Origin of the sequence: Aureibacillus halotolerans, assembly GCF_004363045.1 — a bacterium.
Classification (GTDB): Bacteria; Bacillota; Bacilli; order Bacillales; family DSM-28697; genus Aureibacillus; species Aureibacillus halotolerans.
This window is the reverse complement of sequence record NZ_SNYJ01000004.1, coordinates 230686-284574: the sequence shown is the minus strand read 5'-3', so window position 1 is coordinate 284574 and position 53889 is coordinate 230686. Positions and strand designations below refer to the sequence as shown.

The 53889-nt window shown below is 43.4% G+C and carries 53 protein-coding genes and 1 pseudogene (1 of these 54 only partly in view); 39 read left to right on the top strand and 15 right to left on the bottom strand.

Annotated elements, in window-relative coordinates:
- Nucleotides 1–122: 122 nt before the first annotated feature.
- Nucleotides 123–599 carry a DUF1572 family protein gene (locus EV213_RS07295; RefSeq protein ID WP_243740016.1) on the bottom strand — a complete coding sequence of 159 codons (477 nt, stop codon included), beginning with the start codon at nt 597–599 and terminating at the stop codon, nt 123–125.
- Between the two features lie 246 nt (nt 600–845).
- Here EV213_RS07295 and EV213_RS07290 point away from each other — a divergent pair, with 246 nt between their 5' ends.
- The 3 genes from EV213_RS07290 to EV213_RS07280 all read left to right on the top strand — a co-directional run bounded on the left by EV213_RS07290 (nt 846) and on the right by EV213_RS07280 (nt 4154).
- The gene (locus EV213_RS07290) at nt 846–1892 is read left to right on the top strand and encodes a serine hydrolase (RefSeq protein WP_166639201.1); all 1047 of its coding nucleotides are present in this window, start codon (nt 846–848) and stop codon (nt 1890–1892) included.
- A gap of 273 nt (nt 1893–2165) precedes the next feature.
- Nucleotides 2166–3395: an MFS transporter gene (locus EV213_RS07285; RefSeq protein WP_208112720.1), complete on the top strand. Its 1230-nt coding sequence runs from the start codon at nt 2166–2168 to the stop codon at nt 3393–3395.
- A gap of 78 nt (nt 3396–3473) precedes the next feature.
- The gene (locus tag EV213_RS07280; RefSeq protein WP_133579846.1) at nt 3474–4154 is read left to right on the top strand and encodes a hypothetical protein; all 681 of its coding nucleotides are present in this window, start codon (nt 3474–3476) and stop codon (nt 4152–4154) included.
- Between the two features lie 422 nt (nt 4155–4576).
- Here the strand turns inward: EV213_RS07280 and EV213_RS07275 are convergent, their stop codons facing one another.
- Nucleotides 4577–4969, bottom strand: coding sequence for a (deoxy)nucleoside triphosphate pyrophosphohydrolase (locus EV213_RS07275; protein WP_133579845.1), 393 nt, complete (start codon nt 4967–4969; stop codon nt 4577–4579).
- A 69-nt stretch (nt 4970–5038) separates the two neighbouring features.
- On the bottom strand, nt 5039–5563 hold the full coding sequence (locus EV213_RS07270) for a P-loop nucleotide/nucleoside kinase family protein (RefSeq protein ID WP_133579844.1): 525 nt from the start codon (nt 5561–5563) through the stop codon (nt 5039–5041).
- A gap of 248 nt (nt 5564–5811) precedes the next feature.
- Here EV213_RS07270 and EV213_RS07265 point away from each other — a divergent pair, with 248 nt between their 5' ends.
- The 4 genes from EV213_RS07265 (at nt 5812) to EV213_RS07250 (ending at nt 9042) form a co-directional block, all read left to right on the top strand.
- A complete protein-coding gene (locus EV213_RS07265) occupies nt 5812–6753 on the top strand; it encodes a GNAT family N-acetyltransferase (RefSeq protein ID WP_166639200.1) in 942 nt (313 codons plus the stop codon).
- Nucleotides 6754–6873: 120 nt separating this feature from the next.
- On the top strand, nt 6874–7743 hold the full coding sequence (locus EV213_RS07260; RefSeq protein ID WP_133579842.1) for a DMT family transporter: 870 nt from the start codon (nt 6874–6876) through the stop codon (nt 7741–7743).
- A 312-nt stretch (nt 7744–8055) separates the two neighbouring features.
- Entirely contained in the window at nt 8056–8265 is a 210-nt protein-coding gene (locus EV213_RS07255) for a YwbE family protein (RefSeq protein ID WP_133579841.1), read from the top strand.
- Nucleotides 8266–8652: 387 nt separating this feature from the next.
- Nucleotides 8653–9042, top strand: coding sequence for a hypothetical protein (locus EV213_RS07250; protein ID WP_133579840.1), 390 nt, complete (start codon nt 8653–8655; stop codon nt 9040–9042).
- Nucleotides 9043–9351: 309 nt separating this feature from the next.
- Here EV213_RS07250 and EV213_RS07245 read toward each other — a convergent pair whose 3' ends face one another.
- The 3 genes from EV213_RS07245 to EV213_RS07235 form a co-directional block, all read right to left on the bottom strand.
- The gene (locus tag EV213_RS07245) at nt 9352–9891 is read right to left on the bottom strand and encodes a hypothetical protein (RefSeq protein ID WP_133579839.1); all 540 of its coding nucleotides are present in this window, start codon (nt 9889–9891) and stop codon (nt 9352–9354) included.
- A 138-nt stretch (nt 9892–10029) separates the two neighbouring features.
- Complete coding sequence (locus EV213_RS07240; RefSeq protein ID WP_133579838.1) at nt 10030–10434, bottom strand: hypothetical protein; 405 nt, start codon at nt 10432–10434, stop codon at nt 10030–10032.
- Entirely contained in the window at nt 10431–11315 is an 885-nt protein-coding gene (locus EV213_RS07235) for an aminoglycoside phosphotransferase family protein (RefSeq protein WP_133579837.1), read from the bottom strand. The genes EV213_RS07240 and EV213_RS07235 overlap by 4 nt, the downstream gene beginning before the upstream one ends.
- A gap of 193 nt (nt 11316–11508) precedes the next feature.
- On the opposite strand from EV213_RS07235, the gene EV213_RS07230 reads away from it, so the two are divergent.
- From EV213_RS07230 to EV213_RS07215, 4 genes are all read left to right on the top strand, one after another.
- Entirely contained in the window at nt 11509–12072 is a 564-nt protein-coding gene (locus tag EV213_RS07230; RefSeq protein WP_133579836.1) for a GNAT family N-acetyltransferase, read from the top strand.
- A gap of 74 nt (nt 12073–12146) precedes the next feature.
- Nucleotides 12147–13367 carry an MFS transporter gene (locus EV213_RS07225; RefSeq protein WP_133579835.1) on the top strand — a complete coding sequence of 407 codons (1221 nt, stop codon included), beginning with the start codon at nt 12147–12149 and terminating at the stop codon, nt 13365–13367.
- Between the two features lie 491 nt (nt 13368–13858).
- A complete protein-coding gene (locus EV213_RS07220; RefSeq protein WP_133579834.1) occupies nt 13859–14980 on the top strand; it encodes a glycoside hydrolase family 53 protein in 1122 nt (373 codons plus the stop codon).
- A 16-nt stretch (nt 14981–14996) separates the two neighbouring features.
- Nucleotides 14997–16199, top strand: coding sequence for a glycoside hydrolase family 53 protein (locus EV213_RS07215; RefSeq protein ID WP_133579833.1), 1203 nt, complete (start codon nt 14997–14999; stop codon nt 16197–16199).
- Nucleotides 16200–16436: 237 nt separating this feature from the next.
- On the opposite strand, the gene EV213_RS07210 is transcribed toward EV213_RS07215, so the two are convergent.
- On the bottom strand, nt 16437–16760 hold the full coding sequence (locus EV213_RS07210; RefSeq protein ID WP_133579832.1) for a helix-turn-helix domain-containing protein: 324 nt from the start codon (nt 16758–16760) through the stop codon (nt 16437–16439).
- A gap of 308 nt (nt 16761–17068) precedes the next feature.
- On the opposite strand from EV213_RS07210, the gene EV213_RS07205 reads away from it, so the two are divergent.
- The 7 genes from EV213_RS07205 to EV213_RS07175 all read left to right on the top strand — a co-directional run bounded on the left by EV213_RS07205 (nt 17069) and on the right by EV213_RS07175 (nt 24665).
- Entirely contained in the window at nt 17069–18268 is a 1200-nt protein-coding gene (locus EV213_RS07205) for an ROK family transcriptional regulator (RefSeq protein ID WP_133579831.1), read from the top strand.
- A 24-nt stretch (nt 18269–18292) separates the two neighbouring features.
- Nucleotides 18293–19135, top strand: coding sequence for a sugar phosphate isomerase/epimerase family protein (locus EV213_RS07200; protein WP_133579830.1), 843 nt, complete (start codon nt 18293–18295; stop codon nt 19133–19135).
- On the top strand, nt 19132–20130 hold the full coding sequence (locus EV213_RS07195; RefSeq protein WP_133579829.1) for a Gfo/Idh/MocA family protein: 999 nt from the start codon (nt 19132–19134) through the stop codon (nt 20128–20130). The genes EV213_RS07200 and EV213_RS07195 overlap by 4 nt, the downstream gene beginning before the upstream one ends.
- A gap of 120 nt (nt 20131–20250) precedes the next feature.
- On the top strand, nt 20251–21126 hold the full coding sequence (locus EV213_RS07190; RefSeq protein WP_133579828.1) for a carbohydrate ABC transporter permease: 876 nt from the start codon (nt 20251–20253) through the stop codon (nt 21124–21126).
- A 21-nt stretch (nt 21127–21147) separates the two neighbouring features.
- A complete protein-coding gene (locus EV213_RS07185; RefSeq protein WP_133579827.1) occupies nt 21148–22041 on the top strand; it encodes a carbohydrate ABC transporter permease in 894 nt (297 codons plus the stop codon).
- A gap of 9 nt (nt 22042–22050) precedes the next feature.
- Nucleotides 22051–23394 (top strand): ABC transporter substrate-binding protein, encoded by a 1344-nt coding sequence (locus EV213_RS07180; RefSeq protein WP_133579826.1) that lies wholly within the window; start codon nt 22051–22053, stop codon nt 23392–23394.
- Nucleotides 23395–23499: 105 nt separating this feature from the next.
- A protein-coding gene (locus EV213_RS07175) for an IS3 family transposase (RefSeq protein ID WP_133579825.1) occupies nt 23500–24665 on the top strand; the annotation gives its coding sequence in 2 pieces (ribosomal slippage) (nt 23500–23776 and nt 23776–24665; 1167 coding nt in all).
- 389 nt (nt 24666–25054) lie between these two features.
- On the opposite strand, the gene EV213_RS07170 is transcribed toward EV213_RS07175, so the two are convergent.
- From EV213_RS07170 to EV213_RS21300, 4 genes and pseudogenes are all read right to left on the bottom strand, one after another.
- Nucleotides 25055–26239, bottom strand: coding sequence for an MFS transporter (locus tag EV213_RS07170; protein ID WP_133579824.1), 1185 nt, complete (start codon nt 26237–26239; stop codon nt 25055–25057).
- An 87-nt stretch (nt 26240–26326) separates the two neighbouring features.
- On the bottom strand, nt 26327–27376 hold the full coding sequence (locus tag EV213_RS07165) for an LLM class flavin-dependent oxidoreductase (RefSeq protein ID WP_424923032.1): 1050 nt from the start codon (nt 27374–27376) through the stop codon (nt 26327–26329).
- A 58-nt stretch (nt 27377–27434) separates the two neighbouring features.
- On the bottom strand, nt 27435–27716 hold the full coding sequence (locus EV213_RS07160; protein ID WP_133579823.1) for an ArsR/SmtB family transcription factor: 282 nt from the start codon (nt 27714–27716) through the stop codon (nt 27435–27437).
- A 173-nt stretch (nt 27717–27889) separates the two neighbouring features.
- Nucleotides 27890–28045, bottom strand: a pseudogene (locus EV213_RS21300) (ISNCY family transposase); the annotation flags it as partial.
- 346 nt (nt 28046–28391) lie between these two features.
- On the opposite strand from EV213_RS21300, the gene EV213_RS20680 reads away from it, so the two are divergent.
- From EV213_RS20680 to EV213_RS07150, 4 genes are all read left to right on the top strand, one after another.
- Nucleotides 28392–28550: a hypothetical protein gene (locus EV213_RS20680; protein ID WP_166639199.1), complete on the top strand. Its 159-nt coding sequence runs from the start codon at nt 28392–28394 to the stop codon at nt 28548–28550.
- 9 nt (nt 28551–28559) lie between these two features.
- The gene (locus EV213_RS20675; protein WP_166639198.1) at nt 28560–29408 is read left to right on the top strand and encodes a CehA/McbA family metallohydrolase; all 849 of its coding nucleotides are present in this window, start codon (nt 28560–28562) and stop codon (nt 29406–29408) included.
- On the top strand, nt 29368–29862 hold the full coding sequence (locus EV213_RS07155; RefSeq protein WP_166639197.1) for a CehA/McbA family metallohydrolase domain-containing protein: 495 nt from the start codon (nt 29368–29370) through the stop codon (nt 29860–29862). Before EV213_RS20675 ends, EV213_RS07155 begins: the two co-directional genes overlap by 41 nt.
- A 148-nt stretch (nt 29863–30010) precedes the next feature.
- Nucleotides 30011–30994, top strand: a complete 984-nt coding sequence (locus EV213_RS07150; RefSeq protein WP_133579821.1) for a zinc-dependent alcohol dehydrogenase — start codon at nt 30011–30013, stop codon at nt 30992–30994.
- A gap of 77 nt (nt 30995–31071) precedes the next feature.
- Here EV213_RS07150 and EV213_RS07145 read toward each other — a convergent pair whose 3' ends face one another.
- From EV213_RS07145 to EV213_RS07135, 3 genes are all read right to left on the bottom strand, one after another.
- Nucleotides 31072–31350 (bottom strand): ATP-binding cassette domain-containing protein, encoded by a 279-nt coding sequence (locus EV213_RS07145; RefSeq protein ID WP_133579820.1) that lies wholly within the window; start codon nt 31348–31350, stop codon nt 31072–31074.
- Nucleotides 31351–31531: 181 nt separating this feature from the next.
- Entirely contained in the window at nt 31532–31810 is a 279-nt protein-coding gene (locus EV213_RS07140) for an ATP-binding cassette domain-containing protein (protein WP_133579819.1), read from the bottom strand.
- Between the two features lie 18 nt (nt 31811–31828).
- Nucleotides 31829–32206, bottom strand: coding sequence for a GntR family transcriptional regulator (locus tag EV213_RS07135; RefSeq protein ID WP_133579818.1), 378 nt, complete (start codon nt 32204–32206; stop codon nt 31829–31831).
- A gap of 314 nt (nt 32207–32520) precedes the next feature.
- On the opposite strand from EV213_RS07135, the gene EV213_RS07130 reads away from it, so the two are divergent.
- The 13 genes from EV213_RS07130 (at nt 32521) to EV213_RS07070 (ending at nt 46426) form a co-directional block, all read left to right on the top strand.
- Complete coding sequence (locus EV213_RS07130) at nt 32521–33942, top strand: ABC transporter substrate-binding protein (RefSeq protein WP_133579817.1); 1422 nt, start codon at nt 32521–32523, stop codon at nt 33940–33942.
- Nucleotides 33943–34016: 74 nt separating this feature from the next.
- Entirely contained in the window at nt 34017–35006 is a 990-nt protein-coding gene (locus tag EV213_RS07125) for a carbohydrate ABC transporter permease (protein ID WP_133579816.1), read from the top strand.
- Nucleotides 35003–35833, top strand: coding sequence for a carbohydrate ABC transporter permease (locus tag EV213_RS07120; protein WP_243740014.1), 831 nt, complete (start codon nt 35003–35005; stop codon nt 35831–35833). Before EV213_RS07125 ends, EV213_RS07120 begins: the two co-directional genes overlap by 4 nt.
- Before the next feature lie 341 nt (nt 35834–36174).
- A complete protein-coding gene (locus tag EV213_RS07115) occupies nt 36175–37458 on the top strand; it encodes an ABC transporter substrate-binding protein (protein WP_133579815.1) in 1284 nt (427 codons plus the stop codon).
- A gap of 18 nt (nt 37459–37476) precedes the next feature.
- Entirely contained in the window at nt 37477–38352 is an 876-nt protein-coding gene (locus tag EV213_RS07110) for a carbohydrate ABC transporter permease (RefSeq protein WP_208112719.1), read from the top strand.
- A gap of 30 nt (nt 38353–38382) precedes the next feature.
- Complete coding sequence (locus EV213_RS07105) at nt 38383–39189, top strand: carbohydrate ABC transporter permease (protein ID WP_133579814.1); 807 nt, start codon at nt 38383–38385, stop codon at nt 39187–39189.
- A 27-nt stretch (nt 39190–39216) separates the two neighbouring features.
- Entirely contained in the window at nt 39217–39900 is a 684-nt protein-coding gene (locus tag EV213_RS07100; RefSeq protein ID WP_166639196.1) for a DUF4867 family protein, read from the top strand.
- A 1-nt stretch (nt 39901) separates the two neighbouring features.
- Nucleotides 39902–41236 (top strand): sulfoquinovose isomerase, encoded by a 1335-nt coding sequence (gene sftI / locus EV213_RS07095; RefSeq protein ID WP_133579812.1) that lies wholly within the window; start codon nt 39902–39904, stop codon nt 41234–41236.
- 21 nt (nt 41237–41257) lie between these two features.
- On the top strand, nt 41258–42397 hold the full coding sequence (locus tag EV213_RS07090) for a diphosphate--fructose-6-phosphate 1-phosphotransferase (RefSeq protein WP_133579811.1): 1140 nt from the start codon (nt 41258–41260) through the stop codon (nt 42395–42397).
- A gap of 18 nt (nt 42398–42415) precedes the next feature.
- Nucleotides 42416–43150, top strand: a complete 735-nt coding sequence (locus EV213_RS07085) for a GntR family transcriptional regulator (protein ID WP_133579810.1) — start codon at nt 42416–42418, stop codon at nt 43148–43150.
- A 15-nt stretch (nt 43151–43165) separates the two neighbouring features.
- Nucleotides 43166–44023 (top strand): class II fructose-bisphosphate aldolase, encoded by an 858-nt coding sequence (locus EV213_RS07080; RefSeq protein WP_243740021.1) that lies wholly within the window; start codon nt 43166–43168, stop codon nt 44021–44023.
- A gap of 91 nt (nt 44024–44114) precedes the next feature.
- Nucleotides 44115–45473, top strand: coding sequence for an aldehyde dehydrogenase family protein (locus tag EV213_RS07075; RefSeq protein ID WP_133579865.1), 1359 nt, complete (start codon nt 44115–44117; stop codon nt 45471–45473).
- Nucleotides 45474–45529: 56 nt separating this feature from the next.
- Nucleotides 45530–46426 (top strand): AEC family transporter, encoded by an 897-nt coding sequence (locus EV213_RS07070; protein WP_133579808.1) that lies wholly within the window; start codon nt 45530–45532, stop codon nt 46424–46426.
- 172 nt (nt 46427–46598) lie between these two features.
- Here EV213_RS07070 and EV213_RS07065 read toward each other — a convergent pair whose 3' ends face one another.
- Complete coding sequence (locus EV213_RS07065; protein WP_133579807.1) at nt 46599–47807, bottom strand: Gfo/Idh/MocA family protein; 1209 nt, start codon at nt 47805–47807, stop codon at nt 46599–46601.
- 271 nt (nt 47808–48078) lie between these two features.
- On the opposite strand from EV213_RS07065, the gene EV213_RS07060 reads away from it, so the two are divergent.
- The 4 genes from EV213_RS07060 to EV213_RS07045 form a co-directional block, all read left to right on the top strand.
- Nucleotides 48079–49932 (top strand): BglG family transcription antiterminator, encoded by a 1854-nt coding sequence (locus tag EV213_RS07060; protein ID WP_133579806.1) that lies wholly within the window; start codon nt 48079–48081, stop codon nt 49930–49932.
- Nucleotides 49933–49953: 21 nt separating this feature from the next.
- Nucleotides 49954–50823 carry a ketose-bisphosphate aldolase gene (locus EV213_RS07055; protein ID WP_133579805.1) on the top strand — a complete coding sequence of 290 codons (870 nt, stop codon included), beginning with the start codon at nt 49954–49956 and terminating at the stop codon, nt 50821–50823.
- A gap of 34 nt (nt 50824–50857) precedes the next feature.
- The gene (locus EV213_RS07050) at nt 50858–52765 is read left to right on the top strand and encodes a PTS fructose transporter subunit IIABC (RefSeq protein WP_133579804.1); all 1908 of its coding nucleotides are present in this window, start codon (nt 50858–50860) and stop codon (nt 52763–52765) included.
- 426 nt (nt 52766–53191) lie between these two features.
- On the top strand, nt 53192–53889 hold the 5' portion of the coding sequence (locus EV213_RS07045; RefSeq protein WP_133579803.1) for a sulfite exporter TauE/SafE family protein. It continues 76 nt past the right edge of the window; 698 of the gene's 774 nt are visible here — the first part of the coding sequence; it begins with the start codon at nt 53192–53194; the stop codon falls past the right edge of the window.

The window sequence follows — 53889 nt, the reverse complement described above, 5'->3', positions numbered from 1 at the left end:
TGGACAGGTGACCACCTCTCCCTCCATTGTAAAGGGTTTTTTCATTGTATAACGACTTGTTTATTGAACATTCTTTGTATTTTTAATGATCAGTATCTTTTAATGCAACGCTAGTGATCCAACTAAAAAGATGTGGAGATGTACTGGTTTTTTAAACACATTTTCGCGATATATAATATCTGTCCCGTATGTTCGGAAAAATGAGCGGTACATTGAAGTAACACATCAAGGTTTGTTACTTCTTTATTCCTGACTAATTGACGTTGTTCAAACGTTTGTTCAGGCATCGTACGAACAGTGTCTATGACTAATGGAAAGCTCGTGGTAACCATTTTTATCAATTCTGTTTTTGATATATACGTATGTTTAAATTCGTCATCTCGATTTCTGGCAACAGTTCCTCCCAAAATTCCATTTTTAATTTTTTCATTCGTATTGCCTTCTATATGCTTAATTAAGTTTGATATACTATGACTCAAATCATCAGGTCTCCAATTGAGTTGATCATCATCCAATTGTTCAATTGCTTTTAATATTCTGTACTGTATTTCTTCAAACTTACTAATTAACCATTCTCTGTTTAAGTCGTAACTCAACATAAGCCCTCCTTGCAATATCATTATTCACTGCAAATACTAAATTATCCGTTTAGTTAGAAAGTCGGGGTAATAAAAAAGTAGCTACAACGCTACATACGTTAACACTACATTTTAAAATCTAAAATAGTTTTTAATGTTAAGCAACTTTAAATCGTTCGGAATAGAATAAAAATGGTAGGAGATGAGAATATCATAGCATTCATTATCATCGCAGTCTGTTTAATTGTTGCGACGGGGGTTTTTATTATGATTCGTCGAGATAGGTTCAAGACAAAAAACGATGTGATTACATTTATGAAAAACCATCCTGAAAAATGGTCAATGACAAGGATTGAGGATGGGCAAATTACATTAGATCATAACGGAAAGGCTCTATTCCCTTTAGCTAGTACGGTGAAATTGATTTATGCAGTCGCGTTTGTTCGAGCTGTAAAAGAAGGGGAAGTTTCATTAGATGAAGAAGTGCCCAGCCACGCGGTTGATTTGTTTTATTATGAACACACGGACGGTGGTGCTCATAAACGTTGGAAGGATGAAGAGAAGATTAAGGCTGTTGTATCGATTAAACAAATTGCAAAAGGAATGATGACCTACAGTTCAAATGCATGCACGGAGTACATGCATGAACGACTTGGTGTGGCTCGCTTGAATGCAGTGCTCCACGAGTACCATCTGAATGATCATACGCCTCTTCTCCCATTGTCCTTGTTCTTAATTCCAAGCTATTTACATATAGAAGAGAAGCTCTCTACAAAGCAAATTCGAAAGAGGATCAATGAAATGTCGTCCGATGAACTCAGAACATTGGCAATTGACTTGCATGACAAAGCTAAGAGCAATGAGGTGGAAACAATTTTTCCTCATCTTGGTGTCATAGCAGATCGTTCCATTCAAAGAGAGATATCGGCAAAATTACCTGCTTCAACTAGTTCTAATTACGCTCGATTTATTGATTTCCTTGGAAGTTCTGACCACTTGTCGAGCAAGGAGAAAGAATTATTGGACGATATCATGGGAACTCTTGAGTCTCGACATGATTCATATCGTTTTTGGTATAAGGGCGGGTCAACACAATTTATTTTGACTTCCACTGTGTACCGGCAACGATCTCAAAAATCGGTTGCTTTTTCCTTTTTTATTTACGATCAAGAAGGGTTAGATATCCTCTGGTTGAATCGAGTGTATCGAGAGTTTCTGACATCATTTATGGAGGATGAGACCTTTCGAGATCAAGTGATTAAGGAAGTGCCTTCAGCCCCCATTGTGCAGTCTCCCTCTAGAACGAACGATTGACACCCCAACCCATCCATGCTAAAGTAATGCCAATTCTAGGAAAAGAAGAGGTGAAAGGGTTTATGAATGAATCTGTAGTTCTGACGTTGGGTTTAGCGAAAGACGGGAGAGGTCTGTCCAATTTCAGCTAAACACCGACTGCGGAACTGTGGATTCACCCTTATCATCTTTTGATTAGGACGCATCGGGAGCGCGAGCATGGCGACATGCTTACGCTCCTTTTGCTTTGAGCCCCTTGCAGACGGAAACTACCAATCTGTAGGGGGATTTTTTATGTGCTCATTGCGTCATAACCGTAATTTTGTTCGCTTGTTTCTTGGCCGTCTCATCACCAATATTGGCGATAGTGTGTATTATATCGCTGCGATGTGGTTGGCGTATGATTTAGGAGGCTCTGTTTTCTATTCAGGGCTTGCGGGCTTTCTTACCCTATTGCCTGAGGCGTTTACAGTGTTTGTCGGGCCACTCGTTGATCGGCTCTCGCTGAAAAAGGTGTTTACCACGACAAGTTTGCTCCAAGGCCTTTTGTTGCTCATAGTGCCGTTGTTGTATGTGACAGACTCATTGAATGTATGGGGTGTACTCGTGCTTATGCCGCTCATCACCACAATGGAGTTGTTTCACTCACCAGCTGAGAGTGCGCTGTTGCCAAAGATTGTAGTGAAAAACCAGCTTGTCAAAGCCAATTCTGCCATGGCCGCTGCTGGGCAGGGGACAGAGCTATTGTTCAATAGTCTCGCTGGAGTTCTCGTTGTGCTTTTAGGTGCAGTAAGCTTGTATGTGATCGATGCAATCTTGTTTTTCATCGCGGTGTTTTTGTATGCTGGCCTGAAGTTGCCCCGGCAACAGACTGTCGCAACCGCAATGACGTTTTCTCAGCAGATCAGCACTTACCGAAGCGAGCTAAAGGAGGGGCTTGCTTATGTAGCCCAGCCAAAGATATTGAACATGCTCCTACCGCTCATGCTCATAAACGCCGCCTATAGTGCCACTCTGGTTGTGTTCCCTGCGCTCGCCAAAACACTTGGTGGCCCAGATGTGTATGGCTGGATGATGGCGACACTAGCTGGTGGAATGCTCGTTGGCACGCTACTGTCTTCATTTGTGGCGGAGAGAATGGCAATGGGGAAGGCGGTCATTGGTGGTTACTCTCTTACAGGGCTGTGCTGGCTTGCGGTTCCTGTTGTTGGCGACGAAGCGTTATTTGCTGTGCTTCTTTGTTTCTTCTTCGCCTCTGTACCAGTAGGCGCGACAAATATTTTGTTCTTTTCCTACTTTCAGACCACGCCACCGGGGCACCTGGTAGGGCGTGTTGCTGCTGTTATCAACAGTTTGATTGTGTTAGCCACGCCATTGGGTGCTTTGCTTGGTGGGGTTTTAGGAGAATGGATGGGGAGCGACATCATTCTTGTAATGAATGGAGTCACCTTTCTTTTTCTTGCGTGTTATTGGCTCAGCTTTCAAAACCTTAGAAGATTGCCAAAGGTGAATTTGGAAGAATGAGGGTTTTATCTATCTTGTATGAATGATACGATAGAGGAAGAATTTAGAAGTCGTAAAAGAATAGGGAAGGTGGAGGAGATGAAGAAAATATGGCTAGGAAGTTCTTTAATGGCTGTTGTGCTGATCATTGCAGGTGTTTTCACTTTGACGGTTAGTTTTGCTGAGAAGAAGCCGATCACCAATCCAACCATCCTGTTTTTGGAACCGACAGATGCTATCCTCTTTGAAAATGGTCAGCCCGTGGAAACTGCGACAGGGGAGGCTGTTGTGAAAAAGGTAAATGCAATGGAACTCGCCTATGAAGAAAACAAAGCCACACTGTCACTAGACCTGGATGGTACGGAACAAAGTATGGATGTGACTGTCGATTTGTACCCAAGTCAGCTTCATATGTTTGGAAACGAAAAGCTCATTGGGTCGGAGGTGGATTTGGATTCAGCCTATGAGCTGACCTTCTTTCGAATTGAAAACCCGACCACCTCTTGGACGTTGCTATCTTCTAATCTTCACTTGGAAGGCAAACCTTCACTTGCAGCGGGTATAAAAGATGCCCACACCAACAAAATGTACTATGTGCAACAGGCGATCCCGGACACGGCGTTTCAAGTGCTTTTTCAAGCCGCTGAACAACAGCTTTCGTTAAGCACATTAACTTTAGAGGAGCTCAAGCAGTTAGAGTGGAGCTATTTGTTTTTAGGTAATGATCAATTGCCTTCAGGCGAGGTGGAGATTGAGGTTCACGCCGATGGAGAGATGTAAGATGTAAGATGAAAAATTGAAAAAAGGACTTTAACGGAGTAAGAGAGGTGATTACTCATCGGACTCGCTCTCCTTTAAGTCCTTTTTAGTTAGTAGTATGTAGGTAATGCCGCCAAGGATAGAAGCAATCAAAGTTAATGGAGCGGAATATGAAAATATAACGATTCCCATTAGCATACCAAGCATTGTGGCTACGAGCATTCCTAAGCTATGATGCCGCGATAACCTATAAGCAAAATACCCTAACGCACCGCTTGTGACAAGGATGATGTAGAAGAGCATGCATAAAGTGATGAACGAATACAATGAAAAGGCTCCTTTCGGTTCATTAATTACGATCGATTATAAATTAATCATTAAATTTATTGATCATAAAGCATCTTAATATTGTGGAAAAGCAATTGATATGAAGAGGGAAATTTTTAGATCCTCTTCATCAACCAATCCACCGTATCAATATCGGCAGGAGCCCATTGTAGCGTTTGTAGATCTGCTGGGCGTAGCCAGCAAACGGTTTTATGCTCTAACGGGGTAGGTTCCCCTTCAGTTGGCTCACATAGATAGGTGTGAAGCACAATCTTTGGCGACGCTGCCTGAACATCGCTTGACGTGATATATTGGCCTACGGAGATCATGCAGTTCAGTTCTTCACGTATTTCACGAACCAATGCCTGCTCATGAGTTTCGTTCCCTTCAACCTTACCTCCCGGAAATTCCCACAGAAGCGGTTGCTTCATTGTTTCAGAGCGTTGGGCACATAGTAGTTCCCCGTTTTTTCGTTGGATGACAGCTCCAACAACATGAATTTCATTCATATTTCTCACAAGTCCTTTTCAATTATTGTCGCATGTTTCACGTGGAACAAGACCTTTAGGCTAAATAAACTAAATTGCTTTAATGTAATCCATGACTTTATCTATGTAATGCTTAAGGGGATTGGACGTATTTACAGAAATATATTGTAAGGCATCAGGTTTTTTGCTTTTTGCAATTCCTTTTCGTAGTTTTACTTCGGATTCCACGTGCTCAATTTGACTTAACTTACGCTGACGTTTCGTAAGTCGACGGTTAATCTCCTCAAAATCATTCAACATACACTCAACATACTTGTATCTCGCTTCATACTTCTCCGAGAGGTCTAATCCTTTTTCTATCATTTCCGAATACAAACAAGGACTATCTAATATAACTTCCTTATCGTTAGCTAGATGAAATTCAATTAATGACCACTCAATATGATAAGCTATTTTCCCAATGCTTTTCTCATCACTATCAAATTCAACAGATTCCAATAGGGCAGTTTTGACAATGTCATGGTCAATGACAAGGGCTCCAGTATTTTTAGCGATCACCCTCGCTAAGGTCGATTTGCCTGACCCTGAGAAGCCTGACATTTGAAGAAAAAACACCGCAATCCCTCCATTTTAAACTTGGACTCTCCCTTTGATTTCAAAAACATAAAAACACTACAAAGTTATAGCTTAAAGACTATGCCTCTCTGATGCTAGCATATTTACCGTGTCGAGACATGTCGTATAGTGGTGTTAACTTATATTCTTGTAAGTTCTGAAAAAAACAAAAACGATAGCTTAAAATATGGGGATATATGGTATGCTACTTTGTAGGTAGTATTCAGAAAATTCATGGAGGACTTACGATGAAAACGACAGAAATACGGCAGTATAAAGCCACAGATGAGTCTGCGTTAGGTGAGCTTTATCATGCGGTAACGGCAGCGCCTGAAGCGGTGTTTTGGTGGGTAGGACCAGAAGAGAATTGGAAGAATGTTTTTTGTGCATTTGAAGGCCAAAAGATGGTGGCCAAAGGGCAGGTTGCTGTCTTTCACGAAGCTGACGATAATAGCTCCAAGGCGTCCGAACATCTCATCTACATCAATTTAAAAACGGTTCCTGATCGAGAAGGTGACGCGGAGCTTCTAGATAGTCTCTACAATCCACTCGTTCGTCGTGCCTTCGAATTAAAACAATCCCTTTCTGATCAGCATAATACAAAGCTCTGTGTAGGCAATGGGCAAACAGAAACAGACAACAACACGTATTTTAAAAGCAAAGGGTTTACATACTTTGAGAGTGAATTCAATATGCTCCGTGAAGAATCAGCTCCTGCGCCTGCTATTGAGCTCGCGACGTCCTATGTGTTCTCTCGTTGGGCCATGGACACTCCAGCTGAGAGGGAAGTTTATCTTTCTATCGATAAGGAGATCTGGCCGAATGCGTCACTCACTTTGGATCGACTCAATGAGTTGCAAAGCAACCCTGCTTGGAAAGCTCTCACAATTCGTGATGGCAAAACGATTGTCGCCAGTGCGATGGCTTGGGCTAATAAAGATGGTGATGAGGGCGTTATCGAAGAGGTGCTTGTCAGAGAGCCGTGGCGAAAACAAGGCTTGGCCAAATACTTGCTAGCAGAAGCCATCGCTTATTTAAAGGGGCTCGGATGTACAACCGTTGAATTGCAGGTAAGTGCCACCAATCAATCAGCACTGCAGCTCTATAAAGGCATGGGCTTCGAGCTCAACAGTGAAGAAGTACGGTATGGGATCGTTCTGACAGAAGCAGAAGAAATGCTTAGGAAATAAATATTCTTATCTGATCTAATAATTGAAAGCAAGGTAAAATTACAGAAAAAAAAGATTGAGCAATAAAAATCCTTCGTATTATAATGAACATCAGAAGAGTAGACATCTGTGGGGGACAACATGAACGCATCTGTACGAATTTTATTGATTGTTTCTATGATTGCCATATCGTTTGCGGCCATTTTCGTGAAATGGTCAGACGCTCCAGCGACCATTAGTAGTATGTATCGGATGGGCTTTGCCTGTCTATTTCTGCTGCCGTTTGTTTGGAAGAAACGAGGAGATGTGAACAAGCTCTCTCGTCAGGATTGGCTGTTCCTTGCGTTGGCTGGCGTATGTTTAGGGCTGCATTTTGCCCTTTGGTTTGGATCGTTAAAGCTCACTACGGTTGCCAGCTCGACGATTATTTTGGCCTTACAGCCGCTAATTGCCCTCGCTGGCGCCTATCTCCTGTATAAAGAAAAGACGACCTTCGCGACATTGTTCACGATTGGTCTTGCCATTTTTGGTGTGGTCATGATCGGATGGGGAGACGTTGGAATCAGCAAAGCAGCACTGCTTGGAGACTTGTTGTCATTTTTGAGTGTCATCGCTGTGGTGGGCTATCTACTGATTGGCCAGCAAAAGGTCAAGGGAATTTCCCATTGGGTATACAGCTTCATCGTTTTTCTGTTTGCTGGGATTGCCCTTTTAGTATACAACGTGGTCTCAGGTGTTCCTTTGACCGGGTATCCTAGTCAGGAATGGGGCATCTTCTTGCTGCTGGCTATTTTCCCAACAATTGCGCATGTGATCTATAACCATTTGCTCAACCACATTAATACGACGGCCATATCAATGAGCATTTTAGGAGAACCCGTAGGAGCGACCTTGCTAGCCGTGCTTCTGCTAGGAGAAACACTCGTGCCAATGCAGTTGATTGGCGGGATGTTCATTATGGCCGGTGTGTTCATGTATTTGTTCCAATTTCGTAAGCCAGCGGTAGAGTGACTGAATTAGGACAAGCCACATGAGGCAATTAGCCAATAATGGAAGCTCCCAAAACAGGCTGACACGGCAACGGTCAGTCCTGATTGGGAGCTATTTACATGCAATCATACGGAATGAATGACCGAATCAGCCTTGCCTGGCGTTATCTAAGGTGAATAGCTTCAGAAAAAACGGAGTTAGACCTTAGGTTGCATTACGGTTCCCGCCATTGTAAGCTCAAACATAGACAGTTTGTGGATCGCTGTACTGGGTACATAAGCAAGTTCTTTGAATTTTCGAGGAGAAGGTATTGAATAGAAGGGAAGTGACCTGATGAGTCAACCAGCTACAGGACAACATCGTGAGCATTTGTCACCTGGGCTCACAGTCGATATTGTGTTAAAAAAAGACCAACGTTCGGGCAAGTTAACACGGGGAAAGATTAAAGACATCTTGACGAAGTCCTCGTTTCACCCCCATGGCATCAAAGTCCGCCTAGAGGGCAGTGAAGGCTTTGTTGGAAGGGTCAAACAGATCGTATAGGTCATTGTCAAAAAGGAGTTGTACAGAAACCAGTTAGGGGGTATTTATGAAAAAGCGTTTGTTGATTTTTCTTGCAGCGATTGCGATATATTTTATCGTTTCCTCTTTATTTCGAACCTTTGCGTAAGTAGGGGAACAACTAGGGTGCATTTTTATGTCGTTCAGTCGATCCCCTAAACTCAAATAGACTAATAATATGAGGATATTTGTTCAACATATGAGCATATATCCTTCTTCTATACATAGTATATTCATTAATCAGAGATTAAAAGATTGAGTATGTGCCTTGTTTAAAGGTACGAAGTAGGTAATAAATTCAATCTAACTATCGATTTGAAATGCAGGTGGACAGGATCATTCAAAGATTTTATACATGGAGGAAGCCCAATGGACTCTGATATTATCAACATACTATCTGTTATTGTAGTCATTATTTGTGTGGCCGTATCAGTTTTTCAAATGCTGCTTTCACTTGGTTTTCCTTTTGGTGAATTTGCAATGGGGGGATATCATAGAGTTTTACCAATAAATTTACGTGTTGTGAGTGCAATGAATGCTTTGATTCTCTTATTTATGGGTTTTGTTTTACTACAACATACTAAAATCATAAATGGTTTGAATTTTTTACCTACAAACATATTCGTATGGGGGATAACCATTTTCCTTGGTTTAAACACAATAGCAAACTTACTATCACGGAGTAAAAAAGAGAGATTTATAATGACGCCATTATCAGGAATCACCTTCATATTATGTCTATTGATTGTTTTATCCTAGGAATTATTTCTTTTTAAGACAACTTTCGCAGTGCAAAAATCACAAATCATGCTACATCATAAAAAATGAATGTACTGTTAAAAGTATCCACTAAGGAGACCACAGCGGCACAGAAAACACGATGAGGTCTTTTCGAATCAATGTTGCGCTTATTCCTTTTAGGGTAAAAGCGAGCGTATGGCAGCTTGTATAAAGGCAACCCCAACATTGAATTGCAGGTTTACCCAGTTATATCGGGAAATGCAAATCATTGTTATTGATAAAAGGTGCGACTGTTGCTGATCGCACCTTCCATTAGTCTTACACACGTTATTGAATCTCTTCATGGGAAAACTCAAGCACTAGCTTATCCGTGGCAGCTTCTAAACCCTCTCCAAAAATCAATTGGTAGTCCTCAACCTCTTCTATAACACCAAAGAGCATTTGGCCATCAACAGGTTTTTCCTTAGTGATCAATTCTTCAGGTAGGTCTATTATTTCTGGGTGTGCCCAAGTGCCATGAACACCAATACTCTCTTCTGTTCCTGCTATATACAATCTGGAATCGATAAAGTCATCAAATATAATCTCACTGTTGCTGTATTTAGGATCGATGGCTTGAATGCTCACGTCAAAAACTAGTCTAGCTGCCAAGCCTTCAGACTTAAGATCCTCAGGAACTTCAATGCTTTTTACACTGTGTATTGTCATTTCATATTCTCCAAGTGTACTACTCTGAATAACAGGCTCCCCAAGAGTCATTGTTTTTGTTGTATACCCACTAGTATTTGTGTCTTGCTCTTCTTTTTCATTGGTCGCAGCCTCTTCGCCAGAACAACCGGCCACCACGATCACAAAGAAAATCATCATGAATAATGCACATCTCCTCATTAAAAATCCTCTTCTCTCCTGTTGTATTTTTACTTCAATAACAAATACATACCCTTGAACATACCTTTATAATCCATAAATTGTTTTTATAGGAATTAAAGTATTTAGTTGTCATGTTCATTCGTTACGAATCCAGCGCATGAAACAAACATACGTGCATCCTAAGACAAAGCCTGCGGGCATTAATAGGAACAACAGCCGCTTCGCTTCAAGAAGGCTCAGGTCTCCTAACAGTACAAGAGGGACACTAAGACTGGCCAAAAGTGATGCGAGGAGGATTGAAACGACTTTACGTAAAAATGGCTGAATCCATCGGTCCATTAGGTAACAAAGCACTAACGTGATTGGCAGCATGACAAAGAGATAGAAAACACTCATGAACATGAGCATCCACCGGTAATCATCATTTGCCATAGGCCGATCAAAGAACCATTGATCGCCCACGTAATATCCGAGAGCTCCGATGCCATAGGCTAGAACGATACCTATAATAGCTGTAAGAGATCTTATCCAATGAATCATGCGTCCATTGCCCAAGCCTCTGCAATAGATAATAATTGTTGGCTCGCCTTCGTTTGCCCCATTTGCCCCAACAACAACCCCGTTGCCACACATTGAAGAAACCCCCATTCCCATATTGCTTGTGGCTTGACGCCTGTGTAAGTAGACAAGAGGCGGCATCGCTCTTCTCCAAGGTGAAAAGGGTCAGTTAGCAGTTCTTCCGGCCAAACGCGCATTAATACCCCAAGGTCATAGGTTTTTTCAGCGACAACACCATCCGGATCAATAAGCTTGTAGGATAGATTGGTTTGTTCTGTAGGGTCTTTTAATAGATTGCCTTCATGAGCATCGCCGTGTGCAAGGACCACTTCATCAGGCTGAAAATCTTGCGAACGAGATTTGACAAAACGCTCTGTAGTAGATATAACTTGCTTGCTGCAAGGCTGATCGAGCTTTTTCCACATGGAGGGAATGAAACCGGAAAACCAATCTGCGGGTGATGAATCAACTTCTTGGAGCTCTGCTAAAGGAAAAGGAGAATTACTCCAAGCCGTTTTTAAAGTCATACAGATCGTTTCCAACTTTCTTTTTGTCGAAAAACCTGAAGCCGAAAGCGGAGGACCTAATTTTTCGATTAATAAAGCCCTTTTGTCTAAATTGTATTGAAGGAGACGAGCATAGCCTTGTCCATTTGCTGACTGAAGAGTACGCACTTCATGAGTCAGCACGGTATTTCCATCCATTTCAGGCATGCCCACCTTAAGAATCGCCGGTATGCCATCTTTTAAAAGAACCTTTGCCACATAAGCTTCGGAGCCCCCAGCAAGTGGCTCTTTAACAATGATACCCCAGTCTTCTTCAATACTGCTGACTAGGCTTTCCAGACCAGCTAACCACTTCATTCCTTGATCCCCAAGCGTATGTAGTTTTTGGTGGACGGCTGCAGGTGGATCAAACAGGTGACGAAGACAAATGACGATCAACTCCTTATGAAAGGATTATTGTTGTTCCTTATACTACCATTTTTTCGTTTACTTAAAGGTCGATTCGTCGTAAAATAGGAGCAATATTCTTTTAATAAGTGGAGTGATGACAATGAATCCGATATTGCAGGACGTCCCAGAAGAGTTTTACACCGAACGTTTACATATAAGAATGCCAAGACTGGGAGATGGGCAGGCCGTGTATGATGCGATGCAAGCATCGAAAAAGGAGCTCACCCCATGGCTGCCGTTTATGCAAAATGACCAAACGCTCGATGAGACAGAGATCAATCTCCGCGAAGCGATAGCGAACTTTATAAATCGTACAGATTTGCGCTTGCTCATGTTTCATAGAGAGACCGGGGAGCTTGTCGGGTCAACCGGACTTCATCGCATCAATTGGGAGGTGCCCCGCTTCGAAATCGGTTACTGGGTCGACATAAGATGGTCTGGAAAAGGCTATGTAACGGAAATGGTCAAAGGACTTTCGGTATTTTGTTTTGATACGCTCCATGCGCGGCGCGTCGAAATTCGCTGTGACGCTAAGAATTTGAAAAGTCGTTCCGTGGCAGAAAGAGCAGGTTTTACAGTAGATGCTATTCTAAAAAATGAGAGTGTTGCCGTGACGAACCCGAAAGAGCTTAGGGATACGTATATTTATTCCATCGTGAAATAGCTGCGGCATCTATCCAGGTAATGAGCAAATGGTTAGTGCCTGGATTTTACTCCATCTTCCTTGTAGGAGGTTGTATGGTCTCAGAAAGCAAACATTTTAAATGGGTCATCTTATTCGTAGCTACGCTAGCTCAAGGATGTGCAACCTTTGTCACTTACGGTATGGGTCCGCTAGCAACGGTTTATCAAGATTCCATGGAACTAACTCAGTTTCAAACTGGTCTAATTGTGTCTGCTGTCAATGTGGGTCCTATTTTTTCAATGATGTTTTTTGGTGACCTCATGGATCGATATGGAGAAAAATGGAGTATCGGTATGGGCGCCATTTTCCTTGGATTAAGTACTTTACTGGCATCCGCTTCTCAAGGGTTTTATAGCTTGTTATTGATCCTGCTTTTTGTTGGGGTGTGGTACGGTACAGCTCAGCCAGGAGGAAGTTCGGCTATCATCAAATGGTTCCCCCATAACAACCGAGGAGTAGCTATGGGAATTAGGCAAATGGGAATTCCTTTAGGGGGAGCTTTTGCTTCTATGACAATTCCGGCGATGTTTGCGATCTATGGTCTAAACGGGGCTCTAGTGTTGCAAGCATTTGTTGCCATTGCTGGGGGCGTTGTTTTTTTACTCATTTACAGAGACATTGGTCAAAAGAAAGAAACTAGCAATAAAAAAACAAGTTTTATGCAAAAAATTAAAACCATAAGACAGAATAAATCCCTTTATCCGGTCTTTTTTGTAGGATGCTCAATGGTTTCTGTTCAGTTAGTTATAGTGGCTCATTTGATGAGTTTTTTAAATAACGGGTTAAACATGTCACTTGCACGTTCAGGGGTGTTCTTGAGCATAGCGTTGATTGGTGGATTAATCGGAAGGGTAGCCATCTCCTGGATCAGTGATTATTTCGGCGGAAACCGTGTGAAGCCTCTGCAAGTAACCATTTGCCTAACCTCAGTGATATTGGTGCTTTTTGCATTTTTACCTGACAATCCAAATGCCGTCGCCCTAATGTGTTTATGCTTTATTTTGGGGTTTCTTGGTATGGGATGGTTTAGTTTATTTATCGTCCTACTTTCAGAGGCTGCAAGACCAGAAGCGATCGCATTAACAGTCGCTTTTGGCTTAACATTAAATCAACTCTTTATCGTGTTTTCTCCAGCGCTTTTTGGATTTACTGTCGATGTATTAAATAGCTACAAAAGCCCCTTTTTATTTCTTGCAGCAGTGATTCTAATTGGGCCGATATGGCTACATTATTTAGACCGTAAAGCAGGGTTGATGAGGGTAGCAAAGGATTAAAGCTCTTCTCCAAGCACATACGTCTGATAGCAGAATCAGAAAAAGTATTTGATGGACAGAATAGTTACATGAATCGCGCATTTCAAACCTGATTTAGACAATGGTGTCATTAGAACTATTTAAAGGATTGTGCAAATTAATTTATTTACAAATTAAATATTGGTGATAAAATGTACATAGTTTAACGATTTAACTAAAATATTTTACTGAAACCTCATGGCGAATATCTTAAAGCGTAAGATTAGAGAGGAGGGACCTTGATATATTAGCTCAATTACAAATGGAAGCGATTTCACGATCGACCCCTAATGCCTAATCAGGGACTGCATTGGTGATGCATACTAAATTAATTAATTTAATTTAGATCCTTCGCAACCAAGAACGTGAATTTGCTTCAGAAGCTGTACTAGTAGCTATCCCTAGCATATTGATATATATCATTACGGGGTCACAGATAGAGTGGAAAATGGTAACCAAGGAGAGGAAAAGCAATGTTTATCAAAGGTGTAGATATTTCAACCTTGAAGGAAGTTGAGCAGTGTGGCGGTACTTTTTATGAGGACGGAATGGAAAAGGATCTCTTTCAAATTCTTAAACGCAATGGTATTAACATGATTCGTCTAAGGTTATGGGTGGACCCGTACGATCAAGAAGGAAAGCCGTATATGGGCGGTACGAATGACCTTGGCGTCACATTGGAGCTGGCAAAAAGGGCGAAACGTGAAGACATGAACATCTTATTGGATTTTCACTATAGTGATTTTTGGGCAGATCCTAAGAAACAAAAAAAGCCCAAAGGTTGGGAAGAGTTACAAGGGAAGGCTCTGGAAGACAAAGTGTATACTTATACAAAAGAAGTGCTTTCCGCGCTTGCTGATGAAGGGGTTGCTCCTGAGTACATACAGATTGGTAACGAAACTCCGAATGGCCTTTTATGGCCTGATGGGAAAACCCCGAAGTATCTTGCTGAAGAAGATCGCTTTGAGGATATGGAAGAAGATCTCCAACGTACCGCCTATGATGCTTGTGCAAGGCTGCTCCAAGCAGGAGTTCGTGCGACGAGAGAGGTTCTTAGTCAAGCCAAAATCATCCTACATTTAGACGCAGGTGGGGCAATCAAGCTGTATCAACGATGGTTTGAAGAGATGGAACGTCGAAAAGTTGATTTTGATATTGTTGGCATGTCCTATTATCCTTTTTGGCATGGGTCAATGGAGCAGTTGAAAGCGAATATTGAAAACGTGAATAGAAGCTTTTCAAAGCCAACGATTGTGGTGGAAACGGCCTATGGTTTTACAGCAGAAGATCCTCCAGGTGGCTCAAGTATTTTCAATCAAGAGCTTGCCGAAAAAGCTGGGTATCCAGCGACAGTAGACGGGCAAAGAAAGTTCTTAACAGACCTCATGACGATGTTAAAAGATATTCCTGATCAAGCGGGGCTTGGCATCGTGTATTGGGAACCTGCTTGGTTGCCTGTAAAAGGCACAACGTGGGCGAGTCATCAAGGTATGCTTTACGGCAATGATGTTGCAGCGCCAGGTAACAATTGGGCCAACCAATGTCTCTTTGATTTTAACGGAAACGCATTACCTTCTTTGAAAGCATTTAAATAATCTGGGAGGTCGTCTAATGAATCATAAATTCCGTAAAATAATGATAGGTATTGTCCTCAGTATTGTCGTCTTGTTGCCAGCCATTCTTCCATCCTCGGTGAATGCTGCTACGGATGAATTTATCATCGGTGCAGATGTCTCCATGCTAAAAGAGGTTGATGACATTGGCGCTCGCTTTTACGATGAAGGCATTCAAAAGGACGCATTGGAAATATTAAAAGACCATGGCGTGGATTACGTCAGACTGAGATTATGGGTCGATCCGTATGATGCACAAGGCAATCCTTATGGTGGGGGGACCAACGATCTACAAACGACGCTTGAATTAGCAAAAAAGGCGAAAGCCAATGGACAAAAGGTCATTTTTGACTTTCACTATAGTGATTTCTGGGCAGATCCTGGAAAGCAAATAAAGCCAAAAGCATGGGAGGGTTTGAATCACTCTCAGTTAGTCGAGCGTGTGTATCAGTACACATCAAACGTGATTGAAACGATGAACAGAGAGGGAGTTACACCAGCCATGGTCCAGGTAGGAAATGAGATCCCTTCTGGCATGCTCTGGCCAGAGGGACGCTTAACTGGGGGCGAAGAAGGGTTTGCTGAACTGGCTGCACTCCTTCAATCAGGTGTACAAGCTGTCCACGATGCGATGCCCGCAGGTCAAGAAGCAGAGATCATCTTGCATTTGGACCATGGAGGAGACAATGGATTGTACCGTTGGTGGTTCGATAACATCACTAAATTTGATGTCGATTTCGACATTATCGGGTTGTCCTATTATCCATACTGGCACGGGACGATGAGTGAGCTTCAAGCGAACCTGAATGACATTAGTCAAAGATACGACAAGGACGTCCTCATCGTAGAAACGGCCTATGCCTTCACGCTTGCAGATGGAGACGGTTTGGGCAATATTTTTTATAAAAACGAAGAAGCCGTCGGTGGGTATGATGCAACACCTCAGGGGCAAGTTGAATTTATCCGTGATCTGAAAAACGTGATTCATAATGTTCCAGATGACCGTGGCCGAGGGTTCATCTGGTGGGAACCGACATGGCAGCCTGTAGGTGGAGATACTCACTGGGCGACAGACGCTGGAAAAGCGTACACGAATGACACCGGAGCACCATCAAACGCTTGGGACAATCAGACGTGGTTTGATTTCTCAGGGCATGCCCTTAAAGTTCTTGATGTCTTGGATGAGAGTCCAGGGCGCTGAGGAAGCGTAACCTTTTCATGCAAAAATATGCTCGTTATTCACAGAGCGTAAAACATATTAATTTTGTAGACTGTTCCTCTTCCTTTGGAAGGGAGGGACAGTTTTTTTTGCGTTTGTGATGAGGTGGAAAATGAGCGTACACTGAGGATGGTTTTATGAGTACGTACTCGTTTAACTAATCTGTCATTTTTCTTTACGCGTTCTACCACACCAATTCGGACGTGCTTTAACATTACATCAGCTATACTTTGTCCCCTTGCCTCTTTGCAGCATCACTTCAATAAATCCGTATAAATGCAATCGTTCTTCTTCAGTTAGCTGTTTCAGGCTTTCGAGCAAACGGAGGATATCTGGTGGCAATTCAGATTCTTTTCCGAAAAATTCCGCGCGTGAGATGTCAAGTGCGTTGCAAATGAGAGTCAGTTTGTCCAAGGAAGGCATGGTACGCCCTTTCTCAATGTCACTTATATAGGGCTGTGTCACAAAGGCTTTTTTAGCCAATTCAGTCACTTTTAGTCCTTTGGCCAATCGCAAATTCCGTATTTTTTGTCCGATTTCCATATCTTATCACCTACTTTATTATAAATCTCTCATACCTAGAGCGGCATGATCTTCAATGCTTTTCATATCGCAAATAATTATTTTATGTATTGACAATATAATTTTAGATGATAATATTTTGATTATTCCTACTGTGTTTGCTAAACGCATCACTCATTCAATGTATCATCCTCATCCTGTGATCTTCATACAACCACTGCAAAAAGTAACCTACATCAACCTAACATTCACAACACAGAAAGCTTAATTCCGTCTATTCGAAGCGATACTTTTATTTTCCACTGCAAAAACATTGAGGTGATCATTGCTTGAGAAGAACAGGTGATTTAAAGCTCATCCAAGAGCTTAATCGCTCAATCATTCTGGATGAAATTCGCCATCATGGACCAACATCGCGCACAGATATCTCTAAAAAACATCAATTAAGTCCTACCACAGTATCATCGGCAGTTCATGAGCTCATTCAAGAAGGTCTTGTCGGTGAAAGTGGAGTCGGTTACTCCAGTGGGGGGAGAAAGCCAAGATTAGTACAATTTCTTCCTGATCAACAATGCATTATTGGTGTCTCTCTGAAAAAATCATCCATCCGAATCACAGAGATGAATTTGGAAGCGACCGTAAAACGAGAAATAAGTGAACCTATTCGTTGTATTGGCCAACCAATTATTGAAAGACTCATAGCGTTGTTAACGAATTTTCTCTCGCAAACGTCTTGTGTGGAAAACTGTGCGGGGATTGCCGTCATCGTGCAGGGCGTCGTTGATGCGGATGAAGGAATTATACGCTTGAATTCTAAGTTGAATTTAGTGAATGTTCCGATTAAAAAGATGTTGGAAGAACGATTTCGGATGCCTGTATTTGTTGACAACGACACAAATGCATTCATTTTAGCAGAGAAAAATTTCAATTCCCTTGATTCATACAAAAATATGGTTTATGTCACAGTTGGTGACGGGGTTGGGGCAGGCATTATTGTCAACGGTGATATTTATCGTGGAAGAAGTGGTGGGTCAGGAGAATTTGGTCATACCAGTATCGATTTGCATGGTGATTCATGCGAATGTGGAAGTAGAGGATGTTTAGAAAACTATGTAAGTTGGCCAGTCATACATACGCGCATTTTTTCTTCTCTTAGTAGAGGCACATCATCGAAAATGCTCGATATGGCAAATGGGGATGTAACGAAGATTTCCCTTGTGCACTATAGACAGGCGTTGAGAGAGAATGACCCTCTTGCAGTATCGATTAACGACGAAGTTGCTCAATATCTTTCAGTAGGTTTAGTGAATCTAGTCCATCTTTTTAACCCTGAGGTCGTTATTCTTGGTGGAGAACTTCTAATTGAAAACGCTTCACTTTTTGATCAGGTGGCAACCCATTTGGAAACACAAACACTCCGTACATTAGCGGACGGAATGGACGTGAGATTGACTACATTAGGTAAAGAATTTGAAATGCTTGGTGCAGCATCTGTTTTATTGCAAGAGAAGTTCCGATTTACACTCTAGTGAAAAGTCATGGAGGCGACTCGAATGTTGAAGGCGTTGAACCAATGGTGTTTTCCAGAAGGAACCCCTTTATCTAAAGTATTTTCAATGACTGCGAATGCTGGCTTTGATGCGATTGAGTTAAACCTATATGAATCGGGCGGTGAAGGACTGACGATCGATACGACCGTTGGAGAAGCGCAGGCCATAAAATCTATGGCTGACGCCAACGGCTTAACGTTACGAAGTTTATCAACAGGCATGTTATGGTCTTACCCCATTGTCTCGGAGGATAGAGACATAAGGGAGAAGGGGCAACAGATCGTGATGAAGCAAATAGAGCTAGCGGCAGAATTAGGGATGGATACTGTGCTCGTCGTTCCTGGGGCAGTAACTGCACATATGGCTTACGACCAGTGTTATTTTAAAAGCCAAGAGGCGTTGCAGCCACTTTTACGACATGCTGAAGAGCATAACATTTTTCTAGGGATTGAAAACGTGTGGAACAAGTTTTTGCTCTCCCCTTTAGAAGCGGCTCGCTATGTGGATGAATTAGATTCCCCGAAAGCCGCCTTTTATTTTGATGTCGGCAATGTGTTGCAGTTTGGGTTTCCTGAACAATGGATTGAGATTCTTGGTCATCGCATTGCCAAGGTTCATGTCAAAGACTTTAAGACAGCTGTCGGGAATATTAATGGATTTGTTCCTTTGCTCGCTGGGGATGTAAATTGGCACGCAGTAATGAAAGCGCTTAAAAAGATTGGTTATGATGATGTCCTAACGGCGGAAATTCCAGCGCATACTTTTTCATCAAGAACACTTCCCGAGGATACGTTACGTCATATGGATGCCATTCTTCAAAGTGTAGAAGAGGAGGAAGTCAAATGAGTAAGAAGGTAAAGGTAGGCTTTGTTGGTGTAGGAGGAATTGCATCTGTGCATCTAAGAAGCATAGAGGCAAATGAGGATGCTGACATCGTTGCTGTTTGTGATATATCAGAGGAAAATGTGCAGCGATCCGCTTCGACGTACAACGCGCAGGCTTATGTGGATAGTAAACAAATGTTGGAGAATGAAGTGCTAGACGCCTTGTTTATATGCGTGCCCCCGTTTGCTCACGGCACCATGGAGGAAGACGCATCCGCAAAGGGAATTCACCTAATGGTTGAAAAGCCAGTTTCGCTCGATGTTGCAACAGCGCTTAGAAAGTCTGAGGCGATACGTGAATCGGGCATCATTCATGCAACAGGTTATTGCTTAAGGTATTTGGATACGGTAGCCCTCGTCAAAAAGTATTTAAAGAACAAAGACATCGCAATGATTAGTGGTCATTACATGACTCGGTTTGTGCAAACGCCATGGTATCGGGACAAGAGTAAATCAGGTGGACAATTAGTCGAGCAAGCCACTCATACGTTGGATTTAATGCGTTACTTTGGCGGAGAGATTACGGACATTTATGCGAATATGGATCTGCTTTTAATGAACGATATCCCTGACATCTCCATTCCTGATGTAACGTCGGTTCAGATGAAGTTCAGTTCGGGAAGTATCGGGCAAATGGCTTGTTCCTTTACACAACCTGATCACCGAGCTGGTATTGAGATCCTTGGCAAGGAGTTTCGGGTCGTTATAGATGGGGCGGATGCGAGCATTATTGAAGAAGGGAAAAGTGTTCGTTACACGTCGAAGGTCAATTTTTATGAGGCGCAGGATCGCTGTTTTATAGATGCGGTCAAAACGGAAGACCAATCGAAGATTTTATCAGATTACAATAATGGCGTAGAAACACTTCTCGCCTCTTTGGCTGCCAATCATTCTAGTGACACGGCAAAACCCATTCAAATTGATGCTTATAGAGCAATTGAATCAAAAATTCTGTAGCAGGAGGTTTTAAGGAATCAGTCATTATTGTAGGCAACGACCACAGGGAAGTATACAACCGAACGACAACCATAGACGAACAGGTGAGGAACGAGTAAAAACGTTCAGGAGGTGAGGAGTATGCGTGCATTCCGTCTCAAGCGAACGGATTGGGTAGGATGGATTTTTTCTCTACCATTACTGATAGGGATTTTGGGATTCGCCGTTTACCCTATGGTGTATTCTCTTTTCATGAGTTTTTTACAAAATGGAGAATGGGTAGGGCTTAAAAATTATTCGTATGTTGTCAATGACACGATGTTTTGGAAATCACTGTGGAACACACTTTACATGGGTATGCTCTCTGTCATTCTTGGCGTAAGTCTCTCTTTTATCTTGGCAACGTTGATTTACAACGTCAATTTTCCTCGGTGGCGTAATTTTTTCAAGGCCGTCTATTTTCTGCCGAACGTCGTATCGCTCGTCGCGACGAGTATCTTGTTTTCGTTGTTGTTTTACCCAGATCAGCAAGGGCTGTTAAATTACGTGGCTTCATTGGTGGGCATTGAACCGATCGGCTGGTTTACCGATCCGAATGTCGCAAGATTCAGTATTGTTTTGATGACCTTGTGGGGGATGCTCGGGTATAACACGATTATCTTTCTGGCAGCACTAACTAGTGTTCCTAAAGAACTGTATGAAGCTGCTGAAGTTGATGGAGGAAATTTCTTTAAGAAATGGTGGTATGTCACGATTCCTTATGTGCGGCCGGTCCTCATGTTTATGGTCATTATTGGGACGATCAATGGGATGAAACGTTTTACAGATATTTGGCTTATTGGGGGATCAGCAGGGAACCCCGGGGGCTCCTTAATGACATCGGTCCTCTACATCTATAGAAATGCTTTCATGTCTTCGCAAATGGGTGTCGGGACGGCAGCAACATATCTTTTATTTTTGATTATTCTCGTCTTGACTTTAATCCTAATGAAATTGAATAAAGATCAAACAAAATAATGATTGAAAGGTGGTGAGTTCATGAACGCCAGGAGTCAACCGCTAGAGACACAGGCATATAAACACATAAAAGCAAAGCGAAGCCAAAAGGTGATTCGAGCAAATGTCATCTTGATCACGATCCTCCTAATAGGATCCCTTACGATGATTGTCCCTTTTGTATGGATGCTGATGACGAGCTTTGACTGGTCTGCAAGACTGAATATTCCGTTTCCTCCGCGATTTTGGCCAGAGGAGTTCTCACTCAAGCCTTACGAAGCGGCATTTACAAATGTGCCACTGCTGAAATACATGATGAATTCAGTTCTTGTTTCGGCAGGCGTTATTTTCGTTAGTTTACTCTCCGCTACTTTTTCGGGATATGCCATTTCAAAGCTGCGCTTTAAAGGCGGAACATTTGTATTGGTAGCCGCGTTAAGCACCATGATGATCCCCTTTGAGGTTACTATGATTCCACAATATCTATTATTCTCGAACTTGAACCTGTTAGACAATTACCTCGCCTTTTATCTTCCGGCACTCAATTTTGCATTTGGAACCTTTTTAACAAAAGCCTTTGTTGATCAGCTGCCTGGCACATTAAGAGAAGCAGGAGTGATTGATGGGGCAGGAGAATTCCGTGTGTTTTTCAGCATTTTTTTACCGCTATGTGTACCGATTATTTCAACAATGGCTATTTTGCAGTTTCTTGCCGTGTGGAACGACCTGTTATGGCCACTGCTTGTATTGCAAACTCCTGATAAATACACTGTTCAGCTAGGAATGGCCATGTTCACGTATAACCAGGGGAATAGTGACCTGCCATCCATCATTATGGCAGCGACAACAGTGTCCTTACTACCCGTTCTAGTCGTCTACTTTTTGCTCCAAAAGTATATTGTCGAAAGCATTGCCCAGACAGGAATAAAAGCATAGGGGGTTCGAATGATGATGAGAGTTTTATTATTACTAAGTGTGGTATTTGTTATGTTCGTAACGGGGTGTAGCTCTAACCAAACGTCAAACCCAGACGCTGAAGTAGTTCGGGTCGCTCTCGCTGGTCGCGCATTAGAAGATGGCATTGATCCGATTACTGGGGCAGAAACGATAGGCTTGAACACGTTTCTCGAAGAATCGTTTTATCCGAATCATCCAGATATAAGGTTGGAGCTCACGACAGTTCCTTGGGAAAATGCACGAGCAAAGATCAATTCAATGCTCCAATCGGGTGACGTTGATGTAATTTATACAGGTGGAGCGTTCGCGTCTGTGTACTATCAAGATGGATTGATTAGAGGACTGAATGACCTTATTGAAGGGGATGAAACGTTCGATCCAGCAGCTTATTTAGATGGTGCTTGGAATGAATCCTATAGTACGAAATCGTTTGATCAACAAACACAGTTTGGTATTCCTGCTGTGCTCGGAAGGCGCATGACAGTTTATGATAAAACGTTGTTTGATCAGTGGGACGTGGAGTATTTATCTGAAAATCCTACCCCTGAGGAAATACTAGAAAAGGCGAGTCAAATGACGGGGACAAATCCAGTGACGGGCGAAGAAAATTACGGTCTATGGTACAGCGGAAACGCGTTGAATGGCTCTACGTTTGTTGCACTTGCCCATTACTTTGGAGCACAAGGTGCTGAAGGCACACTAGACAATCTTGGGGAAATCAATTGGAACTTAAACTCTCCGCAAATTGTAGACATTCTCTCATGGATGGAAGAAGCAGTGCCGTATATGCCACCAGCTTTTATTAATGGTGGGGGAAACGAGAATTTTGGTACGGAAAATAACAATGTAGCGATCGTATTGGATGGTACTGGCGCTACGGCAACGAGTCATTATCGTGAAACGGGAGAGACGACGATGATTGACCGGTTCATTCCCGTCATGAATCTAGGCCCGAACGGTGAAGGTTGGGTGGCGGTAGACCCTTACATTATGGCGAAAGATGCACAAAATGTAGAGGCGTCATGGGAAGTGTTGAAGTTTCTTGCTGGGAAAGAAGCGCAGGAATATGGGTATGAGAATTTTATGCTTACACCAACGCTTTCCGAAGCTGATTTTGTGTTAGAAAATGATACCTATACACAAAAAGCCATGGAAATTGCCGAAATCTCAAAAACGTTGTTGTTGGATGAAGCGAATCCTTTCTTTGCAAGCGATATTGTGCCAGCGATTAACACATTCCTAAGCAATGCATACAACGGCAATGCCCCTAATAAGGAAGCTTTTTTAACCGATTTGCAACAGCGTGCGGAGAATTGGTCGAACAATCAATGATGTAGAAAACGAGTAAGGTCTAGACTAACCTAAATAAATGGGACAGAAAAAAACACCCTTCAAGTGATACACTTAAACAAAGTGTTAATTTGGAGGGTATTTTTTATGGGGAAAAACAGATATTCGGCAGAAACGAAATGGGCAGTGGTTAAAGATAAACTAAGCGGACAGTACACCAATCGACAACTCATGGAGAAGTATGGGGTCAAGAATGAGTCCCAGATTAAGACGTGGATGAAATGGTATCGTGAGAATCAGCTTCATCGATTTGATCAGCCGATAGGAAAGCAATATAGCTATGGTCATGGGCCGGAGTATGCTTCAAAGGAAGAGGAAACCAATCGGCAGCTTGAGCACTTAAAAGTGGAGAATGACATCTTAAAAAAATACTTGGAGATCGAAAAGGAGTTGAAAAAGAAGTAGTCCTTTATTTGGTGGAGAGATTGCGCCAAAAACATACTGTCACGAACATCTTAACGGTTTTGAAGGTGCCAAAATCAACGTATTATCGCTGGGCTTCAGAAGGTATTCCCCCTCTATCAACCGTAGAGGAAGCTGTGATTTCTTTGTGTACCGAAACGTCCTTCCGGTATGGGCATCGGAAAATACGAAAGTTACTGCAACGCCAGTATGGCATGATACGAAATCGAAATACCGTGCAGCGTATCATGCAGAAGTTCCATCTCCAGTGTAAGGTGAAACGTAAAAGGAAGTGGACGTCACAAGGAGAGTCTATCATCGTTGCCCCGAACCTTCTGAACCGGGACTTCATGGCGATAAAACCTAATACAAAATGGGTCACGGATATCACGTATATTCAATATGGACCAAGAACACTGTATCTCTCTACAATCATGGACTTATACAATAATGAAATCGTCGCTTACAGTTTGGAGGATCATCAACAGACATCTCTCGTATTGGATACGTTAAGGAAAGCAGTGGCGAGCCGAAATGATCCAAAAGGTGTCATCCTGCATTCCGATCAAGGAAGTGTGTACACGTCTTATGCGTACCAACAAGAAATAGCAGAAGAATTGGAACTTATCAGCAGTATGTCAAGGCGAGGGAACTGTTGGGATAACGCCGTGATTGAATCGTTCCACTCGAGCTTGAAATCAGAGGAGTTTATGTATACGAAATTCAATTCCATATCAGAGAAAGAAGTGATAGAACGGATCGACCATTACCTGAAATACTATAATGAAGAGCGTATCCAAGAAAAATTAGGCTACCACGCACCAAAAGAATATGGTAGCATGGTAGCCTAATAAGGGTGTTTTATTTGTGTCTCATATCGCTAGGTCAGTCTAGTCGGTTTTAGGTTTTTTCTTGAACTAAGATATTGAAGTAAAACATCCGAACGACCTACGGCATTTCACTTGGAATTTCGTAGAATCGTTCGGATGTTTTTAATGTGTAAAACTGTTGGAGTGATTTCCTCTGTGCAACTCATTGTCATTAACGGAACTGGAAATTAGCGGCAAGCTTTTTAGGGTTACAGAACGATACGGTATGAGAGGGTTTTACTTGCGGAAAGCAAAAATCTCCTCCGCCGTTTTAGCGAGCATGAAGGAAATGGAAATGGAGATAGAAAACCACGAACAAGCAGCGGTATGCCGCTGCTTGTTCGTGTAATTGTACGCATTGTTTCATTGTTTCATTGTTTCCTTGTGTCGGGTTGTATGGCATTCGCAGACTGACTTCGCATCGAGAACGATAATATAGCCGGAAGGAGTGCGATTGCAACACCAATTGCGCCAGCCACGCCGATTGATTGTAAGGAAAATATTTCTACAACAAGACCACCAATGGCAGCACCGGCAGCAATCCCCAACTGAATGAAGGATGTATTCAAGCTCAGAAGAATGCCCGATGCGCTTGGTGACAAGCTAATCATATAAACTTGCTGAATGGGACCCGTAGACCAAGCAAAAAACGACCATAACAGCAGCAACGGAAAGACAGCTATAGATGTATGGGCAAAGAGGAACATAAGGATTAAAATACCAGCATGGATCATTAAGCTTCCATTCAACGTACGCGGAATACCTAATTTATCCGCACCATAACCTCCAGCCTGGGCGCCCAGCAAACTTGCTATGCCGAATGAAAATAGCGCGATGCTCACCATCCCATTGCTCATACCCGTAATGTTTATCAGAAATGGTGTAATAAACGTGTAAACGATCGTATAACCGACCATCCAAAAAAAGCTAATCGACAAGGTTAATAATAGCTGCGGCCTTTTCAACAGGGCGAGTTGTTCTTTAAGAGGTACATTTGCCTCTCCCTGCGACTTTGGCAATACCATTAAAATGACCAGCATCGCGATAAAACTAAGAAGGCCGATTCCATAAAAAATCATTTTCCAGTCGTAGGTACTGGCAATGACTCTTCCCAGAGGAACACCTAAAATAAGCGATAGATTAAATCCCATCATGATAGTTGCTATGGCGGTGCCTTGTTTTCCAGGTCCGGCAATTTGAGCAGAAACAGTTAGGGCAACCACAGTAACGACACCTGTACTAAGAGCTAAGATCACTCTCGCACCAACAAGCATCGGATAGCCCGTCGAGAATACCGTAATTAAATTCCCTATAAAAAAGAGCGCCAAAGCAGCTAGCATAAGTGTTCTCCGGCTTAGTTTAGAGGTAACCGCAATGAGAATCGGAGTACCAACCGCGTAAGTTATGGAAAAAACCGAAATGAGTTGGCCGGCAACAGCAATGGTTACGCCGACATCTCTGGAAACCAGATCCAATATCCCGGCAATTACAAATTCCGAGGTTCCCACTAAAAAACTTATCATCGCTAAAATATAAACTTTCCACGATTTAATCATTTGATTGTTCCCCTTTCTAATTCTATATATCTAAAAACATAGAAATAACAACGATGAAGGATTGGATTTTTTAACAGTGTACTTTCTTTAATGCCTAGCTAGCTCCTTTCGGACAAGAGGGGCGACATACGTTCCAAATCGTTCAATCGTTCTTAACAAATCACGATGCGGAAGCGTACTAAAGTCAACGTACAAAAGAAAACGAGTCAAGCCCAGTTGTTTGATTACACGTACGATCTTTTCTGCTACATATTCTGAATCTCCAACATAAAGAGCGCCGCGGGGGCTCAATGCTTCCTCATATACACTTCGTGTATAAGTCGCCCAACCGCGTTCCCTTCCAATTTGATTCATTTGTTCGGCCATAATGGGATAATACTTTTCTTTGGCTTCTGCAAACGTGTTGGCAATAAAACCATGCGAATGACAGGCGATTTGCAATTGATTAGGATCGTGCCCTGCTTGTTGAGCTGCTTTAAGATATAAATGCACTAAGGGAGCGAAACGCTCCGGCATGCCGCCTATAATGGAGAAAATGACAGGAAGACCAAGCTGACCGGCACGAATGGCCGACTCCGGACTACCTCCAGTAGCGATCCACACAGGAAGCGGGAATTGTTGCGCACGCGGGTATACGCCCATATCGAGCAACGGTGCACGGTGCTTGCCGCTCCATGTTACGCTCTCTGAAGATCGTATTTTGAGTAAAAGCTCCAATTTCTCATGGAATAATTCCTCATAATTTTGCAAGTTATATCCGAAGAGAGGAAAAGATTCGACAAAAGAACCGCGTCCGGCCATGATCTCGGCCCGCCCATTTGTTAAGTTATCCAGGGTGGCGAAATCCTGATAAACACGGACTGGGTCCGACGAAGACAATACCGTAACAGCACTGGACAGCCGAATATGGTTTGTAGTAGCTGCAGCCGAAGCCAAAATAATTGCCGGCGATGAGCTTGTGTAGTCCATGCGATGATGTTCACCAATCGCATAGACATCAAGACCGGTCTGATCAGCCAACTGAATTTCTTCCATCGCTTGTCGCAGTCGTTCGCCTGGCAGAACCCCCCTTCCTTTGGGGTTGGTGTGAAGAAATGTAGAGATTCCAAGTTCCAGTGGCAAGCGTTTTTCCAAAATGGTTTCCTCCCTCAGTATTCTATAATTCTAAATATATAGAAATGATACTCAAAAAAATTTACACCAGTAAATATGGCGCAAACTTCTTTGCCACGTCTTGATCAACGCTGTAGTGAATAAACGAACCGTTCTTTTGCGAATCGATTAAACCCGATTCCGTCAGCTGCTTGAGATGATGTGATAACGTTGAACCGGCTACGTGGCCAAGCTGTTCACCGATCGCGGTAACGCATTGATTCTCTTGCTTGATTAGCATTAAGGCAATTTTTAGTCGTGTAGGCTCACCTAGAGCCTTGTATACTTTGACAGCTTGCACCAGATCGGGATCTACATTAGCCATTAAATTCTCCTTTCCACCATCATTTCTATGTTTATGGAATTATAGAAATGATATTACCACCTAATGACTGCGTTGTAAAGTGTAAAGTGACGATTTTGCTGTTTATCAATCGTCTGGAAAGTGTCACCTTAACTCGTCCGAGAAAATGCCACTTTTAAGTGTGGCCGAAGCGCTCACCAAAGCGCTTCGGCATAGCTGATGTGTTGAGAATACATGTCGTCTTGGAAGTCGCTCTTGCTTGTGGTACGCATAGTTTTGGATTGTTGCAACGTGGTTTTCCACGGATACAAGGAGGCTGGTTTGCGTGGAGACGCAGAACTCGCCTTTTGTGCGCTTGGCAGCGCAACCGACTAGGGAGTGAAAGTCTCCTGTACGCCGAGTTGGTGGAAGTACGAGCTGACCCGTAATGCCTCGTCCGTGAGGAGAGTTGCGGAGGACGGGAAGGCAATCCATCAGTCAGCTTTCACTGACTTTCTGGACAGCCTCTTTTTTTAGATCTATTTCAAATGAGTGTTCTGGTTCTCAATTAGTGTAAACAAGATCATTTGCTTTTTCAGGAGAAACACAAAGTTTTTTAATAACTTCTGCTAAACTAGCCGCTGGAACCAAACTACACCCGCGTTTTTGTATATCACCGATCAAACAAAATACACGCTGCAGCTGGCCCTTCAATCAATGGTGATTGCCTCTGATGCGACTTCCAGCAGTACCTTTTTTACACCAAATGTTCACATGGCCGGTATCATGATTGCCCTTGTGCCTTTATTGATTATCTATCCATTTGTGCAGAAATACTTTGTCAAAGCCATCATGGTTGGCTCAACAAAGGGATAGGAGGACGATATGAATCAATTGCTCTCAGAAGATATGAAAACGTTGGTTTATGAAATTCACCCGCAGGAGGAAAAAGAGTATGTCACTCTCCCCTTTACGGTGGATGAAGCTACGGACCGACTGGATGTATCCTACAGCTTTACAGGAAAGGATGACGGTGCAGTCATCGATCTCGGAATAGAGGATCCCTATCAGTTTTGCGGCTGGAGCGGGGGTGCCTGTGATCATTTTGTTATCTCTGAGCGTGAAGCGACACCAGAATATAAGCGTGGTCGTTTGCACTGTGGGGTATGGAATATTATCCTTGGTGCGTATCGAGTTCCTCACATTTGTAAAGTGTTTGTCACTATAAAACAACAGCGTACTGATGTGCCTGTGTGGCTTAAAGGCGACTTGCATATGCATACGGAACATTCCGATGGTAGCTTTACAATAGAAGACACCTTCCGAATTGCAAAGAAAAAGGGCTTGATTTTATTGCTACAACCGACCACAATACGACTTCGCAAAAATCGTTGTGGCTTTTGGCATGACGGGGTGATGGTTATTCCGGGTGTGGAATGGTCAACGTATAAAGGGCATGCCAACATTCTTGGTGGTCAGGAGCCACTTGAATCTTTTCGTATCCGTACAGATCAGAAAGCAACTGAGCTTATGAATGCAGTGAAGAAACGTGGTGATGTCTGGATCGTGAATCATCCGTTTGATGATGGCTGTCCATGGGAATGGCCACATCATTTGCAGGCTGTCGAGGTATGGAATGGTCCATGGCGGCTTATCAATGAAAAAGCGAGCGGTTTCTTGGTGGCACGAACAGTTGGTTCGTGGCAACGGGATTACGGCTATTGGAGGAAGTGATACGCATAGGCCAGATCCGAATGTCGAGCACGGAACGCCAACAACCTGGGTTTTGGCGAAGGCAAGGACGGTCGAAAGTATTCTAGAGGCTATTCGAAAAGGGTGGGTTTGCATCAGTTCAACTTTGGAAGGACCGCGAATTGCCATTCAAAAAGGACACGCCAGTGTAGGAGTTAAAAAAGGGAAGCCTCAAGTTGCTGTATCAGGGGCAAAAGCGGGTCAAGTCGTCAAACTTTTCTCAGAGAAGGGAGTAGAGGAACGCTATGTCATCCCTGAATCTGTTGACAATTGGTCCAGTGATGTCAGGGTTGCGGCTGCTCATTTCTATCGTGTAGAGCTTTGGTCTGAAGGTGAAGGATTATTGCTTAATTTTTTGACCACATCGGTAGAATACTTCTCTTTAACCCTAATGGACACAAGTGCAATATTCTCGTCGTGTTTTCTTTACACCTAGTGCGCTGACGTGGCTCGATTTTCACTAGTGAAAATCATGGCAATAAAGGACAATACAACATCCCTACCGAAAAAGAGTAGACAAACAAAACAACTAGAGCAAGACGACAAACAAAACTGATATCGGTGATGATAAAGGGGATGTTGTTTTGAATAATCAACAGATTGTATTTACGGCACCAGGGGTTGTGGAATGGCGAACGGAGGCATTTGATAGACCACAACTGAAGGCGACAGAGGTTTTGGTGAAAAAGAGATTTAGTCTTATTAGTCCAGGCACCGAGCTCGCTTGTCTATCAGGTGGAGAACAGTGGTTTCAGATGCCGCAAATACCTGGGTATGCAGCGGTAAGCACAGTCATTGAAGTGGGAGCTGACGTCGAACATGTGGCTCAGGGTGACCTTGTCTTTCATTATGGCAAGCATTGTACATATGAAATTGTTCGCGCCAGTGAGCTGGTGGTGCATGTGCCTAATGACTTAGAGCCTTCAATTGCGCTTTTTGCTCGCTTAGCGACAGTTGCTTTTACGGCACTGCGTGTGTCGGAAATTGAACTTGGCGACCAAGTTGCTGTCACTGGATTAGGGCTCGTTGGAAATTTTGCCGCTCAGCTTGCTCAACTTCAAGGTGGCGTCGTCACGGGCATGGACCTCTCAAAGGAACGCGTGACATTGGCACAACGTTGTGGCATTAAGCAGGCGGTACTTTCGTTCTCAGACATAGGGCCAAAGAAGTTCAATACGTTTATTGAGGCAACGGGTCAGCCACAGGTGCTTCATGAAGCACTCTCATGGGTGGCTCCTTTTGGAGAGTGCATTTTGTTGGGAACCCCGCGAACAGACTATACCACTAATTTGACCGATGTTTTGCGACACACACATCTGCACGAAAAGGGGAGCGTTACACTGAAAGGTGCCCATGAATGGCGGTACCCTATGAAAGCACACCCGTATGAAAAACATTCAATGGAACGAAACACACGTATTGTGTTCGAGTTGATGCGTTCTGGTCAGCTGCACGTCGCTCCTTTAATTAGCCACATGTTGAAACCGCAAAACGCTAAGGAAGCGTACCAAGGGCTTTCGGAGGCAAAAGAAGACTACATTGGTGTGTTGTTTGATTGGGTCGAATAGCTTCTACGTATAGAACGCAGCGACAAAACCCCTGTTCAAAAATGAACGGGGGCATTTTTTTGTTTGTAAGTTCGCGTTTAAGCGGTGGCCAATTTTCGGTACAAAGAGGTCATGGAACCGTGCTCACGACGAAGTTGCTCGACCTCTCCTGTGAGCACCACCTTGCCTTGATCCAAGAACACAACGTAATCGAGTAATCCGCCCAGATCGCGAATTTCTTGTGAACAGAGGAGGACGGTTTGGTCAGGGTCGTCACTGACCCGTTTAATCAAGGCATCAATGATTCGGTCGCGTGACATGATATCGATGCCTGCAAAGGGTTCATCCAACATAAGCAGAGGCAACTGCCGAGCCATTGTCATCATTCATATAAAACGCGCGCTTTGACCAGATATAGATCTTGAGATTAGACATCAAGGGGGACGTCCAGCAACGTGGCAAAAGCTTCTGCATCAGCCTTATTAAAATGAGGAAGATGCTGAGCCGCCCAATCGATTGATTGCTGCCCCGTTTTATCCTTAATCTCGCTAGACGAAATCAAGTCGCGATCGGTCGGCCAAAAAGATTGCTCGGGCAAATAAGCAATGTGGTTCCATGCCCCACCACCTGGGGGTCCCCAAAAAGTGTGATGTCTCCCTTGTCAGGCTGAATGAAATCGGCGAGCAATCGGAACAGCGTGCTTTTTCCTGCCCCGTTCGGAACAAAAACGCCTACGATCCCTCCTTTTGGAAGTGAAAAGGTGCAGTCCTGTAACGCCATCTTTCTTCCTAACTGTTTGCTCACCTTATTGAAGGTAATGATCGCTTGTTCCGTCATTTTTAAACTTCCACCTTTCTATTTTTCTTCGATAAACCGTCTCATTTCTTCTAATGAATAGCCTAAATTCCGCATTTTCTCCATGAACTCATCCACGGTTTCTAGCGCTAGACGGGAGCGGAAGGCACGAATACGCTCATGATCCGTCGTAACAAAAGTACCTTGACCACGGCGCTGTTCTGTCAACCCTTCACGCTCCAATTCTTGGTATGCGCGCATAACCGTGTTTGGATTGATTTTTAGCGCCTGCGCCATTTCCCTAACTGCGGCTATTTTATCTCCAGGGTTCATCGTTCCTATAGCAATATAGCTTTGGATTTGCTGCACAAGCTGTTCGTAGAGCGGTTTGCTCGGATCTAAAGAAAAGAAAAGCTGGCCTACCTGTCTTTCTTCCATAGTTCTCCTCCTTTTGCTGGATGTATAATCTTGATTAGTGTATTATAACACTTAATACACATAATACAATAAGAATTATTCACTCAAAATAATGAGGTGCACAAGAGGAGTCAAGTAAAATATTTTATTGGTATTTTATCACTTGAAAAAGAATGATTTAACTCAACAGTAGCGTTATTGAGAATACAATGAATGGTAAAATGAGTTCAGAAAATAAAAAACGGTTATTGACATTTGTAAACGCTATCAGTATGATAATTTTAACTAAATTAATTAACTTAATTTAGATAAACTATTTCACTTAGGGGGATACTATGAAAAGATTCTGGTCTTTTGGTCTTTTGTTGATATTAAGTCTTGGTATACTTGCGGCTTGTAGCGGGGGAGGAGAAGAAACAGGAAGTTCAGAAGATGCGGTGACTTTAACGCTTTGGAATCGGTACCCTGAGCTACGAGATCCCTTCGATAAATTGATTAGTGATTTTGAGAAAGAACACCCGAACATTAAAATAGAAAAACAGGATTTGCCGCTCGATTCGCATTATGCACAGCTTCAAACAGCTTTATCTGAGGACCAGTTGCCAGATATTTTTACCACTGCCCTTGGTTTAAAAGATTTGGTTGAGGCAGATGCTGTCAAAAACCTAAATGAAGTGTTTACTGAAGATGTGAAATCACAATTCGTAGAAGGTGTTTGGACAGAAAACGGTACAACATTAAACGATAATGTGTATGTATTCCCGTTCCTATCACCAAAAAGTGGTGCGTACATTATGTATTACAACAAATCGATTTTAGAAGAGTTTGGTTACACGGAGAGCGACATTCCGAGGAGTTGGGATGAGTTTGTGGAGTTTGGCAAAGAGCTTAGAGCAGCGTCAGGCGATACAATTTATCCACTATCCTGGACAAACGAAGGATGGGCGAACGAAGGTCTTGTCAACATGATGAGTACGGCTATTACACCTGAGGTCCCTTGGAACATGAATTATAAAGAAGGTCAGCCTACGTTTACACAACCAGGAAAAATAGAATCTATTCATTATTTAAAGCGCTTGCTTGACGAAGGTGTCATGGCTCCTGCCAGCATAGAAACGAATGTTTCAAAAGCAGAAGCAAATTTCACAGCAGGTGCCAATGCTTTCTGGATTAGCGGGAACTGGACTGGCATGCAGTTAACGAACAGTTATGGATTTACTGATTGGGGCGTAGTGCCTATCCCTACGAAAAATGGCGATCCATATTATTATCCAGCAGGTCGTCAAGTAGACGGGTTCAGCGTAAGTCAAGATACAGAGCATTGGGAAGAAGTTAAAATCTTTCTAGAGTATTCGATTGAAAATCTTCATCAGACATTGTACGTTGAGCCGGGTATCGGCATTCCAGCGAAAAAAGATGTTGGCGGTGAAGCGGCATATCCTCAATTTGCCGACATTCGAGATCTCATGAATGAACTGGCTATCTCAGTACCAAACCCTGTGCAGAATAACTTAGCGATCATTGAATTTCAGCGTGACTATACAGGAAAACTGGACGCTCAGGATAGTGGAGCACTGATTGGTGGCTATCTCGCTGGAGCAGTTCCAGATGTTGAAGCTGAATTGAAAAAGCAAGAAGAGAAGCACCGTGCAATGTTTAGTGAAACGCTCGAACAACATCCAGACGTTTCACGAGAAGATTTCATCTTTGAAAATTGGACACCGTTTGAGCCTTTTACGGCGGAAGATTATAAATAAGCAAAAGCAGATTGTAAGGCATAGGGCGATAGCGCCTATGCCTTACATCCCTCTACTGAAAGGAGCATAGCGTCATGATACGCAAAACGGAAGATGTGGTCACTGCCTCTCGTCCTAAGAAATTGAGCAAGCGAAAACGCCAGCGCTATATCTGGGCATATGTGTTTCTTTTTCCGCAAATTATCATGTTTTTTGTTTTTTCGCTGTATCCGATTATCATGAGCTATGTCTATTCTTTTTATGATTGGTCAGGGATCGGTCCTCTGGATGATTTTGTTGGCTTCGCAAACTATTGGCAACTCCTTACATCAGACAGATTTTGGGCGTCTCTTCTGAACTCCTTTTATTATGTAGCAGGCACGACAGTCTTAAGTGTTGGGTTCGCTCTAATTCTTGCAATCATTTTGAATGACCAACGAATGAAAGGTAAAGGATTTTACCGAACGATTTACTTCTTGCCTGTAGTCACAACGACAGCCATTGTTGGAATCATTATGAGTAGTATTTTTGGAATCAACGGTCTCGCCAATGCCATTATTACCGGATTACATCTCTCTGAACGACCGATTCCTTTCCTTAGTGATGCCACGTTGGCGATGGGGATTTTAATTGTCGTTGGTGCATGGAAAGGTCTGGGCATCAATATGGTCTATTGGCTTGCTGGACTTCAGTCCATCCCTAATGAGCTCTATGAATCAGCGCAGCTAGATGGTGCGGGATTTTGGAGAACGTTGAGACATATCACGTTGCCCTTATTAAAACCTATTTTTGCAGTGATCATGCTACTGTCCATTGTCGGTGGAATCAATGCCTTTGATTTGGTCAAAACGTTGACCAACGGAGGACCGTATTACCAAACAGAAACCTTGGATTTGTTTATTTACAATTATGCATTTTCTAGTGATACGACCGGTGGAGATACACGAATGGGGTATGCGTCTGCCGCGGGCGTTCTTTTAGGAATGATTACATTTGTGATTAGCCTCGCATTTGGAGGCGCCAGTTTCCAAGCAGAGCTACGCAAATTTAGAGAAAATCGGAAAAAAGGGAGGAAGAAAGCGTGATCTCAAGCAAAAAAGCTCGCATATTCCTTCATGTGTTTCTTTCCGTTTTAGGATTGATCTGGATCTATCCATTCATCTGGATGGTTCTTTCATCTTTAAAAACCAATCGTGAGTTTTTGACGAGTGGCATTCAGCCATTGCCTGAGGACCCTCAATGGGAGAATTATCTTCGGGCATGGGACAGCGCTAATTTTTCGGATTACTTCTTGAACACCGTCATTTTCACTGTGTCGGTCGTGTTCATCGTTATTGTACTTTGTGCACTTACTGGTTATGCCCTTGGTAGAGTGCAGTTCCCAGGGCAGAAAACAATCATGTTCATCGTTGTTGCGATTATGTTTATTCCAAAAGGGTATACTGTCATCCCTTTATTTCAAATTATTAGTGATCTCGGCTTGTCTAACTCGTTATTCGGTGTGATCGTTGCCGAGTCCTCGGGGGCGCACGTTTTGTTTATTCTCATGTTTGCCTCCTTCTTTGCACGGATTCCGAATGAGATTGAAGAAGCCGCTGAAATGGACGGGGCAGGATTTCTACGCACCTTCTTTAATGTCATGCTGCCGCTTAGTGCACCGATTATTGCGACAACGGCGATTATGCAATTTATCTGGACATGGAGTTCGTTCTTACTACCGCTTGTGCTGACCGCGAGTAAGCCTGAACTGCGGACGCTTGCCGTTGGGATGCAAAATTTTGTAGGGACCTATACAGCGGATTATGTTGGGATGACCGCGGGCGCTACAATTTCTCTCCTACCAGTTATGCTTGTGTTCATCTTTATGCAACGTTACTTTATGGAAGGCGTCGCAGGTGCTGTGAAATCGTAAGTTTGAGAACGTTTCCCACAGTTTAGTCAAACAATCAATGAAGCGGACGAGGGTCGAATGTCGATCCATCGTGCGCTTTTTTTGTAAAACGGGAGGAAGAAAAACAGGAGAAAGTTGTTGATAAATGGGTCTGTAAATCTTCTTATATGGAATAATTTGGGAGTTCGCTCATCTCTCCCTTTGTAACGGTCTTATGTGAAAAAGCTTTGTAAAGAAATACGGTAATGATAAAAAAAACTAGAAAAAACTATTGAAAGCGCTTAATTTCTGTGTATAATGTCATTAAAGGTAACGACCTTTTATTAAAGATAGTTATGAATTGGGATAGGGAGGTATATTTGATGAAATCTAGGCTTAGAAAGTATATCGGCAGTTTTGGTTTAATTTCCATGCTGACAGTAGCTGGATGTGCAGGCAGTGGAAGCAGTGGAGGGGAGACTGCATCGTCAGGAGATACGACAACAGGGGAAGATGTCACGCAAATCAGCTTTATTCATTGGCGTGGGGAAGATGTGGATGCATTTGAGAAAATCATCTCAGATTTTGAAAGCGCTAACCAAAGCGTTCAAGTCGAAATGAATACGTATCCATCAGAGCAGTACCAATCGAATGCCCAACAAATGCTGCGCTCAGGTTCTGTCGGGGACGTTTTTGCGGTCTTCCCAGGCTCACAATTTGAAATTATGAAGAAGGCGGGCTTGATGGCAGATTTGACGGAAGAAGCATTCGTTTCAAATTTTGAGGAAACTCCAATTGAAGTTGGGCAGGTAGATGGCAAGCAGTATGCACTTCCGTATCAGATGGTGTTTAATATGCCGGTGTATAACAAAGATCTCATTGAAGCAGCGGGTTTTGATGAAATCCCACAAAGCTGGGAAGGGTTCCTCGCTATGGCCAAAGCGCTCGATGAAAAGGGGATAGCGCCAATTGCAATTCCTGCGGCTGATATCGGGGTTGGCCAGTTTATGAATAGCATGGTCATGAACAACTCAGAAGACGGTATTTTTGAGAAACTTGGGGCTGGTGAAGCTTCGTTAACTGATGAGTGGTGGGTCAAAACCTTAACGCAAATCAAGGAATTGTTGGATCTGGGGTACTTCCAAGACAACCCTCTAGGTACGCAGCAGGATGCGGCTATGGCCCTTGTTGCAAGAGGCGAAGCAGCAATGCTGGCGACAGGATCCTACCACATGTCTTCGTTAAAAGAACTAAATCCAGAGCTTTCGTTGGATCTCCTTGCACCTATCACTGTGTCTGAGGATCAAAAAAGATATGATGGCATTCACACAGCGACCTTTATGTTGGCAGTGAATGAGAATTCTGAGAAAAAAGAAGCGGCAAAGGCATTTATTGATTATCTCAGTCAGCCGGAAGTAGCTTCTTACTATGCTAATGAAACGGGTCAGCATTTAACAGTGAAAGATGTGACCTACGAGGATGAATCTCTTCAAAACACAGCGTACTGGTTATCAGAAAAAGAGACTCGCTTTCAACCGCGTTATATGATTACCAACGCGCAAGTGGAAAAGGCCGTTTTATCATCAATCGAAAATGTTTTGGGCGGAGCTTCTCCAGAAGAAGCGGCTGCTGAGGCACAAAAGATTGTTGAAGAAAACCTCCAATAGAGAGAGGGTAGGTTTGTTGTGAAAGTTTCAAAATCCATTTATCTGTTTTTCATACCAGGAGCGATTCTGTATGCCATTTTCTTCTTATATCCGGCATTGAGTGCATTTTACTACTCAGTGACGAATTGGGACGGGATTTCCCCGTCCTATGCATTCGTAGGATTTGAGAACTATGTACGTGCATTTACAGGAGATAGCATTTTTATGAAGGCTATAGGGAATAACCTAAAGTTTCTCCTGTTTGTTGTTGTATTTCAAACGATCGTGGCCTTAGTATTTGCAATGATTTTGCGTAAGAATTCTAAGATTAATGTCTTTTGGAGAGCATTGTTTTTCTTTCCTACCATTCTATCTTCCGTCTCCGTTGCCTTTGTCTGGTCGTTTATCTATGATCCGAATCTTGGGCTTCTGAACGCAGGTCTTGAAGCAGTGGGATTAGGACAGCTTCAACAAGGGTGGCTTGGTGATGAATCGGCAGCCATTTTTGCTCTGGCGTTCACCCAGGTGTGGTTTCATGCAGGGCAGATGCTCATCATTTTCGTGGCCGGCTTGCATGCTATTCCAAATGACTTGTATGAAGTCGCCAACATTGAGGGGGCGACAAGGTGGCAAACCTTTAGAAAAGTCACTTGGCCGCTGTTGGCGCCTTCGGCAACGATTGTCATCGCCTATACGACGATTCAGTCGTTCAAGGCGTTTGATCTTGTGTTTGCAATGACACGCGGTGGACCGAATTATTCAACTGAAATCATTGCCACCTACATTTATGAGGTCGGTTTCAGAAGTTATTCCTTTGGTTATGCCTCTGCTATTTCGGTTATCTTTATGGCAATTATCGCTTTAATTACCTTTCTGCAATTCAAGGCTTTGCGTTCCGGCAGAGTGAACTATTAACACAATGCTTGATAAAAGAGGTGAAGTGTCATGGTGAAAAAAGGTGCTTTGTTGCTGTATGGTTTTCTAATTATAATCCCGATGTTGATGGTTATTTTGACATCAATGAAAACACTGCAGCAAACTTTTGACAATCCACTAGGTATTCCGGCTAGTGGACTGCAATTCTCCAATTATATTGATATTTTTATTGAACAAACGATGGTTGGTTACTTTGCCAACTCTGTGATTGTCACGTTGTGCTCGGTTTTTTTCGCGCTCTTGTTTGCCTCAATGATTGCATTTGGCATCAGCCGAATTCACGGATGGGTGGGCGGCGTTCTGTTCGCTGTTTTTTCGCTCGGTATGATCGTGCCAGCACAGGTGATTATGGTTCCTCTTTATTCGCTTGTACTTCAACTTGAGCTAACGGATAGCTTGTTTGGTCTGATTATAGTGAACGTAGCTGTTACAATGCCGATTGCCATCTTCATTTTGACAGGCTTTATGAAAACCCTGCCAAAAGAACTTTTTGAGGCATCCATGATTGATGGAGCAGGGAACTGGAAGATCTTCACGAAAATGGTTGTCCCCATGTCTCTGCCATCCATGTCAGCTACAGCGATTTTCTTGTTTGTAATTAATTGGAATGATCTTTTGTATCCATTGCTGTTTATCACAGACAATGCGTATAAAACCTTGCCGTTGGCTTTACTCGATTTTCAGGGCCAGTATGCAACCAATTACCCGATGCTATTCACAGGAGTGATTATTTCCTCCTTGCCTATGGTGCTCGTGTACATTTTCTTGCAGCGCTATTTCGTTGCGGGCATGATGGCAGGAGCAGTCAAGGGATAGGATACCGACATCAAAGGAGGAGTAGAGGTGCTTTCTACTTTACAACAGCTAAACCCAAACCTTTCCCTAAGCTTAATCACTGATGATTGTTTTCGTGTGTTTGGTGAAGTGCTAACCAATTTTCCTGTGCAGTGTGCTTATGAGTGGCTAGAGCCTTTGGAAATTCCTGAAACCGGCAACCGATATGAACCGTCCATAAAGGACTGGGAATCCTCAGACATCAAAACGTGGCTTGAGGATAGCTATTATGGCACGATGCCGGTTCAAATTGGCTACTGCAATGGCCGAAATGAGACGGTCAATGGACTTGAATACCATCAAGGAGATGAAGTGCTGTTTGCCGCCACGGATTGTGTGCTCTTTTTAGGCGACTACAGAACATGGGATCAACAGCAGCCTATTGATCCAGAAGAGCTGACATATGTCTTTGTTCCTGGTGGTACAGCCCTTCGCCTTTACCGCACAACGATGCATTTATCGCCATGTACGGTGACTTCAGAAGGGTATAAGACTCTCATAATTTTGCCAGAAGGAACAAATACACCAATCGATGAGAACCAGCGAAGGAAAGATCCTTATTTGTTTCAACGGAACAAATGGCTGATTGCTCACGAAGAGCACAGCATTTTTACAGATCAGGGAGTGCCTGTTGGTTTGAAGAAGGGACCGAAGCAGCGCTTCATTTACTCGCTAGAAAGGAAGGACACCTAAGATGAAGGCAACGATCTTATATGCACCTATTGGAAGAAAGACTTTTGATATGGAAGCCGCAAACGCTCAATACAACGCATCTATAGCATGGCTAGAATCGACGGGCGAGGAAATTCTCACACCAGGGGGTATTATGACTTCTCCAGAGGAGGTGAGCGAATTCTTAGCCACTGTGGATACGTCTTCTGTGTATGCTGTGCTCTATCAAAGTGTGACATTTGCGGATGGAGAATTTGTCGTTCGTTTGCTGGAGGGAGTTGATGCTCCGTTTGTGGTCTGGTCAGTGCGCGAGCCGAGTGTAGGTGGGCGTTTACGTCTCAATTCACTGACTGGGGGCAATAGCACGTCCCATGTGCTTCACAATCACGAGCGGCCGTTTCGTTTTGTGCTCGGGAATCCGGATGAGCCTGAACTTCAGAACCTCCTCGGTCGTCAACTGACGGTGCTTCGCTTACGCCATAAACTTCAAAATAGCACCATCGGGGTCGTTGGTGATCACCCACCAGGCTTTTATTTCTCAGAAGCAAAGGAAGAGCACTTGCACCAGGCCTTTGGAATGACACTCAAGAATTTTGATATCCAAGACGCGTTTGATAAGTGTGTAGATGTCCCCGAGGAGGAGTGGCGTCCAGCAGTGGAACACGCGGAGCGAAGTGTGGTTGGGTTAGATCGTGACGATCATGCGGTCAAACGGTTTGCTCAGTTCTACACTTATATGAATAAAAAGGTGCAAGACCAACAAATCGCAGCGCTCGCCATGCGTTGCTGGCCGGATTTTTTTGAGCAGCTGCAGGCAGCTCCATGTTCAACATTGTCTCATTTTACCGACCAAGGCATCGTTGCCTCTTGTGAATCAGATATTCATGGGTCGGTGTCGATGTATATTTTACGTGAATTGACAGGAACAGCACCGTATCTTGGTGATCTTGTGCACGTGCATCCAGAACGGAATTCTACCGTCTTCTGGCATTGTGGGGCTGGTGCGTATTCGCTGGCATCTCCGAAAACGGGCGCTACTGTAGGTGTGCATCCGAACAGAAAATTAGGTTTTGCTCTTGATTTTGGATTGAAGTCCGGAATTGTCACGATCTTCCGAGTGAGCTACACGCGTAATGGGTACCGTTTGCTCGTTATGAAGGGGAAAGCACTTGAGGACGGTATTACGTTTCAGGGCACATCGGTAGAGGTCGGATTTTCTTCTGAGGTGGAAGGCCTTGTCTCTTCTCTGATGGCGGAAGGGTATGAGCCACACTATGCGATTGTGTACGGTGATGTAACCGAGGAACTGACAGAATTGGGTGAGCAGCTTGGGATTCCAACAAAATTTTATGAGTAACACAGCTGGAGATGTTCGATCATGAAGAGAATAGCCATCTTGCAGGCAGGAGGACCAACTCAAGTGCTCAATGCTTCATTGGCCGGATTTGTGAACACCGCCAAGCAGTTCAGTCAGCTGGTTTTCGTGCAGGGTGGATATGAGGGACTTGCAAAAGGAGATTTTTATGAGGCAGATGAAAAGAAGCTGGCGTGGGTGCAAGCCCATAGAGGGGTCCCTGGCGCCTGTCTTGCTTCTGGTCGATTTCCATTGAATGAGCAAGCACTTCAACAAAGCCTTCACCATTTAAAGGAGAAGTGCATTGATACGGTGGTAGGCATCGGAGGAAACGGCACAATGGCCGCATTGCAAAAGCTGTCCTCCTATGCAGCTAAAGATGGGATGTCCCTACAGGTGGCTGGCATCCCAAAAACGGTGGACAACGATATTGGGTGTACTGATCATGCCCCGGGGTTTGGGAGTGCTGCACGCTATGTGGCCGCTTCTGTAAGAGATATGAGCAGGGATCTTCTAGCTATGAAAAACTTTGAAAAAATTCGTATTCTCGAAACGATGGGGCGTCATACCGGTTGGCTGGCGGCTGCGTCTGGATTGTTGCGAGATTACGAGGAGGAAGGGCCTCATTTTATTGGTCTTCCGGAAGTACGAACAGATCCTGATGAGCTCTGTGGGATCGTATCGAATGCATTGTCCAAGCATGGCTGTGCATTGCTCGTTGTGAGTGAAGGAATGCTTTGGGACAAAACAAGCCCTGTGGCAAGAGCGGAGGTCAATGGCCGACAAATGCTTGGTGGTGTTTCTCAGGCTATTGCTGAGTATTTGGGGGAAACGCTGAACGTGAATGGCGTGCGCTCAGAGCTTTTAGGCATGAACCAGCGCAGTCTTTCCTTGGCAGTGTCAGATATTGATCGAAAAGAAGCGTATGAGGTCGGTGAACAATGTGCTAGCTTCATAGAGTCAGAGAAAACGGGGTTTATGGTTTCCATTCTTCGACAGGACTCTTATACTTATACTACGACACTAAAAGCGGTCCCCCTTCAGCGGGTAGCTGAGTATGGCGAACAATGTCTGCCAGCTCGCTTCATCACTCACCATGAAGAGTACTCTGATTGGTTGAGGCCATTGGTGGGGGAAGGATTGAAATCTTATCCTGCGCCGTAGTAAAAAGGAGAGACTAGTTTGGAGAAGTCAAAGAAACTAACAGCCAATGGAGAAGCGCTGTACTCCCAGATTAAGCGCATTTTAATCCAACGCATTAAAGAAAATGTCTGGAAGCCAAACACGCTTATTCCTACTGAACAAGAGTTGATGGATGAATTTGAGGTAAGTCGGACAACGATCCGTCAGGCAATTGCGATATTAGTGCAAATGGATTTGCTTGAAAAGAAACAGGGACGTGGCACTATTGTGCGTCCGCAAAAATTGGTGGGCAGTCTCGGACAATTGAAAGGTTTTGCAGAAGAAGTCCTTGAAAAGGGAAAGACCCCTAAATCTAAGGTCATACGGGCGGAGTTTAAAACGATGCTCTTCCCTGAAAAGGAGATTTTGTCGCTTGACGAAAAAGAAAACGTGTATTTAATTGAGCGCATTCGCTTTGCAGATGATATGCCCATCGCTTTTGAGAGAACATGTTGGCCAGAAGAGATTGGCAAAGTGCTCTCCACGTACGACCTTGATCAAGCGCAGTATTATCCGATTCTTGAGGAGCACGGGTATCATTTAAAAAAAGCACATGAGAAAATTTCGGCGATTAATGCGACGGTCTATGAAGCCGATTATTTGGGTATTCGCCCTGGAGAGGCGTTGTTGGAAATGACTCGACTCAGTTATGGAATCGACGGTCAGCCGATTGAGTATACGTGTACGAAGTATCGAAGTGATCAATATCACTATGACATCGAATTAGAGAGGTGACGTCTTTTGGCATGGATGGATGGAAAGTCAATGTTGTTGCATGCGTATAAGCATCGGTACGGAGTAGGGGCTTTTAGTGCCCAGAATGCTGAAATGGTTAAAGGTATTATTGAGGCAGCTGAAGAAGAACAAGCGCCAGTAATGATTCAAATAGGACAAAAAGCGATCACCCATCTCGGCCTGGAGCCATTGAAAGAAATGGTCGTGCAGTATGCACAAGGAGCCACTGTACCTATAGCAATCCATTTGGATCATAGCAGAAGCTACACGCAAACCATGAGAGCGATCCAGTTGGGATTCCAATCGGTTATGTTTGACGGGTCGTCACGTTCGTTTGAAGAGAACGTACGTATTACTCGTCTGGTTGCCGAGGCAGGCCATGCGCTAGGCATTGGTGTAGAAGGCGAAATTGGCAAGATTGGTGGGGTGGAGGACGACATCGATGTGAGCGAAAGTGAAGCCACCATCACAACAACAGAAGAAGCACTAGCCTTTTCAGAGCAGACGGGCATTGATTACATTGCTGTTTCTATTGGCACAGCACATGGTCTTTATACGAAAGAACCAAATCTTCGCATTGCTCGTCTAAAAGAGATTGTTGCAAGTATTGATAAGCCGGTGGTATTGCATGGAGGTTCAGGTGTGCCTGATGCCCAAGTAAAAGAGGCGATTGCAAGTGGTGTCGCTAAAATAAACGTGGATACTGAACTACGCCAGGCCGTTTCACAGGCGATGCAAGCGCGTTGGACAAAGGAACCAAACAATTTGGTTCTCGCCGATGTATTGCAGGATGGAATTGAGGCGATGAAGCACGTCGTTAAGCATAAAATACGAACATTCGGTAGTGATCGGAAGTCTTCCTTTATGCTTTAAAGGTCGTAACGTTATTACAAATAGGATGTGATGAATTTTGAAAAGACATGGTTTGATCCTCAATGGACGAGATGAGAAAACTGAAGCGTATATGGCGGTGTATCAAAAATTCACTGGGGATCTCCTAAGTGAGGTGGCAGTTGCCGAAAGTCAACATATTGAGGAGGCTGTGACCGTCAGTCGCGCTGCACAGAAGGATACTTTTTCACCGTACCAACGTTACGAGGTACTCAAGCGTACGTCGGAGCTATTACGCGAGCACGTGGATCAACTGGCAGAAATTATCACAGACGAGGTAGGCAAGCCAATTACTGAAGCGAAAACCGAGGTAGAGCGTGCGGCAATGACACTTGAGCTTTCTGCTGAAGAAGCAAAGCGTATTCAAGGGGAAATGGTGCCGGTGGAAGCGTCGCCCGGAGCTGAGGAACGGCGCGCTTTTACCCTTCGTGTGCCAGTAGGCGTGGTGGTGGCCATCACCCCATTTAATGTACCTTTGAATCTCGCTTGTCACAAAATTGGTCCTGCTCTTGCGGCTGGCAATGCAGTCATAGTAAAGCCGGCAGAGGTAACGCCTTTATCTACCTTATATCTTGGCCACCTTCTTCTAGAAGCAGGTCTTCCTAAAAACCGCCTTCATGTACTTACTGGCCATGGCCCGGACATTGGAGATTGGTTGCTTAAAAATGAAGGTGTGGACATGTTCACATTTACTGGAAGCCCTCGGGTTGGTGAGCTTATTACACAAAAAGCTGGGTTGCGAAAAGTGGCATTGGAGCTGGGAAACAATTCGGCAACGATTGTTCATCACGACGCTGACATAGAGGAAGCAGCCAAGCTTGTAGCGGCGCGTAGCTTTAACTCAGCCGGTCAGGTTTGTATTTCAGTCCAGCGTGTGCTCGTTCATAAATCGGTGTATGCACAGTTTCTTGAACGTGTGAAGACTCATACAGAGGCTCTTATCGTGGGCGACCCACGAGAGCCAGCAACTCAAGTTGGCCCGATGATTGCTGAAAAAGAAGCCCAGCGTGTCGAAGAATGGGTGAAGGAAGCTGTCTCGGAAGGTGCTACGATTGAAACAGGTGGTAAGAGAGAGGGCACATTGTTTTGGCCGACCATTCTCACCAATGTGAAAGACTCGATGAAGGTGTGCAAGGATGAAGTGTTTGGTCCAGTTGTCACCATCGACACGTATTCAGAAGGTACCGATGCAATCGAACGCGTCAATCGCTCTGTGTATGGCTTACAAGCAGGAGTATTCTCAAATGACTTGGCCTTTTGTTTGCAAGCGGCTGAGCAATTAGAGGTAGGAGGCGTCATCATAAACGATACATCTGCTTTTCGGGTGGATGCCATGCCTTATGGCGGAGTGAAACGGAGCGGTTCAGGTAAAGAAGGTCCGCGTTTTGCCATTGAGGAAATGACGCATGAACGACTTGTGGTTCTAAGATAATTTAGGATAATAGGGCAGCTAAATAGACTGTCACTGTCCAGAAGGAAGGGACGCTTGTGCTCGCTCCAGTGATCCCGATTTTCATTATTTTTTTCATCGGCTTTTTAGTTCGAAAGCGATTGCCTGTCGATGTGTCGATGTGTTCCCGACTCGCTGTTATTGTGTTTATTCCGTTTTTGGTATTTCGAAGTTTTTATAGCAATGGTCTTTCTCTCACGTCTTTGTACTATGCATTGTATCTCTCTGGTACAGTGGGGGGCTGCTTGCTCATTGTCTATTTTGTGGCGAGGCTTAGGAATCGATCAGCTACGCAAACGTGTGGAATGATGCTCGCATCTGCGTTTAGCAATAATGGAAACTACGGCATTCCTCTTGTGCTCTTTGCTTTCGGTAATGAGGCTGGAACGGTCGCCATCACCTTGATGGTGTTGCAGCAGTTGTTAATGCATACCCTTGGTGTATCCATTGCGGCAGCTGGGAGCACAGTTTTATCTGAAGGGAAAAGGCGTCGAATTAAGCTTTGGCGGATGCCCATTCTTTATGGCGCTGTAGGGGGGCTAGTGTTTCATTGGTTGTCTTGGCCAATCCATGCTTCCGTCTGGCAGGTAATCCAATCCTTAGCGGACGCCGCTGTTCCTTTTATGATGGTGGTGCTGGGCATGCAACTGGGTGCCATGACTTTAGGAAAGCTAGAGTGGCGCCGTCTGTTCGCCTCAGTAACGATCAAACTGCTCGCTGCTCCTTTGCTTGCAGCGCTGATTGTGGCAGTCCTCCCTCTCCCGCTTTTGGAAAAGCAAGTCATGATTGTCCTGGCGGCAACACCTACTGCTGTCAACACAACGTTGTATGCTGTGCAATATGACACAGACGCATCCCATGTGTCAGCTGCAACCTTGTTTAGTACGTTAATAAGTCTTGCGACCGTGCCCGTTGTATTGATGCTCGTGTCGTAGAAAGATTTTTGTGAAGCGTCTATAGCAAAGAAAACTAGGAAAAGCTGTCGGCACACAGACCATGTGGCCGTCAGCTTTTTTAGAAAAGACTTGATCATAAGAAAAAGAATGTTCCTGACCACAATTTAGGTCGGAACATTCTTTTTGATTTTGCTGCTAGTGTTGCTTCAACTTAGACGCGAATGGACTCCTCAAGCAGTTTAGTGACGGATACGATTTGCCCTGTTCGAATAGACTCTTCAGCTGCCAATCCGACGATGATTGACCAGAAGCCTTCGTCTACCGTTGCTGTGGCCGTCGTTTTTCCTTCCATGTTATCGATAAAATATTTGTGTTCATAGTAGGTTCCACCATGATGTCCACTGCTTTGAATCGCTTTAGGATAGCTAGGTGTAGATATACGACTTGCTTGCTTGTTTCCACTCAGAATTTCGAGATGAGTCTCTGGTCGCTCATTTGGGAGGAAGTCCATGTTCTCATACGCCTTCAAACGACCTTCTGCCCCACAAAGAGTAATCTCTTCATAAAACATTGGAGCAAACATGCAAAGGTTGAAGGTGGAATGAACGCCATTTTCATAGACGACCGTTACTTGCGCATGATCGACAATATCGGATGTGTCTTCATCTTCACCATAAGAAAAAGTTCTAAAATTCACTGCTTGCCCACCTGTGGCATAGACGGTGAGGGGACGTGATTCGGCAAACAGGTTGAGAAGGTCAAAATAATGACATGCTTTTTCAACCAAGGTGCCTCCAGAGTACTTTGAGAACTTGTTCCATTGCTTCACTTTGTCAAGAAAAGGAAGCCGATGCTCAACAATTGAGATCGTTTTTACGTCCCCAATGGATTTACGTTCAAGCACCTCATGAATCGCTTCGCTATAAATCGCTTTATGGCGATACTGTAAGCCAATTTGAAAAACACCAGCATAATTGGTCGCTAGTTCGTGGATTTCGAGAGCGTCCTTGAGTGATGTGGCCATTGGTTTTTCAAGCATAATATGTTTTCCTGATGTCACCGCTTCACGAACAATATCAATATGTGTGTAGTTTGGTGTGCAGATGATGAGAGCGTCCACATCAGGATCATGACAAGCTTCTTTGAGAGAATTATAACAATGTAGTTTTTTCCCGGGGTAAGCCGTCTCGAATTCTCGTTTCGTATGGGCCATGCTGCGTTCATCTACGTCGTAAATGCCGTGAATTGTGGCTCTTCCTTCCAACATTGTCACCTGAATATGCTCTGTGCCAATCATGCCTGCGCCTATAACTACAAATTTGTAGCCAGGAACTTGTTCTTTGAAGACATGCTTGTCCTCATCTGAAAGATATGCTGTATTAAAGTTTGATTTAAAATAATTGCTGTTCATTTCACTCATGTGAATCCTCCTAAGTGTCACTTTAAAGGTAGTGATATATTTAAAAAGGTAACTACCTTTATTATAATAAAACGCTTACAAAATAACAAGGGAATTTATAAAGTTGGGTTTGTTTCTGAACACATATCACTAACAACAAAACCGCAAAGATTGCACTTTTCCTTTGGTATCGAATAAGCTCGTATAATTTCCTGTCTATAGGAAATTCTTCTGATATAGCGCTTCCAATGTCTGTGTTATACATTGAGGATGTAGAAAGGTTGTGGTTGGTTTGCACAATAAACGTAATCAATTAATTGACTTTCTATTGAATCAACATCAAGGCTATGTTTCGGCGACGGTCTTGGCTGAAATGTTAAACGTGACGGATCGTACGATACGGAACTATATAAAGGATATCAACGAGAGCTCTAGTGACATCGTTATCCTATCTTCCCCACAAGGCTATGCCATTTTAAAAGAAGAGAGCCAATTGGATCAAAGGAGGGATCTTACAAAAAAGGAACCGGAAGAAGCGATTTTAGAATTTGAAATGATTCAATATCTAATGAATGCAGACCAATACATTACCTACGACAAAATTGCTGAAAGATTTTATTATTCACCACAGACCATTCGAAGTCGAATTCAAAAGCTTACGATGAACATCCAAGAACTGGGGATTGAATGCTCGATTGATGCGAAGGTATTTAAGGGCATTCGGTTGATCGGAACAGAGATGCAAAAGAGAATTTTGTTGGAAAACGCATTTGCTTCTATTTACGTAAAAAAAGAGGATTTCAAGGATGTCGTCATACAACGGTTTACCTCTTGGCTGGATGCAGATGTAATTGAAAGCGTATTTAAATTTACAGACGAGATCAACATTCACTATCAATTAAACATGGAATTCTCGATCTATAAAAAGCTAATCAGTCAACTCATCATTATCATCCATCAAATAAACAGTGGTCAATTGGTTGATCGCCAGGATGAAGAGCTGGAAAAATTGACTGGTTTTAAAGAATTCGAAGTAGCGGATGCGTTTCGGTCACATTTACAACCTTATGCGAATGTCACAGACGATGAAGCTGTTTTTTTAGTGAACTACTTAATGTCATTACAATTGGATTTGGAAGGAACTGAAATAACGAATCGAAATCCACAAATTGTTGACAAAATAGAAGCTATATTACGGCGAGTAGAAGAGACCTACAATGTACCAACGCACTCGGAAAAACGTTTTAGAACAAACATTCTGAATCACATTTATCGGGTGATCTATCCGGTGTCTCATAACCTGCTTATTTATAATCCTTTTGTAAAAGAAACTAAAGCGGAGTATTTTTTCTCATTCAGCATCGCTTCGAACATTGCCATGCAAATCGAGAAAGAATTTGATTTGGAAATTCACGATACGGAGATTGCCTACTTGGCCTATCACATCCAAGTGATTATCGAATCCAAGGATAAAAAGAAAATCAAAACGATCCTGCTTTACAGCAGAGGTTATGAGAGGACGAAGCTGCTTGCATCGAAAATAACAACATATTTTGATGAATTGGACATCTGCGAGATAGAAAAATGGTCCACAACCTATGAATTTGATTCTTCCTATTTGTACATCGGGATTAATCAAGAAGAACTGACACCGCCGGACATTGTTCATTTCATTAGGATTCATAATAGCTTTCAAAGTGGTGATATTAAGAAGATCAGGTTCTTTCTTGAAGCACAGAATTCAATTATTGAGCAAGCGGCGATTCAATGGATAAACGAAAACAGCCCAGAGGACGCCATTCGTCATTTGTTATCGATCAATCAGCGAGAGCATTTGTATGAACCGATTATGAAAAGAGAGAACATGTCTCATACGTCTATAGGCAACCTGGTGGCTATCCCACATCCTTATTTTGAAACAAAAGAGTATAAGGAAAGCGTGATTTTCGGGGTGAATAAGAGAGCGATTCAATGGGGAGACGAACTTGTTCAGCTCATTATCATCTACATCCCTTCTTCAGATATTGAGCGAAATGAATATGTGTTTACGGAGTTTTTCCAAAAGACAAAGAGTACCGAAAGTGTGCGTGCTCTTGTCCAAGCCACCAACGAAAAAGAATTTGTAGATGTTTGGAATCAAATATAAACATTAAGAGGAGAGATTTGAATGTTAATGAACATGAAAGATTTGCTCGCAGTAGCATACAAGCACAATTTTGCGGTAGGTTCCTTTAACGTCGCAAATAGTGAATTTGTAAGAGTGGTTATCGATTCCGCTGAAGAAAAAAACGCACCAGCCATCATTCAAATTCACCCAAATGAAGTGGAATTGCTTGGGGATGATTTTATTGCCTACGTGAGAGAAAGCTGCCGAAACGCCAAGGTGCCTATGGTCATTCATTTGGATCATGGTGCTTCTGTAAAAGATTGTATGAGAGCGATAAGAAATGGATTTACCTCCGTCATGATCGATGCATCTCATGCGTCGTTTGAAGACAATATCGCCCTTACAAAGGAAGTCGTCAAAATTGCCCATGATGTAAACGTATCTGTTGAAGCTGAATTAGGAACGATTGGTTCGAATGAAGGAAGCTCTGAAGGTGGAGCGGACGTCATTCTCTATACAGACGCAGACGATGCGAAAACGTTCGTGGACGAAACAGGAATTGATACGTTGGCTATCGCGATTGGGACGTCTCATGGTCAGTACAAACACGATAGACAACCTGAGTTGAAGCTTGATTTGCTTGCTGAAATTAACCAAAAGGTTGACATACCACTTGTCCTCCATGGCGGAAGTGACAATAAGGATGAGGAGATTTCACAAACGTATCTTCATGGCGTATCAAAGATTAATTTATCAACAGATATGAAAAGTGCATTCTTTCGAGAAATGCGTCGTTTCTTAACAGAGAACCAGACAGCGTATGAGCCAGATGTCATTATGCCAAGCGCCAGAAAGGCTACTCAAGAAGTCGTGAAAGCCAAAATGGACTTGTTTAATTCAACGAATCAGGCACACCATTATTTCAGTTAATCAGGACTGCTAAATTGTTTTAGGAGGGATCCTTGTGGAATTGGTTGATATTTTAACGCGTGAAAATATAATTTTGAACCTTAAAGGCACTAGCCAAGCGGATGTCATTGATGAGATGGTGGACAAGCTAGCTGAAAACAAGCTTACAGATGACCCAGAACAATTTAAAAAAGAGATTTACCAAAGAGAGAACGAAATTTCCACTGCTGTAGGCTATGGAGTTGCTATTCCACATGCGAAATCCAAAACAGTGTCCAAGCCAACGATTATTATGGGGAGAACACTACAAGGAATTCAGTATGGGGATCAGCATACGAATTTACTATTTATGATTGCTGCGCCAGAAAACGCGTCGAATGAACATCTAGCGCTTTTGTCTAAGCTCTCCCAATATCTAATGTCTGAAACATTTAGGGCCAAGCTAATTGTGGCGACTGCTGTTGATGAGGTGATCAACGCTCTTCAAAATGAGGAGAAATTACAAGGCTCAACGTCAACGTCAGTGGATACATCTGATTCAGGGAAATACATCGTTGGGATCACCGCGTGTATGACGGGAATTGCTCATACCTATTTGGCTGCCGAATCGTTAAAAGAGGCTGCTAAAAAACGGGGGATGAAAGTAAAAATCCAAACAAACGGTGCGAATGGGCCTGAGAATAGATTAACCTCAGCGGATATCCAAAATGCTGATGCCATTATCGTCGCACACGATGTCCGAGTGGATACGTCCGTGTTTCAAGGAAAGAAACATGTGGATGTGCCTGTGAAAAAGGCCATCAACCAAGCGGATCAAATGATTGATCAAGCGTTATCCTACAATATTCGTGAAGGAAACGCTACGCATACGACTGCGGACACCGAACCAGTTGAAGAAGAAAAGTCAGGAATTAACTTCTATAAGCATATCATGAGCGGCGTTTCTTATATGATCCCATTCGTTGTCGTCGGAGGAATTTTCATTGCAATTTCCTTCATGTTTGGCATTTATGCCGCGGATCCAACTAGCGATCAATACAATGTCTTTGCTGAATTCTTTAGCCAGGTGGGTGGAGAAGCAGCGTTTGCATTAATGGTGCCCATTTTAGCAGGCTTTATTGGGTACAGTATTGCAGACAAACAAGGACTGGCTCCTGCCATGATTGGTGGGATGGTTGCCAGTATTGGCGGATCAGGCTTCCTTGGAGGGATCGTCGCGGGTTTTGTAGCAGGGTTTGCCGCGAGATTTATTGGGAGATCATTTGCGAAAGTCCCTAAGGCGTTTCAAGGACTGGTCTCTGTCTTAGTCGTTCCATTATTAAGTACCCTTATTGTTGGTGCTTTCATGTTCTTTATCTTAAACACGCCAATGTCCTTACTCAATGTATTTCTGGAGAACTGGTTAACAGGTCTTACGGGAATCAATGCTGCTCTTTTAGGCGCTTTATTAGCTGGAATGATGGCGTCCGATATGGGTGGACCAATTAATAAAACGGCTTCGGCTTTTGGTTTAGCAATGTTTGCAGCAAATATTTTTGAACCTTCAGCGGCGTTAATGGTTGGAGGCATGGTGCCCCCATTAGGGATTGCACTTGCAACGACCATCTTTAAAAATCGTTTTACCCTTCAAGAAGTAGAAGCAGGTAAAGCAAGTTATGTATTGGGAGCAAGCTTTATAACCGAGGGTGCGATTCCCTTTGCTGCCGCAGATCCGTTGAGGATAATTCCAGCAAACATCATCGGAGCGGCAGTTGGTGGCGCGTTATGTATGGTGCTCGGGATTTCCTTGAAAGCACCACACGGCGGAATCTTTGTCATTCCAATTGCGAGCAATCATCCGCTCATGTATATTGGATGCATCGTTCTAGGGTCAATCGTAACCTGTCTACTGATCGGATTCCTGAAAAAACCGCTATCTGAAGAAGATCGGAACAAAGGCAAATCAATGAGTTCTATCATATAGAAATGAGAAACCGCTTATGCAGATGTTTATGCACAAGCGGTTTTTTATTGGTTTAGATGTTGAAATCCCAACAATGAGAGCAAATTTACTTCTTTCTAGCGCCGACAATACGAGATCTTATATTCCTCGTCAAAATCCCATTCGTTTAACATGACCTCTTCAAGCATTGGAGCACCAGTTTTAAATCCTCAGTGCCGCAAGCTTGGATCGGCAAGTATTCGCGTGAAGCCTTTATCACTTAGAGGCTTTTAAGGCCACTAGATGAATAATTCTAACTTTCATTGACGAAGTCTCGATTTTTTTGTACTCAAATAGGCCAACCATAGTTTATTGGCATAGGGTATTCATCTTCGACGAATGGCCCCATTCTGAAGCAAAAGTACGTCATCATAAAAGCAGGGACTTCACAAGAAGGGAACTCGACGTATGGATGCACTTATTCTTATTTTATTAGGGCTTATCGCAAGCTTTTATGGCACAATGGTTGGTGCAGGGGGAGGATTTTTATTTGTTCCGCTTCTGCTTCTGATTTTCGGGCTTCCTCCCCAGATGGCCGCAGGTACAGGGCTAGCGGTTGTGTTTATGAGCAGCTTTTTTGGTGTGTTCGCCTATCGAAAGCAACACCGCATTTTATATAAAGAGGGGATCATCCTCTCAGCAGGAGCAATTCCGGGAACGTTTCTTGGCAGTGCACTCTTACGAAATCTTTCAGGAGATTTCTTTCATTATATATTCGCTTTGCTTCTACTGAGCGTAGGCTTGTTTTTGCTAGTGAAGCGACCACCAGAACGGGCACTGCCACAGCGTCAGGGAGTACGCGAGGAGGTATCGGCAACGTTGGAGGCGTCGCCCAATTGGCTCATGTTGTTTTTAGTTGGACTGGGGATCGGTGTTCTTTCTTCTTTCTTTGGAATTGGCGGTGGCTGGTTGTTGGTTCCATTGCTCATCTATATGTTTAAGGTTGATTCTCATAAAGCGACGGCAACCTCTATCTTTGCGCTTGCTATTTATTCTTTGGTTGGCATGATATCACCTATGATGCACGGAGATATTGACTGGAGCATTGTGCTTTGGAGCGGCATAGGCGTCATCCTCGGTTCTCAGCTTGGAGTAATTGTGTCGAG

Coding starts and splice junctions, on each gene's coding strand:
- EV213_RS07245 (WP_133579839.1), bottom strand. CDS start 9,891: ATGATGATTTTCTTTGTGATCGTGGTGGCCGGTTGTTCTGGCGAAGAG.
- EV213_RS07275 (WP_133579845.1), bottom strand. CDS start 4,969: ATGAATGAAATTCATGTTGTTGGAGCTGTCATCCAACGAAAAAACGGG.
- EV213_RS07280 (WP_133579846.1), top strand. CDS start 3,474: ATGAAGAAAATATGGCTAGGAAGTTCTTTAATGGCTGTTGTGCTGATC.
- sftI (WP_133579812.1), top strand. CDS start 39,902: ATGAAGGCAACGATCTTATATGCACCTATTGGAAGAAAGACTTTTGAT.
- EV213_RS07160 (WP_133579823.1), bottom strand. CDS start 27,716: ATGGCTAATGTAGATCCCGATCTGGTGCAAGCTGTCAAAGTATACAAG.
- EV213_RS07240 (WP_133579838.1), bottom strand. CDS start 10,434: ATGATTCATTGGATAAGATCTCTTACAGCTATTATAGGTATCGTTCTA.
- EV213_RS07255 (WP_133579841.1), top strand. CDS start 8,056: ATGAGTCAACCAGCTACAGGACAACATCGTGAGCATTTGTCACCTGGG.
- EV213_RS07290 (WP_166639201.1), top strand. CDS start 846: ATGATTCGTCGAGATAGGTTCAAGACAAAAAACGATGTGATTACATTT.
- EV213_RS07135 (WP_133579818.1), bottom strand. CDS start 32,206: ATGGAAGAAAGACAGGTAGGCCAGCTTTTCTTTTCTTTAGATCCGAGC.
- EV213_RS07215 (WP_133579833.1), top strand. CDS start 14,997: ATGAATCATAAATTCCGTAAAATAATGATAGGTATTGTCCTCAGTATT.
- EV213_RS07065 (WP_133579807.1), bottom strand. CDS start 47,807: ATGAGTGAAATGAACAGCAATTATTTTAAATCAAACTTTAATACAGCA.
- EV213_RS07230 (WP_133579836.1), top strand. CDS start 11,509: ATGAATCCGATATTGCAGGACGTCCCAGAAGAGTTTTACACCGAACGT.
- EV213_RS07250 (WP_133579840.1), top strand. CDS start 8,653: ATGGACTCTGATATTATCAACATACTATCTGTTATTGTAGTCATTATT.
- EV213_RS07260 (WP_133579842.1), top strand. CDS start 6,874: ATGAACGCATCTGTACGAATTTTATTGATTGTTTCTATGATTGCCATA.
- EV213_RS07080 (WP_243740021.1), top strand. CDS start 43,166: ATGGATGGAAAGTCAATGTTGTTGCATGCGTATAAGCATCGGTACGGA.
- EV213_RS07090 (WP_133579811.1), top strand. CDS start 41,258: ATGAAGAGAATAGCCATCTTGCAGGCAGGAGGACCAACTCAAGTGCTC.
- EV213_RS07125 (WP_133579816.1), top strand. CDS start 34,017: ATGATACGCAAAACGGAAGATGTGGTCACTGCCTCTCGTCCTAAGAAA.
- EV213_RS07235 (WP_133579837.1), bottom strand. CDS start 11,315: ATGAAGTGGTTAGCTGGTCTGGAAAGCCTAGTCAGCAGTATTGAAGAA.
- EV213_RS07115 (WP_133579815.1), top strand. CDS start 36,175: ATGAAATCTAGGCTTAGAAAGTATATCGGCAGTTTTGGTTTAATTTCC.
- EV213_RS07265 (WP_166639200.1), top strand. CDS start 5,812: ATGAAAACGACAGAAATACGGCAGTATAAAGCCACAGATGAGTCTGCG.
- EV213_RS07140 (WP_133579819.1), bottom strand. CDS start 31,810: ATGACGGAACAAGCGATCATTACCTTCAATAAGGTGAGCAAACAGTTA.
- EV213_RS07055 (WP_133579805.1), top strand. CDS start 49,954: ATGTTAATGAACATGAAAGATTTGCTCGCAGTAGCATACAAGCACAAT.
- EV213_RS07225 (WP_133579835.1), top strand. CDS start 12,147: ATGGTCTCAGAAAGCAAACATTTTAAATGGGTCATCTTATTCGTAGCT.
- EV213_RS07200 (WP_133579830.1), top strand. CDS start 18,293: ATGTTGAAGGCGTTGAACCAATGGTGTTTTCCAGAAGGAACCCCTTTA.
- EV213_RS07170 (WP_133579824.1), bottom strand. CDS start 26,239: ATGATTAAATCGTGGAAAGTTTATATTTTAGCGATGATAAGTTTTTTA.
- EV213_RS20675 (WP_166639198.1), top strand. CDS start 28,560: ATGAATCAATTGCTCTCAGAAGATATGAAAACGTTGGTTTATGAAATT.
- EV213_RS07180 (WP_133579826.1), top strand. CDS start 22,051: ATGATGATGAGAGTTTTATTATTACTAAGTGTGGTATTTGTTATGTTC.
- EV213_RS07145 (WP_133579820.1), bottom strand. CDS start 31,350: ATGGCTCGGCAGTTGCCTCTGCTTATGTTGGATGAACCCTTTGCAGGC.
- EV213_RS07130 (WP_133579817.1), top strand. CDS start 32,521: ATGAAAAGATTCTGGTCTTTTGGTCTTTTGTTGATATTAAGTCTTGGT.
- EV213_RS07220 (WP_133579834.1), top strand. CDS start 13,859: ATGTTTATCAAAGGTGTAGATATTTCAACCTTGAAGGAAGTTGAGCAG.
- EV213_RS07210 (WP_133579832.1), bottom strand. CDS start 16,760: ATGGAAATCGGACAAAAAATACGGAATTTGCGATTGGCCAAAGGACTA.
- EV213_RS07295 (WP_243740016.1), bottom strand. CDS start 599: ATGTTGAGTTACGACTTAAACAGAGAATGGTTAATTAGTAAGTTTGAA.
- EV213_RS07195 (WP_133579829.1), top strand. CDS start 19,132: ATGAGTAAGAAGGTAAAGGTAGGCTTTGTTGGTGTAGGAGGAATTGCA.
- EV213_RS20680 (WP_166639199.1), top strand. CDS start 28,392: ATGGTGATTGCCTCTGATGCGACTTCCAGCAGTACCTTTTTTACACCA.
- EV213_RS07185 (WP_133579827.1), top strand. CDS start 21,148: ATGAACGCCAGGAGTCAACCGCTAGAGACACAGGCATATAAACACATA.
- EV213_RS07285 (WP_208112720.1), top strand. CDS start 2,166: ATGTGCTCATTGCGTCATAACCGTAATTTTGTTCGCTTGTTTCTTGGC.
- EV213_RS07105 (WP_133579814.1), top strand. CDS start 38,383: ATGGTGAAAAAAGGTGCTTTGTTGCTGTATGGTTTTCTAATTATAATC.
- EV213_RS07190 (WP_133579828.1), top strand. CDS start 20,251: ATGCGTGCATTCCGTCTCAAGCGAACGGATTGGGTAGGATGGATTTTT.
- EV213_RS07075 (WP_133579865.1), top strand. CDS start 44,115: ATGGCGGTGTATCAAAAATTCACTGGGGATCTCCTAAGTGAGGTGGCA.